Source organism: Streptomyces sp. NPDC041814 (assembly GCF_055590565.1).
This window is the reverse complement of record NZ_JBVJAM010000001.1, coordinates 1,172,117-1,228,555: the sequence shown is the minus strand read 5'-3', so window position 1 is coordinate 1,228,555 and position 56,439 is coordinate 1,172,117. Positions and strand designations below refer to the sequence as shown.

Annotated in this window: 40 protein-coding genes, 2 rRNA genes and 1 other RNA gene (1 of these 43 running past the window's edge); 27 read left to right on the top strand and 16 right to left on the bottom strand. The window is 71.6% G+C overall.

Annotated features, from left to right (window positions below):
- Both ACZ6C6_RS05505 and rrf read left to right on the top strand, forming a co-directional pair.
- Window positions 1-73 (top strand): 23S ribosomal RNA (locus tag ACZ6C6_RS05505); the annotation flags it as partial.
- Window positions 74-153: 80 nt separating this feature from the next.
- Window positions 154-270, top strand: a 5S ribosomal RNA gene (gene rrf, locus ACZ6C6_RS05500).
- A 102-nt stretch (window positions 271-372) separates the two neighbouring features.
- Here the strand turns inward: rrf and ACZ6C6_RS05495 are convergent.
- Genes ACZ6C6_RS05495 through ACZ6C6_RS05475 form a run of 5 tightly spaced genes read right to left on the bottom strand, consistent with a single transcriptional unit; the run spans window position 373 to window position 6,112 of the window.
- Window positions 373-1,683, bottom strand: coding sequence for a DUF58 domain-containing protein (locus tag ACZ6C6_RS05495; RefSeq protein ID WP_469199245.1), 1,311 nt, complete (start codon window positions 1,681-1,683; stop codon window positions 373-375).
- 11 nt (window positions 1,684-1,694) lie between these two features.
- A complete protein-coding gene (locus ACZ6C6_RS05490) occupies window positions 1,695-2,714 on the bottom strand; it encodes an AAA family ATPase (protein WP_469199243.1) in 1,020 nt (339 codons plus the stop codon).
- Window positions 2,711-3,946, bottom strand: coding sequence for a DUF4350 domain-containing protein (locus ACZ6C6_RS05485; RefSeq protein ID WP_469199242.1), 1,236 nt, complete (start codon window positions 3,944-3,946; stop codon window positions 2,711-2,713). The genes ACZ6C6_RS05490 and ACZ6C6_RS05485 overlap by 4 nt, the downstream gene beginning before the upstream one ends.
- Entirely contained in the window at window positions 3,943-4,629 is a 687-nt protein-coding gene (locus ACZ6C6_RS05480) for a DUF4129 domain-containing protein (protein ID WP_469199240.1), read from the bottom strand. Before ACZ6C6_RS05480 ends, ACZ6C6_RS05485 begins: the two co-directional genes overlap by 4 nt.
- A gap of 4 nt (window positions 4,630-4,633) precedes the next feature.
- Window positions 4,634-6,112, bottom strand: coding sequence for a glycerophosphoryl diester phosphodiesterase membrane domain-containing protein (locus tag ACZ6C6_RS05475; protein WP_469199238.1), 1,479 nt, complete (start codon window positions 6,110-6,112; stop codon window positions 4,634-4,636).
- A 140-nt stretch (window positions 6,113-6,252) separates the two neighbouring features.
- On the opposite strand from ACZ6C6_RS05475, the gene mtnA reads away from it, so the two are divergent.
- The 7 genes from mtnA (at window position 6,253) to ACZ6C6_RS05440 (ending at window position 14,764) form a co-directional block, all read left to right on the top strand.
- Entirely contained in the window at window positions 6,253-7,398 is a 1,146-nt protein-coding gene (gene mtnA, locus ACZ6C6_RS05470; protein ID WP_469199236.1) for an S-methyl-5-thioribose-1-phosphate isomerase, read from the top strand.
- Between the two features lie 4 nt (window positions 7,399-7,402).
- The gene (mtrA, locus tag ACZ6C6_RS05465) at window positions 7,403-8,092 is read left to right on the top strand and encodes a two-component system response regulator MtrA (RefSeq protein ID WP_005316841.1); all 690 of its coding nucleotides are present in this window, start codon (window positions 7,403-7,405) and stop codon (window positions 8,090-8,092) included.
- A 1-nt stretch (window position 8,093) separates the two neighbouring features.
- Window positions 8,094-10,139, top strand: a complete 2,046-nt coding sequence (gene mtrB, locus ACZ6C6_RS05460; protein ID WP_469199234.1) for an MtrAB system histidine kinase MtrB — start codon at window positions 8,094-8,096, stop codon at window positions 10,137-10,139.
- Entirely contained in the window at window positions 10,129-11,994 is a 1,866-nt protein-coding gene (locus tag ACZ6C6_RS05455) for an LpqB family beta-propeller domain-containing protein (protein WP_469199232.1), read from the top strand. Before mtrB ends, ACZ6C6_RS05455 begins: the two co-directional genes overlap by 11 nt.
- 67 nt (window positions 11,995-12,061) lie before the next feature.
- Entirely contained in the window at window positions 12,062-12,814 is a 753-nt protein-coding gene (locus ACZ6C6_RS05450; protein ID WP_469199230.1) for a ComF family protein, read from the top strand.
- A gap of 322 nt (window positions 12,815-13,136) precedes the next feature.
- A complete protein-coding gene (hpf, locus tag ACZ6C6_RS05445; protein WP_361035379.1) occupies window positions 13,137-13,826 on the top strand; it encodes a ribosome hibernation-promoting factor, HPF/YfiA family in 690 nt (229 codons plus the stop codon).
- A gap of 185 nt (window positions 13,827-14,011) precedes the next feature.
- Window positions 14,012-14,764, top strand: a complete 753-nt coding sequence (locus ACZ6C6_RS05440; protein ID WP_469199228.1) for a response regulator — start codon at window positions 14,012-14,014, stop codon at window positions 14,762-14,764.
- Window positions 14,765-14,798: 34 nt separating this feature from the next.
- Here ACZ6C6_RS05440 and ACZ6C6_RS05435 read toward each other — a convergent pair whose 3' ends face one another.
- Together ACZ6C6_RS05435 and ACZ6C6_RS05430 are read right to left on the bottom strand one after the other, a co-directional pair.
- Complete coding sequence (locus tag ACZ6C6_RS05435) at window positions 14,799-15,974, bottom strand: winged helix-turn-helix domain-containing protein (protein WP_469199226.1); 1,176 nt, start codon at window positions 15,972-15,974, stop codon at window positions 14,799-14,801.
- A gap of 10 nt (window positions 15,975-15,984) precedes the next feature.
- Entirely contained in the window at window positions 15,985-16,575 is a 591-nt protein-coding gene (locus ACZ6C6_RS05430) for a GNAT family N-acetyltransferase (protein WP_469199358.1), read from the bottom strand.
- A gap of 251 nt (window positions 16,576-16,826) precedes the next feature.
- On the opposite strand from ACZ6C6_RS05430, the gene secA reads away from it, so the two are divergent.
- Window positions 16,827-19,643, top strand: a complete 2,817-nt coding sequence (gene secA, locus ACZ6C6_RS05425; RefSeq protein WP_469199224.1) for a preprotein translocase subunit SecA — start codon at window positions 16,827-16,829, stop codon at window positions 19,641-19,643.
- A 446-nt stretch (window positions 19,644-20,089) separates the two neighbouring features.
- On the opposite strand, the gene ACZ6C6_RS05420 is transcribed toward secA, so the two are convergent.
- Window positions 20,090-20,509, bottom strand: coding sequence for an Rv3235 family protein (locus ACZ6C6_RS05420; protein ID WP_469199222.1), 420 nt, complete (start codon window positions 20,507-20,509; stop codon window positions 20,090-20,092).
- Between the two features lie 284 nt (window positions 20,510-20,793).
- On the opposite strand from ACZ6C6_RS05420, the gene ACZ6C6_RS05415 reads away from it, so the two are divergent.
- The 3 genes from ACZ6C6_RS05415 (at window position 20,794) to ACZ6C6_RS05405 (ending at window position 27,478) form a co-directional block, all read left to right on the top strand.
- On the top strand, window positions 20,794-21,300 hold the full coding sequence (locus ACZ6C6_RS05415; protein WP_469199220.1) for a DUF6912 family protein: 507 nt from the start codon (window positions 20,794-20,796) through the stop codon (window positions 21,298-21,300).
- Window positions 21,301-21,339: 39 nt separating this feature from the next.
- Complete coding sequence (locus tag ACZ6C6_RS05410) at window positions 21,340-22,017, top strand: HAD family hydrolase (protein WP_469199218.1); 678 nt, start codon at window positions 21,340-21,342, stop codon at window positions 22,015-22,017.
- A 457-nt stretch (window positions 22,018-22,474) separates the two neighbouring features.
- Entirely contained in the window at window positions 22,475-27,478 is a 5,004-nt protein-coding gene (locus ACZ6C6_RS05405) for an NAD-glutamate dehydrogenase (RefSeq protein ID WP_469199216.1), read from the top strand.
- A gap of 113 nt (window positions 27,479-27,591) precedes the next feature.
- Here ACZ6C6_RS05405 and ACZ6C6_RS05400 read toward each other — a convergent pair whose 3' ends face one another.
- Both ACZ6C6_RS05400 and ACZ6C6_RS05395 read right to left on the bottom strand, forming a co-directional pair.
- Entirely contained in the window at window positions 27,592-28,371 is a 780-nt protein-coding gene (locus tag ACZ6C6_RS05400) for an ABC transporter ATP-binding protein (protein WP_469199214.1), read from the bottom strand.
- A complete protein-coding gene (locus ACZ6C6_RS05395; protein ID WP_469199212.1) occupies window positions 28,364-29,302 on the bottom strand; it encodes an ABC transporter permease in 939 nt (312 codons plus the stop codon). Before ACZ6C6_RS05395 ends, ACZ6C6_RS05400 begins: the two co-directional genes overlap by 8 nt.
- Before the next feature lie 158 nt (window positions 29,303-29,460).
- On the opposite strand from ACZ6C6_RS05395, the gene ACZ6C6_RS05390 reads away from it, so the two are divergent.
- From ACZ6C6_RS05390 to ACZ6C6_RS05370, 5 genes are all read left to right on the top strand, one after another.
- The gene (locus tag ACZ6C6_RS05390; RefSeq protein ID WP_469199210.1) at window positions 29,461-30,084 is read left to right on the top strand and encodes a TetR/AcrR family transcriptional regulator; all 624 of its coding nucleotides are present in this window, start codon (window positions 29,461-29,463) and stop codon (window positions 30,082-30,084) included.
- A gap of 206 nt (window positions 30,085-30,290) precedes the next feature.
- On the top strand, window positions 30,291-33,824 hold the full coding sequence (locus ACZ6C6_RS05385; RefSeq protein WP_469199208.1) for a bifunctional glycosyltransferase/CDP-glycerol:glycerophosphate glycerophosphotransferase: 3,534 nt from the start codon (window positions 30,291-30,293) through the stop codon (window positions 33,822-33,824).
- Window positions 33,825-33,968: 144 nt separating this feature from the next.
- The gene (locus ACZ6C6_RS05380) at window positions 33,969-35,186 is read left to right on the top strand and encodes a glycosyltransferase family 39 protein (RefSeq protein ID WP_469199356.1); all 1,218 of its coding nucleotides are present in this window, start codon (window positions 33,969-33,971) and stop codon (window positions 35,184-35,186) included.
- A gap of 41 nt (window positions 35,187-35,227) precedes the next feature.
- Window positions 35,228-36,742, top strand: coding sequence for a methyltransferase domain-containing protein (locus tag ACZ6C6_RS05375; protein ID WP_469199206.1), 1,515 nt, complete (start codon window positions 35,228-35,230; stop codon window positions 36,740-36,742).
- Between the two features lie 70 nt (window positions 36,743-36,812).
- Entirely contained in the window at window positions 36,813-37,187 is a 375-nt protein-coding gene (locus ACZ6C6_RS05370) for a DMT family transporter (protein ID WP_469199204.1), read from the top strand.
- Window positions 37,188-37,251: 64 nt separating this feature from the next.
- Here ACZ6C6_RS05370 and ACZ6C6_RS05365 read toward each other — a convergent pair whose 3' ends face one another.
- The 5 genes from ACZ6C6_RS05365 to ACZ6C6_RS05345 all read right to left on the bottom strand — a co-directional run bounded on the left by ACZ6C6_RS05365 (window position 37,252) and on the right by ACZ6C6_RS05345 (window position 47,056).
- Entirely contained in the window at window positions 37,252-39,408 is a 2,157-nt protein-coding gene (locus ACZ6C6_RS05365; RefSeq protein ID WP_469199203.1) for a bifunctional glycosyltransferase/CDP-glycerol:glycerophosphate glycerophosphotransferase, read from the bottom strand.
- 301 nt (window positions 39,409-39,709) lie between these two features.
- On the bottom strand, window positions 39,710-40,585 hold the full coding sequence (locus ACZ6C6_RS05360; RefSeq protein WP_469199201.1) for a carbohydrate ABC transporter permease: 876 nt from the start codon (window positions 40,583-40,585) through the stop codon (window positions 39,710-39,712).
- Window positions 40,582-41,997, bottom strand: a complete 1,416-nt coding sequence (locus tag ACZ6C6_RS05355) for a carbohydrate ABC transporter permease (protein WP_469199199.1) — start codon at window positions 41,995-41,997, stop codon at window positions 40,582-40,584. The genes ACZ6C6_RS05360 and ACZ6C6_RS05355 overlap by 4 nt, the downstream gene beginning before the upstream one ends.
- A gap of 4 nt (window positions 41,998-42,001) precedes the next feature.
- Window positions 42,002-43,372: an ABC transporter substrate-binding protein gene (locus ACZ6C6_RS05350; protein ID WP_469199197.1), complete on the bottom strand. Its 1,371-nt coding sequence runs from the start codon at window positions 43,370-43,372 to the stop codon at window positions 42,002-42,004.
- Window positions 43,373-43,654: 282 nt separating this feature from the next.
- Window positions 43,655-47,056, bottom strand: coding sequence for an FHA domain-containing protein (locus ACZ6C6_RS05345; RefSeq protein WP_469199195.1), 3,402 nt, complete (start codon window positions 47,054-47,056; stop codon window positions 43,655-43,657).
- A gap of 386 nt (window positions 47,057-47,442) precedes the next feature.
- On the opposite strand from ACZ6C6_RS05345, the gene ACZ6C6_RS05340 reads away from it, so the two are divergent.
- From ACZ6C6_RS05340 to ACZ6C6_RS05325, 4 genes are all read left to right on the top strand, one after another.
- Window positions 47,443-49,083 carry a serine/threonine-protein kinase gene (locus ACZ6C6_RS05340; protein ID WP_469199193.1) on the top strand — a complete coding sequence of 547 codons (1,641 nt, stop codon included), beginning with the start codon at window positions 47,443-47,445 and terminating at the stop codon, window positions 49,081-49,083.
- A 177-nt stretch (window positions 49,084-49,260) separates the two neighbouring features.
- On the top strand, window positions 49,261-50,502 hold the full coding sequence (locus ACZ6C6_RS05335; protein ID WP_469199191.1) for a serine/threonine-protein kinase: 1,242 nt from the start codon (window positions 49,261-49,263) through the stop codon (window positions 50,500-50,502).
- A gap of 58 nt (window positions 50,503-50,560) precedes the next feature.
- On the top strand, window positions 50,561-51,667 hold the full coding sequence (gene prfB, locus ACZ6C6_RS05330) for a peptide chain release factor 2 (RefSeq protein WP_469199189.1): 1,107 nt from the start codon (window positions 50,561-50,563) through the stop codon (window positions 51,665-51,667).
- Window positions 51,668-51,793: 126 nt separating this feature from the next.
- Window positions 51,794-52,393 (top strand): hypothetical protein, encoded by a 600-nt coding sequence (locus ACZ6C6_RS05325; RefSeq protein WP_469199187.1) that lies wholly within the window; start codon window positions 51,794-51,796, stop codon window positions 52,391-52,393.
- Window positions 52,394-52,399: 6 nt separating this feature from the next.
- Here ACZ6C6_RS05325 and ACZ6C6_RS05320 read toward each other — a convergent pair whose 3' ends face one another.
- Window positions 52,400-52,597 (bottom strand): hypothetical protein, encoded by a 198-nt coding sequence (locus tag ACZ6C6_RS05320; RefSeq protein ID WP_365681909.1) that lies wholly within the window; start codon window positions 52,595-52,597, stop codon window positions 52,400-52,402.
- Window positions 52,598-52,887: 290 nt separating this feature from the next.
- On the opposite strand from ACZ6C6_RS05320, the gene ftsE reads away from it, so the two are divergent.
- The 5 genes from ftsE to ssrA form a co-directional block, all read left to right on the top strand.
- Window positions 52,888-53,577: a cell division ATP-binding protein FtsE gene (ftsE, locus tag ACZ6C6_RS05315; protein WP_026242629.1), complete on the top strand. Its 690-nt coding sequence runs from the start codon at window positions 52,888-52,890 to the stop codon at window positions 53,575-53,577.
- Window positions 53,578-53,600: 23 nt separating this feature from the next.
- Window positions 53,601-54,518 (top strand): permease-like cell division protein FtsX, encoded by a 918-nt coding sequence (ftsX, locus tag ACZ6C6_RS05310; protein WP_469199185.1) that lies wholly within the window; start codon window positions 53,601-53,603, stop codon window positions 54,516-54,518.
- Between the two features lie 68 nt (window positions 54,519-54,586).
- Complete coding sequence (locus tag ACZ6C6_RS05305; protein WP_469199183.1) at window positions 54,587-55,774, top strand: S41 family peptidase; 1,188 nt, start codon at window positions 54,587-54,589, stop codon at window positions 55,772-55,774.
- Window positions 55,775-55,792: 18 nt separating this feature from the next.
- Window positions 55,793-56,281, top strand: a complete 489-nt coding sequence (gene smpB, locus ACZ6C6_RS05300) for an SsrA-binding protein SmpB (RefSeq protein ID WP_018100795.1) — start codon at window positions 55,793-55,795, stop codon at window positions 56,279-56,281.
- Between the two features lie 122 nt (window positions 56,282-56,403).
- Window positions 56,404-56,439, top strand: a transfer-messenger RNA (tmRNA) gene (gene ssrA, locus ACZ6C6_RS05295); it runs 352 nt beyond the window's last position.

The following is a 56,439-nucleotide window of genomic DNA, read 5'->3' as shown; positions in this document are numbered from 1 at the left end:
GTTGATAGGCCAGATGTGGAAGCCCGGTAACGGGTGGAGCTGACTGGTACTAATAGGCCGAGGGCTTGTCCTCAGTTGCTCGCGTCCACTGTGTTAGTTCTGAAATAACGAACGGCCGTGTTGTTGTCCGGTTTGTTCAGAATTTCATAGTGTTTCGGTGGTCATTGCGTTAGGGAAACGCCCGGTTACATTTCGAACCCGGAAGCTAAGCCTTTCAGCGCCGATGGTACTGCAGGGGGGACCCTGTGGGAGAGTAGGACGCCGCCGAACAATCATTGTGGGAAAGCCCCGTGCCGATGGCACGGGGCTTTTTCGCGTTCTCGGCCAGATCACTCGGCCTCACCATGGATAGGACTGCCCCGGTTCGCCGCGCTACAGGCGCCCTGCTGCTTTGAGTGCCAGGTATGCATCGGCGAGCGCGGGCGCGAGATCTTCCGGTGGGGCGTCGACAACCACCACGCCGTGGCTTCGGAGCCGGTCCGCAGTACGGCGACGTCGAGCCTGGGCCTCGACTCCGGCGGCCGCCTCGTAAATCGCGTCCACTGTCCCGCGCGCGTCGGCCATGTCCGCGATGTGCGGGTCACTCACTGCTGCGACCACGACCGTGTGCCGCTGAGTGAGTTGAGGCAGTACGGGCAGCAACCCCTCCTCGACGGGAGCCGCGTCCAGGCTCGTCAGAAGCACCACGAGCGAGCGCCGAGGTGCCTGCGCGATGGCCGCCGCGACGAGCCCTCGTGCGTCCGTCTCCACGAGTTCCGGTTCCAGCGGTGTCAGGGCATCGACCATGGCCGGCAGGACATCCCCGGCAGCCCGACCCTGGACCCTCGCCCTCGTACGGCGGCTGTGAGCGAGCAGACCGACACGGTCGCCGGCGCGAGTGGCGAGTGCGGTGAGAAGCAAGGTCGCGTCCATTGCCGCGTCGAGCCGGGGCACATCGCCGACCCGGCCCGCCGAAGTACGCCCGGTATCGATGACGAAGAGGACATGCCGGTCGCGTTCGGGGCGCCAAGTTCGCACCGCGACTGCGGACTGCCGGGCGGTCGCACGCCAGTCGATCGACCGGACGTCGTCGCCGGCCACGTAGGCGCGCAGACTGTCGAACTCCGTGCCCGCCCCGCGCGTGAGAAGGCTGGTACGACCGTCCAGTTCGCGCATTCTGGCCAGCCGCGAAGGGAGATGCTTCCGGCTTGTGAACGGCGGAAGGACGCGCACCGTCCATGGCACGCGGTGGCTGCCCTGGCGCGCGGCCAGGCCCAGAGGCCCGAACGAGCGGACCGTGATCTGCTCGGCCCGTCGGTCACCGCGGCGGGCGGGACGCAGAATCGTGCTGATCCGCCTCCGTTCGCCGGGAGGGACGGTCAGCTCGTGGCGGGAGACGGCCGGCTCGGTTCCGGGAAGCCAGCTGCTCGGGGGCCATGCATCGCGGAGGTGGGCCCGCAGCGGGCGTCGCGAAGGGTTGACTACGGTGAGTTGCACTTCTGCCTGGTCACCAAGCCGTACGGATGTGTCACCGGATCGGGTGAACTGCAGCGTTCGCACTGGCGCGGCCAGGGCATAGTCGCACAGAATCGCAAGTGTGAGCGGGCCATCGACCGCGAGCATTCCCGTCCAGCTCGGGGCCACGATGGCTACAGGGAGTGATCCCAGAGCCGCCAGCAGGGCGGCGCGTCCGGTGAGGGCCACAGCTCATCGCCTCACCGGGGTACGGGGACTTGGGCGAGCACAGCGGTGATGACGGAGTCGGGGGTGACCCCTTCCATCTGGGCTTCGGGGCGCAGTTGGACGCGGTGTCGCAGTGTTGGGAGGGCCAGGGCCTTCACATCGTCCGGGGTCACATAGTCGCGGCCAGTGAGCCAGGCCCAGGCTCGGGCGGTGGACAGCAGAGCGGTGGCTCCACGGGGGGAGACACCGAGAGAGACCGAGGGGGAATCACGCGTGGCACGGCAGATATCGACTACGTATCCGGCGATCTCGGGGGAGACGCTCGTGCTGGCGACCGCGACGCGGGCGGCTTCGAGGTCTGCGGTTCCGGCGACCGGGCGGATGCCCGCAGCCTTCAGATCACGGGGATCGAACCCGTCGGCATGACGGGTCAGGACAGCGACCTCGTCATCACGCGTGGGCAGCGGGACGGTCAGTTTCAGTAGGAACCGGTCCAGTTGGGCTTCGGGGAGGGGGTATGTGCCCTCGTACTCGACCGGGTTCTGCGTCGCGGCGACGAGGAAGGGGTCGGGCAGCGGGCGGGGCGTGCCGTCGACAGTGACCTGGCGCTCTTCCATCGCCTCCAGGAGGGACGACTGCGTCTTGGGAGGGGTTCGGTTGATCTCGTCTGCGAGGAGGAGGTTGGTGAAGACGGGGCCGGGCTGGAAGGAGAACTCGGTCGTGCGCGCGTCATAGACGAGGGACCCGGTGACATCGCTCGGCATCAGGTCGGGTGTGAACTGCACCCGCTTGGTGTCCAGTTCGAGTGATGCGGCGAGGGCTCGGACCAGCAGGGTCTTGGCCACGCCGGGGACGCCCTCCAGGAGGACGTGCCCTCGGCAGAGGAGCGCGACGACAAGCCCGGTGACGGCGGGGTCCTGGCCGACCACGGCCTTGGCGATCTCGGAGCGCAGCGCTTCCAGGGCGGCGCGGGCCGCGTCGAGGGTGTCGGCGTCGGCGGGCCCATGGATGGTTCCAGGTGTCCCAGTGGTCGCGCGGGGCGGGGCGCTCATGAAGTTCGGACCTCTCTTTCGAGGGAGTCGAGTTGGTCGGCCAGAAGTACGAGGGCCCGGTCGTCGGCGGGGGCGGGGCCGAAGAGCAGGTCGCTGAGATCGCCTTGGGCCGGGCCGAGACGTGTGGAAAGAGCGGGGAGGAGCACTGCGGGGGAGTGAGCGTCCTGGGGGGAGACACCGGTGATTGGTGCCAGTGTGGTGCGGGTGGCGTGGCGGAGTGATGCGGCGGCGCGGTCGCGGGCGTTCGCCCTGCGGCCGAGCCGGGCTCGGCCTTCGGTGGACTCGGAGGCCCGGATAACCACGGGCAGGCGCTCGTTGACGAGGGGGCCCAGGCGGCGGGCGCGCCAGACCGCTGCGAGTACGGCGGCGATGGCGAGTTGCAGCGTGCCCCACAGCCAACCGGACGGGATCAGTTCGATGAAGCTGCTCCGGCCGTCCGCGGTGCCGTTGCCGGTGGTGTCGTCGTCGACCGCGCTGCCGGTGGCGGAGGGATCGGTGAGCGAGGGGAGGTACCAGATCAGATGAGGGCGGGAACCGAGGAGTTGCAGGGCCAGGGACGCGTTGCCCTGGTGGTCGAGACGCTTGTTGTACAGGAAGTCGGGGGAGCCGAGCAGAACGGTGTCGCCGGCTGCGGGCTCGCGCACAAGAAGCAGGGAGGGCAGGCCCCCTGCGGAGTAGCAGGCATCGGCATCGAGGCCGTCGGTGTCGTAGCGGATGCCCCCCGTCTCGGCGGCCCCGGCTCTCCGTGCCGCGGGCAGGGCGCAGTGCGGGGGACGTGCGACCACGGGGACGGCGGGTTTCGCGCGCACGCCGGGGGCCAGGGTGTCGAGAGAGGGGGCGTCGGCGCCCAGGAGCACCGTGCGGCCGGATGTGCCGGCGGTCGCCGTGCGCAGAGCCCTCTGCTGGTGGGGCGTCAGCAGGTTGGGGGCGGTGACCAGCAGTGTCGTATGGGGGCCGGTCGCGGATGCGGCTTCGTGGAGGGTGGTGACGACGCGGACGGATATGCCGTGCTCCTTGAGGAGTTCGGCGATGGCCCTGCTGCCGTGGCGGTCCGCCGAGCGGGGGTCGAGGCGGCCGTGCTGGTCCCCGGAGCGCGCGGCTGCCAGGGCTGTAGCGGCGACGACGAGAAGGAGGACGGCGAGCAGCACTCCCCGGGAGCGGCGCCATATCTCGTGAGGGGTGAGGGAAATGGAGGTGGAAGCAGCGGACGGGTCGGTGGCGGCCGGCGTCATTCGGCGGCCCCCTCGCGGGAGCCGGTCAGTCGTGGGGTGGCGGATTCGACGGCACGGTCGAGGTCGAGCAGAGTCAGGTACGCCGGGCGGTCGGCGGAGCGGCCTCCGTATGTGACGTCGTCGAAGACTCGGGCCGCCGCCCGTAGACGTGTGTCGTACGTGGGAAGGGCGCGGCCCGCCTCTGCGGCCGCTTCGTCGGCGGTGCGTCCGGGGCGGGGGTCCAGCAGGGCCCGTTCTTCGAGCGAGCGGACGACGGCACGCATCCGTTCCTGGACGGCCTGGTTCCAGCGGTCGGCGGCCGCGTGGGCCTCGGCGGCGGCACGGTGCTCCGCGGCGCTGCGTGGGCCGTGCGCGAAGAGCGTGTCCGTGGGCCTCCGGCCGGGCTGCGGGGCGCCCATCCGCCATCGGAGCGCGACCGCCAGGGCGAGGACGATCAGGAGGAGGACGATCAGGCCGGCAGGCCCGCCCGGTGCGGCGACGGAGGCCGCTGAGACGGCATCGCCGAACCAGGTCCACAGGTGGTCCAGAGCGCGCTGGAGGGGGTTCGGGTCGTTCTCGTGGTACGCGCCCTTGGACAGTTCGCGTCGGGCCGCCTCCCGGGCGGGGAGGCGGCCGGTGTCCACGGGGGCGCCGCCGCTCGCTCGTACCAGCAGTCGTGCTGTCGCATCGCCCGCCCCCGACACGGTGTCAGTTCCTGTTGTCGAAGCCGGGCAGACCCGCTGCCCTGGCCAGGTCGAGGTCGAGCGCTTCGCGGCGGATGCGCTGGTCCACGTAGAGAAGGGCCATGACTCCGGCGGAGAGCGGATACGTGATGGTGGCGGCGACCACGTCACCGATGGCGGAGACGATCAGGAAGGGCCAGCCGAACTGGGTGGCCTCCCCGGAAAGGAAGGAGCTCAGCGAACCGTCGTCCACGCCCACCGCGACGAGGCCGAAGGGGATGCCGACCACCAGCCCCACGATGAGCGTCAGCAGCCAGGTCAGGGCGAGAATGCCGAACGTCCGCCACCAGGCATCACGGACCAGCTTCGCGGAGCGCCGCATGGAAGCGGCGATGGGCTGCCGCTCCAGCATGAGCGCGGGGGCGGCCAGGCTGAACCGGACCGACAGCCAGAGGAAGACGGCCGTCGCGGCGAGCAGCCCGACGAATGCGAGGCCGGCTCCCGCCGTGTCGCCGACCAGGAACCCGGGGAGGATGCCGGCGGTCATGATCGCCCCGCCCATGACGGCGATCAGGAGGGTCAGCCCCAGCAGGGGGAGAAGCCTGGGGCGGGCCTCGGCCCAGGCTTCGGACAGGGTGACCGGGCGGCCCAGCACCGAGCGGCTGATCACCACGGTCAGTACCGACGTGGTGAAGATCGTGGCCACCATCGAGACCAGCAGGGGTGGGGCGAGGTCGAGGAGGCTGTAGCGGAGCGATTCGGTGGCCTGGCGGAGTGCCTCGGAGCCCGTGGCGTTGCTGTCGACCGAGGGCGGGTCGGGCAGCAGGAAGCGCTGGATGAGGAGGATGACGGCCTGGGCGACCACGGAGACTGCGAGCGTGATGCCGAGGACCGTGCGCCAGTGGGCGCGCATGGTGGAGACGGCGCCGTCGAGGATCTCGCCGATGCCGAGTGGCCGGAGCGGGATGACGCCGGGTTTCGCCGCCGGTGGCGGGCCGCCCCAGCCGGATCCCTGCGACGGTGTGCCCCAGCCGGATCCCCGCGGTGGGGCGTTCCAGCCGGGGCGCGTGCTGGGACCGGGGCCGGGTGTCGGGGTGCCCCAGCCCGGGCGGGGCGGCGGTGCGGCGGGGCCGGTGGGGCTCGGCGGGGTCCACTGGCCGGCGGGCGGTTGCTGGGCGGCCCAGGTTCCCGAGGGGGCGGTGTCGTCGGCCGGTTCGGAGGGGCGGGGGATGCCCGTTTCGGGACGGTCCGTGTCCCGGTCGGTCTGCCCTTGGCCGTCGGTCTCCCGGCGGTCCGCTTCCTGGCCCGGGGTTTTCCGGTCCGTGCCTTCCTGACCTGCCGCTTCCTGCCCCGGGGCCTGCTGACCCACCGATTCCCGGTCGGCCGAGGCGTGGGCCGGTGCTTCTCGGCCGGACGGCTCCTGGTGATCCGTTGCGCGGCCGCTCGTCTGCCGGTCGTCGGAGGGGGCGGATCCGGGCGAGGCCCAGCCCGGAGTGTCGTTCATTGTCGCTCCTTCGCGGTCCTGTCCGCGCGTCGCGGCGTCAGGGTGGCAGCCATCGTGCCACGCGTCGATGCTGTCCGGGCCTGGCCCCGTGACCGGCTCGTGCCTTCAAGACCGGGTGGGTCACCGGGCAGACTGGGTGGATGGCTGATCAGGACGCGCAATCGCCGGTGGGCAGCGAGCCCAACGGACTATCGTCAATTCGCTGGGACGAGCCTCCGGAAGGCCCCGTGCTGGTGCTTCTCGACCAGAGGCGGCTGCCCGCGGAGGAGACGGAACTGGTGTGCACCGATGTGCCGGCTCTGGTGGACGCGATCAGGACCCTTGCGGTGCGGGGGGCGCCCCTGCTGGGGATCGCCGGTGCCTACGGTGTGGCGCTGGCCGCGGTGCGGGGCTATGACGTGGCGGAGGCCACCGGGCTCCTGGCGCGGGCGCGGCCCACCGCCGTGAACCTGGGATACGGCGTGCGCCGGGCCGCCGCGGCCTATTGGGCGGCGCTCGACAAGGGTGCCGGTCAGGGGCGGGCCGGGGCGGCGGCGCTGGCGGAGGCCAGGGCACTGCACCGGGAGGACGCCGAGGCCAGCGTGCGGATGGCCGGGCACGGGCTCGCCCTGCTGGACGAGCTGGTTCCGGGCGGGGGCCACCGGCTGCTGACCCACTGCAACACGGGGGCCCTCGTCTCCGGGGGTGAGGGCACCGCGTTCGCGGTGGCGCTCGGCGCCCACCGGGAGGGGCGGCTGAGGCGGCTGTGGGTGGACGAGACCCGTCCGCTGTTGCAGGGCGCCCGGCTGACCGCGTACGAGGCGGCGCGCAACGGCATGCCGTACAGCCTGCTCACGGACAACGCGGCGGGGTCGCTGTTCGCGGCGGGTGAGGTGGACGCCGTGCTGATCGGGGCGGACCGCATCGCCGCGGACGGGTCGGTGGCCAACAAGGTGGGGAGCTACCCGCTGGCGGTGCTCGCCAAGTACCACCACGTACCGTTCATCGTCGTGGCGCCGACGACGACCGTGGATCTGCTCACGGCGGACGGGGCGTCCATCATTGTGGAGCAGCGCTCCGGCCGGGAAGTGACGGAGCTCACAGTCCCGCCGTTCGGAATGGGGGACGAGGAGGCGGGCGGGGTGCTCGTCGCCCCGGTGGGGGCTCAGTCGTACAACCCCGCCTTCGATGTCACGCCGCCGGAGCTGGTCACGGCGATCGTCACGGAGGAGGGCGTAATCTCGCCGGTCACGGGGGCCGGGCTGGCGGAGCTGTGTGCCAGATCATCGCAGGTAACGATTAGCTAATGGGATGATGTCGTTTATGAAGGGACGCGTCCTTGTCGTCGACGACGACACCGCACTGGCCGAGATGCTCGGGATTGTGCTGCGTGGTGAGGGTTTCGAGCCGTCGTTCGTAGCGGACGGCGACAAGGCACTTGCTGCATTTCGAGAGGCGAAGCCGGACCTGGTCCTGCTCGACCTCATGCTGCCCGGCAGGGACGGCATCGAGGTCTGCAGGCTGATCAGGGCCGAGTCGGGTGTGCCGATCGTCATGCTCACTGCCAAGAGCGACACGGTTGACGTGGTGGTGGGCCTGGAGTCCGGGGCCGACGACTACATCGTCAAGCCGTTCAAACCGAAGGAGTTGGTGGCCCGGATCAGGGCACGTCTGCGTAGGTCCGAAGAGCCGGCCCCCGAGCAGCTGACCATCGGGGACCTGGTCATAGACGTCGCCGGGCACTCGGTGAAGCGGGACGGGCAGTCCATCGCCCTGACGCCGCTGGAGTTCGACCTGCTGGTCGCGCTCGCGCGCAAGCCGTGGCAGGTCTTCACCCGGGAGGTGCTCCTGGAGCAGGTCTGGGGTTACCGGCACGCGGCGGACACCCGCCTGGTCAACGTGCATGTGCAGCGGCTCCGCTCCAAGGTCGAGAAGGACCCGGAGCGGCCGGAGATCGTGGTGACCGTCCGAGGCGTCGGTTACAAGGCCGGACCGAGCTGACATGTCCCTGGGTAGCACTGCTCCGAAGCCCGGGGAGCCGGGAGTCCGTGCGGAGCGGGCTGCCGGTTCAGGGCACACCTCGTCCCCCGTCGAGCGCTTCCTGCAGGGCGGCCGGTTGTTCCAGGACCGGGCGCCCGGCGGGCCGGTGCCGCGTTTGCTGATGCGCTGGGTGCGGCGTCCGCTGCTGCCCGCCGTGCGGCTGTGGCGGCGCAACCTCCAGCTGCGCGTCGTCGCGGGCACGCTGCTGATGTCGCTCGGAGTGGTGCTGCTGCTCGGCCTCGTCGTGATCGGGCAGGTGCGCAACGGCCTGCTCGACGCGAAGGGCAAGGCGGCCCAGACACAGGCCGCGGGCGGGTTCGCGGCCGCCCAGGAAAAGGCGAACGCGCCGCTCACCCCGGTCGCCGGTCAGGGCGATGACGCGGCGGACGGCACGACCGAGAACAACTCCTGGCGTACCGAGCTGGTCGACCAGCTCGCCAGTGGCGGCAAGAACGCCTTCAACGTGATGGCGCTCAGTGCCGACGAGGGTGCCCGGGCGCCCCGGGGTTCGGGGAACGTCAAGGCGACGAGCATTCCGCAGAGCCTGCGGGACGCGGTGAACAAGGGCCCTGGCGCCTTCCAGACGTACACGCTGATCCAGTACGAGGACGGGCAGGCGTCCCAGCCCGGCCTCATCGTCGGCAAGCGCCTCTACGACATCGACCGCGACCCGTACCAGCTGTACTACGTCTTCCCGCTCACGCAGGAGGAGAAGTCGCTGAACCTGGTCAAGGGCACCCTGGCGACCGCCGGCCTGTTCGTGGTGGTGCTGCTGGGCGCCATCGCCTGGTTCGTGGTGCGCCAGGTCGTCACCCCCGTACGCATGGCCGCGGGCATCGCCGAACGGCTCTCCGCCGGCCGGCTCCAGGAACGGATGAAGGTCACCGGCGAGGACGACATCGCCCGGCTCGGCGAAGCCTTCAACAAGATGGCGCAGAGCCTCCAGCTGAAGATCCAGCAGCTGGAGGAGCTGTCCCGGATGCAGCGGCGGTTCGTCTCGGACGTCTCGCACGAGCTGCGCACGCCCCTGACGACGGTACGGATGGCCGCCGACGTCATCCACGAGGCGCGGGTCGACTTCGACCCCATAACGGCCCGGTCGGCCGAGCTGCTGGGCGACCAGCTCGACCGCTTCGAGTCGCTGCTCTCGGACCTGCTGGAGATCAGCCGCTTCGACGCCGGTGCCGCCGCGCTGGAGGCGGAGCCGATAGACCTGCGGCAGGTGGTGCGCCGGGTGATCGGCGGCGCCGAGCCGCTCGCCGAGCGCAAGGGCACCCGGATCCGGGTCGTCGGCGACGAGCAGCCGGTGATCGCCGAGGCCGACGCGCGGCGCGTCGAGCGCGTCCTGCGCAACCTCGTCGTCAACGCCGTCGAGCATGGGGAAGGGCGCGACGTGGTCGTGCGCATGGGCGCGGCCGGCGGGGCGGTCGCCGTCGCCGTCCGGGACTACGGCGTGGGGCTGAAGCCCGGCGAGGCGACCCGGGTCTTCAACCGCTTCTGGCGGGCCGATCCGGCCCGGGCCCGGACCACCGGCGGCACCGGCCTCGGCCTCTCCATCGCGGTGGAGGACGCACGGCTGCACGGCGGCTGGCTCCAGGCATGGGGCGAGCCCGGCGGCGGTTCGCAGTTCCGGCTGACGCTGCCGCGCACGGCGGACGAGCCGCTGCGGGGCTCGCCGATACCACTGGAGCCGGAGGACTCGCGGCGCAACCGGGAGAGCCGGGAGCGGGCCGAGGACGCCGCCACGGACGCCTCCGGCACGAACACCGCGACGGGTGGCGGGCACAGGCTGCTGGCCGTGCCCTCGCAGCACACCGGTACGGGCCGTGCCCCGTTGCCCGGCCGGGCAGCCGTGCCGGCCAGGACCGCGCCCGCTTCGGTGCACCCGGCGGCCCTGCCGGGCAACGGGGCACGGGTGGTGCCGCGTCCCTCGGAGGAGCGGCAGGCCGGGCACAACGACTCTCCGGGGCGTGAACCGGGGCGGGAGGACACGATCCGTGAGGACTGACCGTCGTCAGAACGGCCGTGGCCGTGTGGTGGGGGCGACCGTGCTGGTCGGATGCGGCGCGCTCGTGCTGTCCGCGTGCGGTTCGATGCCCGTCTCCGGGGACATCAAGGCCGTCGACGCCTCGCAGCCCGGCGACTCCCAGGTGCAGGTCTACGCGGTCGCCCCGCGGGACGGCGCCACCCCGAACGAGGTGGTGGACGGCTTCCTGGAGTCGATGACCAGCGACGACTCCGACTTCCGGACGACCCGCAAGTACCTCACCAAGGAAGCGTCGCGGCGGTGGAGGCCGAGCGCGGACACCACCGTGCTGGCCAAGGCGCCGAACCGGAGCGACCGCCCGGTCCACGACCACGACCGTTCCACGACCGAGGTCACCTACACCCTCACGGGGGAGCAGGTGGCGACGGTCGACGCGCAGAACGCGTACCAGCCGCTCGTTCCGACGGATTTCTCCCGCACGCTCCACCTGGTGCGGGAGAAGACGCCGGACGGCAAGGAATGGCGCATCGACTCCGTGCCGGACGGCCTGGTGCTCGGCCAGTCCGACTTCAAGCGGCTGTACCGCTCGGTCAATAAGTACTACTTCGCGAACGGGCGGTCCGACGCGGAGGCCACCCTCGTCGCCGACCCTGTCTACCTCCGCAACCGGACCGATCCCTCGACCGGGCTGGACACGGTGACGCAGGCGGTCCGCAGCCTTCTGCGGGGCCCGACCGACTGGCTGCGGCCGGCCGTCGCCTCGCGCTTCCCCAAGGGGACGGACCTCAGGAAGGGGGTCGTCTCGCTGACGCCCGACGACCGCAACGTCCTGAAGGTCCCGCTCGACAAGAAGGCGGACGGGACCGGGCAGCGGGTCTGCCGGATGATGGCCTCGCAGGTCCTCTTCACTCTCCGGGACCTGACGTCCGCGCGGGTCGAGCAGGTGGAGTTGCAGCGTTCCGACGGTTCGCCGCTGTGCGTGCTCGACGCGGACCAGGCCGAGGAGTACGCCCCCGACGGCTCCTCGGGCGGACCCGACAGCCAGTACTTCGTCGATGCCAAGGGCCGGGTGGAGCGCATCCCGGGCAGCACCAGGGGCAGCGGCGAGCCGGAGCCGGTGGCTGGTCCCTTCGGCGACGGCTCGCTGAAGGTGAGCGCGGTCGGCGTGGCCCGGGACGAGCAGTCGGCGGCGGCGCTCTCCCAGCACAACGAATCGCTCTACGTGACCTCCATCGCCGCGGACGGCGAGCTGCCCGTACCGGCCCTGACGAGCAAGGCGGCCGACCCCGAGGACCGGCTGACGGCGCCCAGCTGGGACGGCCGGGGCGATCTCTGGGTCGCCGACCGCGATCCGGAGAACTCCCGGCTGCTGAGGCTGCCCGACGGCACGGGAAAGCCGCAGGAAGTGACCATGCCGAGCCTGGGTGGCAGCCGGATCGCCGGGCTGCGGCTCTCCTCGGACGGGGTACGCATAGCGCTGCTGCTGACGAAGGACGGCCACACCACGCTGAAGATCGGCAGGATCGAGCGGCTCGGCCCGCAGGACGACGCCGAGGTGTCCGTGGTCGACCTGCGTCAGGCGGCGCCGCAGCTCGCGGACGTGACGGCGGTGTCCTGGTCCGGCCGCAGCCGCCTCGTGGTCGTCGGCAAGGAGCAGGGCGGCGTCCAGCAGGTCCGCTACGTGCAGGCGGACGGCTCGACTCCCTCCTCGGGCGTCCTGCCCGGGGTGAACCAGGTGCTGGCCATCGCGGCCGCCGACGACGAACAGCTGCCGCTGATGGCGGACACCTTCGGTGACGGGATAGTGAAGCTGCTCCCCGGCGACAACTGGCAGACGGTCCTCAAGGAGGGCTCGGCGCTGGTCTACCCGGGCTGACACCCGCCCCCTCCAGAGGTTTTCCACAGGGGTGGCCCGCCGGCTCCGGGAGGGGCACAGTTGAGGTGTGCGGGGGTGGTGGCGGGAGATCAGCGGGCTCGTTCTTCCGGTGTCCTGCGGCGGCTGCGGCAGGACACGGACGGAGCTGTGCGAGGCGTGCGGCGCGCAGCTGCACGGCGGGGCGCCGCGCCGGGTGCGGCCCTCGCCGGAGCCACCCGGGCTGCCCGTGGTGCATGCCGCCGCCGGCTACGAGGGCGCGGTGCGGTCGGTTCTGCTGGCCCACAAGGAGCGCGGAGTGCTCGCGATGGCCCGCCCGCTCGGCCGGTCGCTGGCGAGTGCGGTACGGGCCGGAGCCGGGCGGGATCCGGACGGGCGGCCGCTGCTGCTCGTACCGGTGCCCTCCGCGCGCCGTGCGGTGGCGGCACGCGGGCACGACCCGGCACGGCGTATCGCGCTGGCGGCGGCCGCGCAGCTCCGGAGGGACGGCGTCCCGGCCACCGTCGCCGCGGTGCTGCGGCAGCGGCGGGCGGTGGCCGACCAGTCGGGTCTGACCGCGGCGGAGCGCGCGGCCAACCTCGCCGGGGCGCTGGATGTGGCGGCCGGGGGTGGGCGGCTGCTCACCGCCGGACGGGTGGTGCTGGTGGACGACCTGCTGACCACGGGGGCCACGCTGGCCGAGGCGGCCCGGGCTCTCGGAGCGGTCGCCTGCGGGCACGCCGGGCCCTCCGTCGTGCGCGACGCGGCCGTGGTCGCTGCGTCCCCCTTGGCGTTCGACGCAGCATGTCCCCTCGGACAGGAAATAAACCGGAACTGGAACTGAACTTGCATCGTTGCAGGTAGTGAGTGGGTAAAAAGACCTGAACGGAGGTACGCGCGAGTAGCGGGTGCCGACAACCGGCCGAGCAGGCTATGTTCGGTTGTGAGGAATGGTGAATGCCGGCCCTCGACGAATGCACCATCAGGTTTCGGGCAGGCGACCCACCAGCGGTTCGGAAACCGGAAATCCGGTGGGGTGGAAACCTCGCCGGCGGGGGAGGAGGAGGTGGAAGTCACCGAGTCCGCGGCCCCGGCCACCCCCGGGGCCTGGTGCAAAAGGGAGATGCTCCGCCGTCGAGCGGAGCGATCCGGGAACGGAGTTCTGCGTGGACATCGTCGTCAAGGGCCGCAAGACCGAGGTGCCCGAGCGGTTCCGGAAGCACGTGGCCGAGAAGCTGAAGCTGGACAAGATCCAGAAGTTCGACGGCAAGGTGATCAGCCTCGACGTGGAGGTGTCCAAGGAGCCGAACCCTCGGCAGGCCGACCGCTCCGACCGGGTGGAGATCACGCTCCGCTCGCGTGGGCCGGTCATCAGGGCAGAGGCGGCCGCAGGCGACCCGTACGCAGCGCTGGACCTGGCCACCGGCAAGCTGGAGGCCCGGCTGCGCAAGCAGCACGACAAGCGCTACAGCCGTCGGGGCACGGGACGCATCCCCGCTGCCGAGGTCGGAGAGATGGTGCCGGACGCGGCATCCTTCAACGGTGACGGCGAGCTGATTCCCGACGAGACGGCACAGTCCGTACCCACCACCAGGATCGGTTCGCTCGAGGTACAGGGCGAAGGACCGCTGGTGATGCGCGAGAAGACGCACGTCGCGGCGCCCATGTCGCTCGACCAGGCTCTCTACGAGATGGAACTGGTCGGACACGACTTCTATCTGTTCGTGGACAACGAGACGAAGGAACCCAGTGTCGTCTACCGGCGGCACGCCTACGACTACGGTGTCATTCATCTGAGGACCGATCCGCTGGCCGCCGACGAGGCGGGCGGCGCGGGCGGCGCGCTCGGCGGCTGACGCCACCATCGAGTGGTGCCCCTGGAGCGTCCGTACGCCCCCAGGGGCACCCGTCTGTCACCAAGTCATCACCGCACTGCCGTCCCGGCATGAAATCATGGCGGCCCAAGCCAATCGGTGCTCTGTGAACTGCCGTTGGCGGACCGTTCGTGAATTTCAGGCCGTGGCCTTCAGGGGGAGGAACGATGGCGGACACCTTCGGGCCCGTGCGCGACGCGAGTGATGCCGACGACGCACGCCACCTCGGCGGTGCGGACCGGGACGGCGGCTACCGCAAGGAGCCCATCCGGGTCCTAGTGGTGGACGACCACGCGCTCTTTCGCAGAGGTCTGGAGATCGTCCTCGCGCACGAGGAGGACATCGAGGTCGTCGGCGAGGCCGGGGACGGCGCCGAGGCGGTCGACAAGGCGGCCGACCTGCTCCCGGACATCGTGCTGATGGATGTGCGGATGCCGCGGCGCGGTGGAATCGAAGCCTGCACGTCCATCAAGGAAGTGGCCCCCAGCGCGAAGATCATCATGCTGACGATCAGCGACGAGGAGGCCGATCTCTACGAGGCGATCAAAGCAGGGGCCACGGGTTATCTCCTCAAGGAGATCTCCACGGACGAGGTGTCCACCGCGATTCGCGCGGTCGCCGACGGGCAGTCCCAGATCAGCCCGTCCATGGCGTCGAAACTGCTCACCGAGTTCAAGTCGATGATCCAGCGCACCGACGAACGCCGTCTGGTGCCGGCGCCCAGGCTCACCGAACGGGAACTGGAAGTCCTCAAACTGGTCGCGACCGGCATGAACAATCGCGATATCGCGAAGGAACTGTTCATTTCCGAGAACACCGTGAAGAACCACGTCCGCAACATTCTGGAGAAGCTCCAGCTCCACTCCCGGATGGAAGCGGTCGTCTACGCGATGCGGGAGAAGATCCTGGAGATCCGGTGAGCCGGCGCGACGGCCGGCAGCACACCGGGCGCGGTCAGGCCAGCAGGCGGGCGATCTCCGCCGCGAGCGGCCCGCGCAGCTCCGGAGCCTCCACCCGCTCCAGCCGGACGTCCGTGCAGCCGACCCAGGAAGCCGCCTCCACCAGGGCCTGAGCCATCGGCGCCACGGCCTTCGCGCCCGCCAGGGACACCTGCCGGGCGATCAGCGTCGTACCCTCGCGGGCCGGGTCGACGCGGCCCTGAAGTCGCCCGCCCGCCAGCAGGGGCATCGCGAAATAGCCGTGGACCCGCTTCTGCTTGGGCACGTACGCCTCAAGTCGGTGGGTGAAGCCGAAGATCCGCTCGGTCCGCGCCCGCTCCCAGACCAGCGAGTCGAACGGGGAGAGCAGCGTCGTGCGGTGCCGGCCCCGGGGCTCGGAGGCCAGCGCCGCCGGGTCCGCCCACGCAGGCTTGGACCAGCCCTCCACGGCCACGGGCACCAGCCCGGAGTCCGCCACCACGGCGTCGAACTGCTCGCCCTTGAGGCGGTGGTAGTCGGCGATGTCCGCCCGGGTGCCCACGCCCAGCGACTGCCCGGCGAGCGCGACGAGGCGGCGCAGGCACTCGGCGTCGTCCAGGTCGTCGTGCAGCACGGTGTCGGGCAGGGCGCGCTCCGCGAGGTCGTACACCCGCTTCCAGCCGCGCCGCTCGGTGCACACCACCTCGCCGTACATCAGGGCCCGTTCGACGGCGACCTTCGAGGCGGACCAGTCCCACCACTCCCCGCCGTTCTTCGCGCCGCCCAGCTCCGTCGCCGTCAGCGGGCCCTCGGCGGTCAACTGCTTGATGACGGTGTCGTACGCGCCGTCCGGCAGGTCGTGGGACCACTGCGGCCGGGCCCGGTAGGCGCGTCGTCGGAACGCGAAGTGCGGCCACTCCTCGACGGGCAGGATGCACGCCGCGTGCGACCAGTACTCGAAGGCGCGGCCGCCCGACCAGTACGCTTCCTCGACCGTGCGCCGCCCGATCGCGCCCAGGCGCGCGTACGGGATCAGCTCGTGCGAGCGGGCCAGCACCGAGATCGTGTCCAGCTGTACGGCGCCGAGGTGGCGCAGCACCCCGGGCACCCCCGACCGGCGGTCCGGTGCGCCCAGGAAGCCCTGGGCGCGCAGGGCTATCCTGCGGGCCTGGTCGGCGGAGAGTTCGACTGCGGGTGGCTGCACAGACGTCATGCTCCGCACTCTAGGGGGCGGGACTGACACCGCTCGCCGGTACGTAGGCGGCGGTGCCCGGCAGACCCAGGTCCGCGGGGAGCAGCGCGCCCACCCACGTGTCGCGGCGTACGCCCTTGTTGAGCAGCCCCGAGCGCTGCTCGCCCTCCATGCGGAAGCCCGCGCGCAGCGCGACGGCCCGCGAGGGGACGTTGCCGACCTCCGCACGCCACTCCAGCCGGTCGCAGCCGAGTGCGGTGAAGGACCAGTGGGCGGCGCACAGGACGGCCTCGGTCATGTAGCCGCGGCCGCGGCGCTCCGCGGCGGTCCAGAAGCCGATCTCGTACGTCCCCGAGAGAGTCCGCCGGTTGACGCCGAGCGCGCCGATGAGCGCGCCGTCCTCACGGGTCCGCACCGCGAAGTTGTACATCGAGCCGTCCCGCCAGCCCTCGGGCGAGAGGCGTTCGGTGAAGAATTCCGCGTCGGCGCGCGCATACGGCGAGGGGACGACCGTCCAGCGCTGGATGTCCGGGTCCTGGCATGCCTCGTACACCGCGTCGGTGTCCTCGGGAGCGAAGGGACGCAGCTGCAGGCGGTCGGTGGTGAGGGTGATCGGTTCCAAGGGTTCCATGAAGGGATTCTGGTGAGGCGCCGGTGAGGACGCGAGTAGTTTTCGTGGTTCCCCGGCACCTTCGGTGCCCTTCGTCCGTTGACTCTGAAGGGCACCGCGGGGACAACGCGGTGGCAGCCCTCCCGGCGCGGCGGGGTCCTCGCTTACGATGACCGTTGCGGTGGGGCCCACCTGCCGTGCCCGTGCCCGAGTCCATCACACGACCCAGTGCCCAGGCCCGACCGGCAAGGAGACCAGCCTCAGTGTCCGTCTTCAACAAGCTCATGCGTGCAGGCGAAGGCAAGATCCTGCGCAAACTGCACCGCATCGCGGACCAGGTCAGCTCCATCGAAGAGGACTTCGTCAACCTCTCCGACGCCGAGCTGCGGGCGCTCACCGACGAGTACAAGGAACGGTACGCGGACGGCGAGAGCCTGGACGACCTGCTTCCCGAGGCGTTCGCCACCGTCCGCGAGGCGGCCAAGCGCGTCCTCGGCCAGCGCCACTACGACGTCCAGATCATGGGCGGCGCCGCGCTGCACCTCGGCTATGTGGCCGAGATGAAGACCGGTGAGGGCAAGACCCTCGTCGGCACGCTGCCCGCGTATCTGAACGCGCTGTCGGGCGACGGCGTCCACCTGATCACGGTGAACGACTACCTGGCCTCGCGCGACTCCGAGATGATGGGCCGGGTCCACAAGTTCCTCGGCCTCAGCGTCGGCTGCATCATCGCGAACATGACTCCGGCCCAGCGCCGTGAGCAGTACGCCTGCGACATCACGTACGGCACGAACAACGAGTTCGGGTTCGACTACCTCCGCGACAACATGGCATGGGCGAAGGACGAGCTGGTCCAGCGCGGCCACAACTTCGCGATCGTGGACGAGGTCGACTCGATCCTGGTGGACGAGGCCCGTACACCGCTGATCATCTCCGGTCCCGCCGACCAGGCCACCAAGTGGTACGGCGACTTCGCCAAGCTGGTCACGCGCCTCACCAAGGGCGAGGCGGGCAACCCGCTCAAGGGCATCGAGGAGACCGGCGACTACGAGGTCGACGAGAAGAAGCGGACCGTGGCGATCCACGAGTCCGGTGTCTCCAAGGTCGAGGACTGGCTCGGCATCGACAACCTGTACGAGTCGGTGAACACCCCCCTCGTCGGGTACCTCAACAACGCCATCAAGGCCAAGGAACTCTTCAAGAAGGACAAGGACTACGTCGTCATCGACGGCGAAGTCATGATCGTTGACGAGCACACCGGCCGTATCCTCGCCGGCCGCCGCTACAACGAGGGCATGCACCAGGCGATCGAGGCGAAGGAAGGGGTGGACATCAAGGACGAGAACCAGACGCTCGCCACGATCACCCTGCAGAACTTCTTCCGCCTCTACAACAAGCTCTCCGGCATGACCGGTACGGCGATGACCGAGGCCGCCGAGTTCCACCAGATCTACAAGCTGGGCGTCGTGCCGATCCCGACGAACCGGCCGATGCAGCGCGTCGACCAGTCGGACCTGATCTACCGCACCGAGGTCGCGAAGTTCGCCGCCGTCGTGGACGACATCGCCGAGAAGCACGAGAAGGGGCAGCCGATCCTCGTCGGCACCACCTCCGTCGAGAAGTCGGAGTACCTCTCGCAGCAGCTCTCCAAGCGCGGTGTCCAGCACGAGGTGCTGAACGCCAAGCAGCACGACCGGGAGGCGACGATCGTCGCCCAGGCCGGCCGCAAGGGCGCGGTGACCGTCGCGACGAACATGGCCGGACGAGGCACCGACATCAAGCTCGGCGGCAACCCGGACGACCTCGCCGAGGCGGAGCTGCGGCAGCGCGGGCTCGACCCCGTCGAGCACGTCGAGGAGTGGGCGGCCGCCCTTCCCGCCGCGCTGGAGAAGGCCGAGGAGTCCGTGCGGGCGGAGTTCGAGGAGGTCAAGGATCTCGGCGGGCTGTACGTGCTGGGCACCGAGCGGCACGAGTCGCGCCGCATCGACAACCAGCTGCGCGGTCGTTCCGGCCGTCAGGGAGACCCGGGCGAGTCCCGCTTCTACCTGTCGCTCGGCGACGACCTGATGCGGCTGTTCAAGGCGCAGATGGTCGAGCGCGTCATGTCGATGGCCAACGTGCCGGACGATGTGCCGATCGAGAACAAGATGGTGACCCGGGCGATCGCCTCCGCGCAGTCGCAGGTCGAGCAGCAGAACTTCGAGACGCGTAAGAACGTCCTGAAGTACGACGAGGTGCTCAACCGGCAGCGTGAGGTCATCTACGGGGAGCGGCGCAGGGTCCTGGAGGGCGAGGACCTCCAGGAGCAGATCCGCCACTTCATGGACGACACGATCGACGACTACATCCGCCAGGAGACGGCGGAGGGCTTCGCGGAGGAGTGGGACCTCGACCGGCTGTGGGGCGCGTTCAAGCAGCTCTACCCGGTGAAGGTCACCGTCGCCGAGCTGGAGGAGACCGCGGGCGACCTGGCCGGGGTCACGGCGGAGTTCATCGCGGAGTCGGTCAAGGAAGACATCCACGAGCAGTACGACGAGCGGGAGAAGACGCTCGGCTCCGAGATCATGCGTGAGCTGGAGCGGCGTGTGGTGCTGTCCGTCCTGGACCGGAAGTGGCGTGAGCACCTCTACGAGATGGACTACCTCCAGGAGGGCATCGGCCTGCGGGCCATGGCGCAGAAGGACCCGCTGGTCGAGTACCAGCGCGAGGGCTTCGACATGTTCAACGCCATGATGGAGGGCATCAAGGAGGAGTCCGTCGGCTACCTGTTCAACCTGGAGGTCCAGGTCGAGCAGCAGGTCGAGGAGGTGCCGGTCGAGGACGCGGCGACCTCGCTGTCCAAGGAGGACGCGGTGCCGGCCTCGCGGCCGGAGATCCGGGCGAAGGGGCTGGACGCTCCACAGCGGCCGGATCGGCTGCACTTCTCCGCTCCCACGGTTGACGGGGAGGGCGGGGTTGTCGAGGGCGACTTCGCGAATGTGGACAGTGACGGTGGGGCCGGAGGGGCGCCCGATGGGCTCACCCGGGCGGAGCGGCGTAAGGCGCAGAAGTCTTCTGGGGGGCGGCGGCGCAAGAAGTAGCTTGCGCTGACGTTGTGGTTTGGCTGGGCCGGGCACCGGGTGGTGCCCGGCCCGGTTGTGTTTGGGGTGGGTGCGGGTGCGGGTGCGGGTGCGGGTGCGTTGCGCCTGCGGCGGGCCCTTGTCCCCGCCCCGCCCCTTCCCGAAACCGGGGCTCTGCCCCGGACCCCGCTCCTCAAGCGCCGGAGGGGCTGGAGTGGGCGGGGGGGGGGGGGGGGGGGGGGGGGGTGGGGTACGGCGGAGGGGCTGGAGTGGGCGGAGGGGGTGGGTGGGGCGCGGCGGAGGGGCCGGAGTGGGCGGAGGGGCTGGGGGCCTCGTAGGGCCTTCGGGTCTTGCGGTGCGGTCCTGGGGACCTGCAACCCCCCGCGGGGCCTTGCGGCGTGGTCCTGGGGCCCATGCGGCCCCCTCTGGGCCTCGTGGCGGTCCCCTGGGCCGCCTGGCTCCGGGGCTCATCGCGTTCGCATCGGGGTGTTGCCCAGTTCCACCGCCGCGCAGCGCCAGCGCAGGTCCGGGCCCTGTTCCAGGCGGAAGGCCATGGCCCGGACCTGCTCGCCCGCGGCGATGCTCGCGCAGGCTTCCACTACGCCGGGGGCCGGCTGGGCGCCTCGGCACATGCGGATGACCGGGCGGGTGCCTCGGGTGCGCAGGGGGGTCGTGGGCGCCAGTTCGGCCAGCTGGTCGTAGGCGTCGCCGATCGTGTGGCCCAGCATCCAGTGGACCGGGCGCTGGCCGCTCAGGACCGCGAGCAGGCGCTCGGCGAACCAGTGGTGGGGGCGCATGCGCCTCGGGACGCGGTGGCGCTGGGCGGGTACGGCTTCGGGCCTGCGGGAGTCGTGGCGTCCTGCGGGCCGGGTCCTGTTCGTGGTCATCTGTCGCCCCCGTGCGTCAGAGGCCCGGCTTTACCGGGCGGTAACTTCTGTTGGGGATCTTCTACGGGGGCGTCGGATTTGTCGCAAGTGTCGGGGGGAGGGGGCGGGGTGCGATGGGGTTCACCTGTTCGGGTGGCGGGGCGGCGGGGGAGCCGGGCGCGGTACGGGGTGCCGGGGTGAGTGGGGCGTCGCCGGGTGGACGGGGGCGAGGGCGTACGCGTAACCCCAAAGGGGGACGTCGCACGTATCCTGAGGGCGTCTCCGACTACGAAAGCGGCCGAGCCATGCGCGTGTACGTACCCCTGACCCTCGCCGGGCTCGCCGCCGCGCACCGGGCCGGTGAGCTGGGGCCCGGCCCCCTCACCGCCTACGCCGTCACCCCGGCGCTGCGCGAGTGGTACGTCTCCGACGACATCGAGGAGCTGGAGTACGCGGCGCTCAACCGGGCCGCCTCCGCCTCGCTGCGGCTGATCGCCGGGGACCCGCGGGCCGCCCGGCGCCGCGTCGTCGTCGCCGTCGACGTGCCGGACGGGGCGGCCGTCGCTGACCCGGACCACATCCTCGACGCCTCATCGCTCGGCGAGGTCACGATCGCCTCCGCCGTGCCGCTGGCCAAGGCCGCCGCGGTGCACGTCGACTCCGACGAGGCCGACGAGGACGTCACCGCCGCCGCGGCCGCGCTCGGGGCGGCGGACCTCGGGGACGACGACGCGCAGTTCACCGTCGACGGCGCCGAGGACCACGAGCTGCTCTGGTTCGGGGTGCAGGAGATCCCCGGCCTGATCGGGTAGGCGAGGGCGTTGTCAGTGGGGGCGAGTACCGTTTCCGGCATGGGGATCGCACCGGGGGAACACCACCGCACGCATCTGGTCTGGGACTGGAACGGCACACTGCTCGACGACAACACCGCCGTCGTCGGCGCGACCAACGCCGCGTTCGGCGAGGTCGGCCTCGCGCCGATCACTGTCGAGCAGTACCGGGAGATGTACTGCATCCCGATACCCCGGTTCTACGAGCGGCTGATGGGCCGGCTCCCCACCGACGCCGAGTGGGAGCGGATGGACGGGGTCTTCCACCGCCACTACACCGAACAGCGCAGCGCCTGCGGGCTGACCGCCGGAGCGGCCGAGCTGCTGGCCCAGTGGCAGCTGACCGGGCGCAGCCAGTCGATCATGAGCATGTACCGGCACGAGGAGCTCGTCCCCGTCGTACGCGGATTCGGGATCGAGCGGCACTTCGTACGCGTGGACGGGCGCACCGGTCCGTCCGGCGGCAGTAAGTCGGAGTACATGGCGCGGCATCTCGCGGCCATGGAGGGGATAGCCCCGCACCACACGGTCGTCATAGGTGACGCGGTGGACGACGCCGTGGCCGCCGCGCACGCCGGTGCCAAGGCCGTCCTCTACACGGGCGGTTCGCACAGCCGCGCCAGCCTGGAGAAGGCCGGTGTGCCCGTCGTGGACACGCTGACCGAGGCCATCGCCCTCGCCGAGCAGCTGACCGGATAGCCGATCGCCCTCGGGGAACGGCTGACCCGATAGCGGACCGCCGTCGCCGTGCGGTTGACCCGGTAGCCGATCCCCCTCGGGGAACGGCTGACCCGGTGGCCGGGGAAGGACCGCCTCCGGCGTGTTCGCGCTGTCCGGAGTGTCAAATTTCGCGGCCTTCTTTTGTACACATCCGTATCGTGACGGTCACCGGTCCGGGCGAGATAGCCTGGTCCCGTGATCAGCGCGATATGCCTCGGGGGCAGTGAAGCCCCCGGTCCGCGCCCGGAGCGCCACCGTGCCCGGGCTGCCTCGGCTGATCCCTCCCGCCCGGACCGGCCGCTGGAAACGGCCCACACGGTCCCGGCGGTCTCTCATCGCGGCATAGCGTCGACCCCGACCGGAAACTCCGCGTCGTGGCGTTACGCCGACCTTTTCACCTACGTCACGCAACGGCGCGCGACAGGAGCCAGAGGACATGCAGACCAAGCTGGACGAAGCCAAGGCCGAGCTGCTCGCACGGGCCGCCAAGGTAGCTGACAACAGCCCGGGCGGTGGTGTCGGCGGGCCGGGCGGTGCCCCCCGGGTGCACGTCGCGGCCGCCGGGGCCGACGGCTCGGGGACCGGGCAGGAGCTCCCCCGCCAGGACGTCCTGCTCTCCTACCTCCAGCGCTACTACCTGCACACCGCCCCCGAGGACATCGTGGGCCGGGACCCCATCGACGTCTTCGGTGCCGCTTCCTCCCACTACCGGCTGGCCGAGGAGCGCCCCCAGGGCAAGGCGAACGTCCGGGTGCACACCCCGACCGTCGAGGAGAACGGCTGGACGTGCAGCCACTCCGTGGTCGAGGTCGTCACGGACGACATGCCGTTCCTGGTCGACTCCGTCACCAACGAGCTCTCCCGCCAGGGCCGCGGCATCCACGTCGTGATCCACCCGCAGGTCGTCGTCCGCCGCGACGTGACCGGCAAGCTGGTCGAGGTCCTGACCGACGGCACCCGCCGGAATGGCGGCAAGGGCCCCAAGGACGCCAAGGCCGGCCTGCCGCACGACGCGCTGGTCGAGTCCTGGATCCACGTCGAGATCGACCGCGAGACCGACCGCGAGGACCTCAAGCAGATCCAGGCGGACCTGCTGCGCGTCCTGTCCGACGTACGGGAGACCGTCGAGGACTGGGAGAAGATGCGGGCCGCGGCGCTCCGTATCGCCGACGACCTGCCCGGCGAGCCGCTGGACGACCTCGCCGACGACGAGGTCAACGAGGCCAGGGAGCTGCTGCGCTGGCTCGCCGCCGACCACTTCACCTTCCTCGGCTACCGCGAGTACGAGCTGCGGGACTCCGACTCGCTGGCCGCCGTCCCCGGCACCGGTCTCGGCATCCTGCGCTCCGACCCGCACCACACCGAGGACGAGGCCCACCCCGTCAGCCCGTCCTTCGACCGGCTGCCCGCCGACGCCCGGGCCAAGGCCCGCGAGCACAAGCTCCTCGTCCTGACCAAGGCCAACAGCCGGGCGACCGTGCACCGCCCCAGCTACCTCGACTACGTCGGCGTGAAGAAGTTCGACGCCGACGGCAACGTCATCGGTGAGCGCCGCTTCCTCGGCCTCTTCTCGTCCGCCGCCTACACCGAGTCCGTGCGCCGGGTCCCCGTCATCCGCCGCAAGGTCGCCGAGGTGCTGGAGGGCGCCGGGTTCACGCCCAACAGCCACGACGGCCGCGACCTGCTCCAGATCCTGGAGACCTACCCCCGCGACGAGCTGTTCCAGACCCCCGTCGACCAGCTGCGCTCCATCGTCACCTCGGTGCTCTACCTCCAGGAGCGGCGCCGGCTGCGCCTCTACCTGCGCCAGGACGAGTACGGCCGCTACTACTCCGCGATCGTCTACCTGCCGCGCGACCGCTACACCACCGGTGTGCGGCTGCGGCTGATCGACATCCTCAAGGAGGAACTGAACGGCACCAGCGTCGACTTCACGGCCTGGAACACCGAGTCGATCCTCTCCCGGCTCCACTTCGTCGTCCGCGTCGCGCCCGGCAGCGAGCTGCCCAGCCTCACCGACGCCGAGGCCGACCGCATCGAGGCCCGCCTCGTCGAGGCCGCCCGCTCCTGGGCCGACGGCTTCCAGGAGGCGCTGAACGCCGAGTGCGGTGAGGAGCGCGCCGCCGAACTGCTCCGCCAGTACGGGCACTCCTTCCCCGAGGGCTACAAGGCCGACCACTCGGCGCGCGCCGCCGTCTCCGACCTCGTCCACCTCGAAGCGCTCAAGGAGAACGAGCGGGACTTCTCCCTCAGCCTGTACGAGCCCGTGGGCGCCGCCCCCGGCGAGCGCCGCTTCAAGATCTACCGCACCGGTGAGCAGGTCTCCCTGTCCGCCGTGCTGCCCGCCCTCCAGCGGCTCGGCGTCGAGGTCGTGGACGAGCGCCCGTACGAGCTGCGCTGCGCCGACCGTACGCACGCCTGGATCTACGACTTCGGGCTGCGTATGCCGCAGACCGCCGCCAACGGCGGCTACCTGGCCGACGGAGCGCGCGAGCGGTTCCAGGACGCCTTCGCCGCCGTGTGGACCGGTCAGGCGGAGAACGACGGCTTCAACGCGCTGGTGCTGAGCGCCGGGCTCGACTGGCGCCAGGCCATGGTGCTGCGCGCCTACGCGAAGTACCTGCGCCAGGCCGGTTCCACGTTCAGCCAGGACTACATGGAGTCCACCCTCCAGAACAACGTCCACACCACCCGGCTGCTCGTCTCGCTCTTCGAGGCCCGGATGTCGCCGGGCCGCCAGAGCGCGGGCACGGAGCTGACGGACGGGCTCCTCGAAGAGCTCGACGGGGCGCTCGACCAGGTCGCCTCGCTCGACGAGGACCGCATCCTGCGCTCCTTCCTCACCGTCATCAAGGCCACCCTGCGCACCAACTTCTTCCAGCACGCGGACGACGGCGAGCCGCACGCGTACGTCTCGATGAAGTTCGACCCGCAGTCCATCCCGGACCTGCCCGCGCCCCGGCCCGCGTTCGAGATCTGGGTCTACTCGCCGCGCGTCGAGGGCGTCCACCTGCGCTTCGGCAAGGTCGCCCGCGGCGGTCTGCGCTGGTCGGACCGGCGCGAGGACTTCCGTACGGAGATCCTGGGCCTGGTCAAGGCGCAGATGGTGAAGAACACCGTCATCGTGCCGGTCGGCGCGAAGGGCGGGTTCGTCGCCAAGCAGCTGCCCGACCCGTCCGACCGGGACGCCTGGATGGCCGAGGGCATCGCCGCGTACCGCACCTTCATCTCGGCGCTCCTCGACATCACCGACAACATGGTGGCCGGCGAGGTCGTCCCGCCCAAGGACGTCGTCCGGCACGACGAGGACGACACGTACCTGGTCGTCGCCGCCGACAAGGGCACCGCGAAGTTCTCCGACATCGCCAACGAGGTCGCCGTCGCGTACGGCTTCTGGCTCGGGGACGCGTTCGCCTCCGGCGGTTCGGCCGGTTACGACCACAAGGGCATGGGCATCACCGCCCGGGGCGCCTGGGAGTCCGTCAAGCGGCACTTCCGCGAGCTCGGCCACGACACCCAGACCGAGGACTTCACGGTCGTCGGCGTCGGCGACATGTCCGGCGACGTGTTCGGCAACGGCATGCTGCTCTCCGAGCACATCCGGCTCGTCGCCGCCTTCGACCACCGGCACATCTTCATCGACCCGAACCCGGACGCCGCCACCTCCTACGCCGAGCGGCGCCGCCTGTTCGACCTGCCGCGCAGCTCCTGGGCCGACTACGACAAGGACCTGATCTCCGCGGGCGGCGGCGTCCACCCGCGCAGCGCCAAGTCCATCCCGGTCAACGCCCACATGCGCGAGGCGCTGGGCATCGAGGCCGGGGTCAGCAAGATGACGCCCGCCGACCTGATGCAGGCCGTCCTCAAGGCACCCGTCGACCTCGTCTGGAACGGCGGCATCGGCACGTACATCAAGTCCACCGCCGAGTCGAACGCGGACGTCGGCGACAAGGGCAACGACGCGATCCGCGTCAACGGCGCCGACCTGCGCGCCAAGGTCGTCGGCGAGGGCGGCAACCTCGGCGCCACCCAGCTCGGGCGCATCGAGTTCGCCCGGGACGGCGGCCGGATCAACACCGACGCGATCGACAACAGCGCCGGCGTCGACACCTCCGACCACGAGGTCAACATCAAGATCCTGCTCAACGGGCTGGTGCGGGACGGCGACATGACCGTCAAGCAGCGCAACAAGCTGCTCGCCGAGATGACCGACGAGATCGGGCACCTGGTCCTGCGCAACAACTACGCGCAGAACACGGCCCTGGCCAACTCGGTCGCGCAGGCGTCCTCCCTGCTCCACGCCCAGCAGCGCTTCATGCGGCGGCTCGGGCGCGACGGCTACCTCGACCGGGCGCTGGAATTCCTGCCCAGCGACCGCCAGATCCGGGAGCTGCTGAACGCCGGCAAGGGGCTGACGCAGCCCGAGCTGGCCGTGCTGCTCGCCTACACCAAGATCACGGCGGCGCAGGAGCTGATCGGGACCAGCCTGCCGGACGACCCGCACCTCCAGAAGCTGCTGCACGCCTACTTCCCGGAGCAGCTGCGCACGCGCTACCCCGAGGCCGTCGACGGGCACGCCCTGCGGCGCGAGATCATCACCACGGTGCTGGTCAACGACACGGTCAACAGCGGCGGTTCGACCTTCCTGCACCGGCTGCGGGAGGAGACCGGGGCTTCCATCGAGGAGATCGTGCGCGCGCAGTTCGCGGCCCGCGAGATCTTCGGGCTCGGCGAGGTCTGGGACGCGGTGGAGGCCCTCGACAACGAGGTCGCCGCCGATGTCCAGACCCGGATCCGGCTGCACTCGCGGCGGCTGGTCGAGCGCGGCTCGCGCTGGCTGCTGGGCAACCGGCCGCAGCCGCTGGCGATCTCCGAGACGGTCGGCTTCTTCCGGGACGGCGTCGAGCAGGTCTGGGCGGCGCTGCCGAAGATGCTGAAGGGCGCCGACCAGGAGTGGTACCAGGGCATTCTGGACGAGCTGACCGGGGCGGGTGTCCCGGACGAGCTGGCGCAGCGCGTCGCCGGGTTCTCCTCTGTCTTCCCGGCGCTCGACATCGTGGCGATCGCGGAGCGTACGGGCAAGGAGCCGCTGGCCGTCGCGGACGTGTACTACGACCTCGGGGACCGGCTGGGGATCACGCAGCTGATGGACCGGATCATCGAGCTGCCGCGGGCGGACCGTTGGCAGTCGATGGCGCGGGCCTCCATCCGCGAGGACCTGTACGCGGCGCATGCGGCCCTGACGGCCGATGTGCTGGCCGTGGGCAACGGGGCGTCTTCGCCGCAGGAGCGGTTCGAGGCGTGGGAGGAGAAGAACGCGGCGATCCTGGCCCGGTCGCGGTCGACGCTGGAGGAGATCCAGGGGTCGGACGCGTTTGATCTGGCGAATCTCTCGGTGGCGATGCGGACGATGCGGACATTGCTCCGTACGCACGTCTAGGCTGCGCCGCGGTGTGGGGTGGGCGGCTGCGGGTTCGTGGCCGCTCGCCCCTTGTCCTCGAACGCCGGACGGGCTCCATGGAGCCCGTCCGGCGTTCGAGGACAACTTTTTGCTTACCGCTTCTTCGTGAAGCGTTCGTACTCCGCCATGACCTCCTTCGCCGGGCCGTCCATGCGGAGGGTTCCCGCCTCCAGCCACAGGGCCCGGTCGCAGGTCTCGGTGATCGATTTGTTGTGGTGGCTCACCAGGAACACCGTGCCGGCCTGTTCGCGCAGTTCGAGGATGCGTGCCTTGCTGCGCTGCTGGAAGCGGGCGTCGCCCGTGGAGAGGGCCTCGTCGATCAGCAGGACGTCGTGGTTCTTCGCGGCGGCGATGGAGAAGCGCAGGCGTGCGCCCATGCCCGAGGAGTACGTGCGCATCGGCAGGGTGATGAAGTTGCCCTTCTCGTTGATGCCGGAGAAGTCCACGATCTCGTCGTAGCGCTCGCGGATCTCCGCACGCGTCATGCCCATCGCGAGGCCGCCGAGCACCACGTTCCGCTCGCCGGTCAGGTCACCCATCAGCGCGGCGTTGACGCCGAGCAGCGAGGGCTGGCCATGGGTGTGGACGCGGCCCTTCGAGGCGGGGAGCAGGCCCGCGATGGCCTTCAGCAGGGTCGACTTGCCCGAGCCGTTGGAGCCGATCAGCCCGATCGCCTCCCCCTTGTACGCGGCGAAACTGACGCCCCTGACGGCGTGCACCTCGCGCACGCCCGGGGCCTGCCGGCGCGAGGCGATCCGGCTCAGCGCGGAGGTGGCGCTGCCCCGGCCGGTGCGGGCGCCGTTGACCTTGTACGTGATGTGGACGTCGTCCACGACGACCGTCGGCACCGCCGCATTCGTACGCTCAGCCACGTCCGTAACTCTCCTCGGCCTTCCAGAAGTAGACGAAGCCGCCCGCGCCGCACAGCAGCGCCCAGCCGGCGGCGACCGCCCAGACGTGCGGGGGCAACTGGCTCGCGCCGAAGCTGTCGATGAGCGCGAAGCGCACCAGGTCGATGAAGACGGCCGCCGGGTTCAGTTCGAGCGCGAGCTTCACCCAGTCCGGCACCCGGTCGCCGCTCAGCATCGTGTCCATGCTCCACATCACGCCCGAGGCGTACATCCAGGTGCGCAGCACGAACGGGGTGAGCTGGGCGACGTCCGGGGTGCGCGCGGCGAGGCGGGCCATGGCCATCGAGAGACCGGTGTTGAACACGGCCTGGAGGGCCAGGGCGGGGACCGCGAGCAGCCAGGCCGGCTGCGGGTACTGCCCGAAGGCCAGCAGGATCAGGACCAGCGCCCCCAGCGAGAACAGCAGCTGCTGGAGCTGTTGCAGGGCGAGCGCGATCGGCAGCGAGGCGCGCGGGAAGTGCAGCGCCCGTACGAGACCGATGTTCCCGCTGATCGCCCGGGTGCCGGCGGTGATCGAGGAGCTGGTGAAGGTCCAGATGAAGACGCCCGTGACCAGGAACGGCACGAAGTCCGGCACGCCGTGCTTCGTCTTCATCAGGATGCCGAAGATGAAGTAGTAGACCGTCGCGTTGAGCAGCGGGGTCATGAGCTGCCACACCTGGCCCAGCTTCGCCTGGCTGTACTGGGCGGTGAGCCTGGCCGTGGCGAAGGCCGTGATGAAGTGGCGCCTTCCCCACAGCTGCCGTAGGTACGCGGGCAGCGAGGGCCGCGCGCCGCTCACGGTCAGCCCGTGGCGCGAGGCCAGCGCGGCGAGTTCGCCGGAGCCGTACACGGGCGGGGAGAGGGGCGGCGGGCTGTCCGCCGGGGCCGGGGCTGTTGTCTGGCTCACCACGATCGCTTTCGACGGGAGGCGGGCAGGCGGGGGCACGGCGTGCGGGCGGAGAAGGACGCGCCCGGCGACGGGACGGGACCGTATCGTCGCAACGCCGAGGGTAGGACGTATCCACGTCGGAACGCAACCGTTTCGTCGTCGCGGACTATGATTCGGCCATGACCACCGACCCCGGAAGCCGCCGCCGAGCCCCGGCGGGAGCCGCCGTCCTGCGCGAGGACGTGACCGACGCCATCCGCAGCGCGGTGTTCGCCGAGCTCGCCGCGGTCGGGTTCGCCCGGATGTCCATCGAGGGCATCGCCCGCCGGGCCGGCGTCGGCAAGACCGCCGTCTACCGGCGCTGGAAGTCCAAGCTGCACCTGGTCCTGGACCTGGTCTCGGCCGTCGCCGCGCAGGGCATGCCCGCCCCCGCCACCGGCTCCCTGTACGGGGACGTGCGCGCCGTCCTCGAACTGGCCGCGTACGCCCTGCGCCACCCACTGGCCTCCCAGGTCATCCCGGACCTGCTGGTCGAGGCCGCCAGGAACCCGGAGATCTCCGACGCCATCAAGGCCGCCCTGCTCGACCCGCAGCAGGGCATGGCCGCCGTGGTCGTCCGGGACGCCGTCGCACGCGGTGAGCTTCCTCCCGGCAGCGACCCCGACCGCGCCCTCGACCTGATCGTCGGCCCGCTCTACTGGCGGCTCGCCGTGGTCCGGGGCGAGGTGCCCCCGGCGTATCTGGACGACCTCGCGGCCTCCGCCGTGGCGGCGCTCACACAGGGCCCGGACCCCGCCGATTAAGTGCTCGCGCGGGTGTGCCAGCGTGCTTGTAGGGGTCACTCTTCGATCGGTTAATCTGGTGGGTGGGCCGCCCACCGGGCCTTCCGGAGCATGTGCACGGGGCGAGCACGGTGCAGGCGCAGTCACTCGTTCGGGACCGTAACCGGTGACCCCCGACCGCCTCTGCGGTTGAGCCCTACGGATAGCCAGGCCCTTGATGAACGGACGTGCTCAACATGCCGCCACGGCTCAGTGTCGTTGTCCCCGTCTACAACGTGGAACTCTTCCTGACGGACTGTCTGAAGTCCCTCGCGGAGCAGACCATGACCGACCTTGAGGTGGTGATGGTCGACGACGGGTCCACCGACGGCAGCGCCGCGCTGGCCGCCGAGTTCGCCGCGGGCGACGACCGCTTCAAGCTGGTCAGGCAGAAGAACGGCGGACTGGGGCACGCCCGTAACACCGGCTTCCGCAACGCCCACCCGGAGAGCCGCTACCTGGCCTTCTGCGACAGTGACGACATCATCCCGCCGAACGCCTACGAGCTGCTGGTCGAGTCGCTGGAGGAGACCGGCTCCGACCTGGCCTCCGGCAACGTCCTGCGGCTGCGCGCCGGCGGCAAGCTGGTCCAGTCGCCGATGTTCCGCAAGCCCATGGCGACCACCCGCAAGCGCACCCACGTCTCGCGCGACCTGGACCTCCTCGGCGACCGCATCGCCTGCAACAAGGTCTTCCGCCGCTCCTTCTGGGACAAGCACGAGTTCGCGTTCCCGGTCGGCGCGCTGTACGAGGACATCCCCGTCGTGCTCCCCGCCCACTTCCTGGCCGGCTCGGTCGACATCGTCAAGGACCCCGTCTACTACTGGCGCGACCGCCCCGGCTCCATCACCACCAGCCGGGCCGTCGTCCGAGGCATCCACGACCGCGTCGCCCACGTCCAGGGCGTCTCCGAGTTCCTGGCGGAGAACCGCACCCCCGCCGACAAGAACCACTACGAGGCCCACGCGCTGGCCAACGACCTCTGGTACTTCATGGAGGTCCTGCCGGACGGCGACCAGGAGTACCGGGACGCGTTCCTCACGTACACCAACAAGTTCATGGACCAGGTCGACCCCTCGGTGCTCGACGGGCTGCCGCTGCGCCTGCGCGTGATGTGGTACCTGGTACGCGAACACCGCATGGACGAGCTGCTGGCGCTGCTCCTCCAGGAGAAGCGGGAGCCCGGCGCGTTCGAGGTCAGCGGCATGCGCCGGCGCGTGGCCCACTACCCCGTGCTCACCCGGCCGCTGCCCGCGCCCGTGGCGCGCGTCGGCGACAGCGACCTGCCGCTCGCCGCCCGGCTGCGCGACGCCCAGTGGCGCGACGGCAAGCTGCACCTCAGCGGCTACGCGTACATCCGCAACCTGCCGGTCGCCTCCGGAGCCAGTGAGTTCCGGATCGGCTGGCTGCGGGCCGGCCGGCGCCATGTCGTCCCGCTCCGGCTGCGCCGCGCCGACGAGCCCGAGGCGACCGCCCGCTCCCGGCAGAGCCTGCACGACTACCACCGGGCCGGCTTCGAGACCTCCGTCGACGCCTCCAAGCTCCGCATCCAGGGGGACAGCGGCCCCAAGCAGCTCACCTTCCAGTTCCAGGTCGGCATCGCCCGGGGCGGCCTGCTGCGCCGGGCCTTCCCCTCGGTCCGCGAGGCGTCCGTCGCGCCGCCCGTCCACCGCCCCGACGGCGACCACCGCATCGCCCCCGCCTTCGAGGGCGACAAGCTCGTGCTGCACTCCGAGCGCGTCGACGCCCGCTTCGAGACCCACGGCCCCGGTGAGCGGCCCGGCACCGTCAAGGTGACCGGCGTGGTCCGCGCCCGCCTCGTCAAGGACGAGCTGACGCTGGTCCTGACGCACGGCGCCACCAAGACCACCGTCGAGGTCCCCGTCACCGTGGGCACCGGTGCCGGGTCCGGCTGGAACCGCTTCACGGCCGAGCTGCCGCTCGCCGCGGTCGAGGAGAACCGCCCCGCCGGTGAAGAGGTCCCGAAGAACGTCGCGTACAGCATCCACCTCGTCGGCACGGGCCTGAAGGCGTCGCTCGACGCGCCCGGCTCGGTCCACCCCGGCCGCTACCCGCTCGCCGACGGGCCGGACGGCGTCCGCCGCGAGCTGGCCCTCGTCGTCAGCGCGCGCGGCAACCTGGTCATCGGCGACCGCACCGTGCAGCCCGCCGTCGAGCTGGCCAGCTGGACGGACGACGGCCGGCTCTTCCTGGAAGGCACCTTCCCCGAGGACCCGGAGCACCCGGTCGAGCTGGTCGTGCAGAACAGCGCCCACCGCGAGGAGCAGGTCTTCCCCGTCGAGTTCACCGGACCCGGGAGCGCCCGCCGCTTCCGCGCCGAGCTGCGGCCGGACGCCGTGGAGGGACCGGGCGGCGCCGTGCCGCTCGGCGAGGGCAACTGGTACTTCTTCTTCCGGGACCAGGGCGCCGCCGACGAGAGCGGCGACCGCGCGCTGCGGCTCCCCGCCTCCGCCTTCCACACCCTGCCCGCCACCCGCACGCTCGGCGGCCGCGAGTACACCCTGGAGCGCCGCTTCGGCGACCAGCTCCTCGTCGTCTCCGGCCCCGTGCTCAGCGCCGCCGAGCGCGGCCCGCGCGCCAAGCGCCTGCTGAGCGAGGCATACGCGGCACAGCGCTCCGAGCCGCTGCGCGCCGCCGCGCTCTACAGCACCTTCGACGGCCGCCAGTACTCGGACTCGCCGCGCGCCGTCTACGAGGAGCTGGTGCGCCGGGGCACCGAGGTGGAACACATCTGGGTCGTCCGCGACCAGCAGGCGATCGTCCCCGAGGGCACCACCGCCGTCGAGCACGGCTCGGCCGCCTGGCACGAGGCGCTGGCCCGCAGCCGCTACATCATCACCAACACGCAGCTGCCCGAGTGGTTCGTGCGCCGGGAGGACCAGACGGTCGTCCAGACCTGGCACGGCACGCCGCTCAAGCGCATCGGGCTCGAACTCGCGGGCACCGCCCAGGCGAACGCCGGGTACATCGCGACCCTCGCCGAGCGGGCCAAGCAGTGGAACTTCCTGGTCTCGCCGAACACGTACTCCACCCCCGTCCTGCGCCGCTCGTTCGGCTTCGAGGGCGAGGTACTGGAGTGCGGCTACCCGCGCAACGACATCTTCCACGCCCCGGACCGCGCCAAGGTCGCCATCGCGGTGCGGGAGAAGCTGGGCATCCCGGCCGGCAAGCGCGTCGTCCTGTACGCGCCGACGTGGCGCGAGGACCAGCGCCTCGGCGGCGGGCGCTACTCGCTCGGCCTCCAGCTCGACCTGGCCGCCGCCGAACGCGAACTCGGCGAGGACACCGTGCTCCTGGTGCGCCGTCACTACATGGTCACCGACCGGCTCCCGGACAGCGGTACGGGTTTCGTCAAGGACGTCTCGCGCTACCCGGACGTCGGTGAACTCATGCTCATCAGCGACGCCCTGGTCACCGACTACTCCTCGCTGATGTTCGACTTCGCCCAGACCGGGCGGCCGATGCTCTTCCACACGTACGACCTGGAGCACTACCGCGACACGCTGCGCGGGTTCAGCTTCGACTTCGAGAAGCGGGCGCCCGGGCCCCTGATCCCGGACTCCGACGACCTGATCGCCGCGCTGAAGGACCCCGAGAAGGCCATCGCCGGACACGCCAAGGCGTACGAGCAGTTCCGGCACGACTTCTGCGACCTGGACGACGGCCGGGCCACCGCCCGCGTGGTCGACCGCATGCTGTAGTCGCCACTGATGGGCCCCGATGCCCGGCCGGTCCGTACCGGCCGGGCATCGGCGTTTCCATGGCCGGTGTTTACGCCACGGTGACGATTCGCTGCGTCGCATAGCGTCGCCGCCTTGCTACGTTCTGCTTTCATGGGTATCCGAATGTGGGGCGAACCGGACGTGCGGCGGGCCAGGACCGTCGTGCTCGTCGCGGCGACCGCCGGCCTCCTCACCCGCATGATCATCGCGGCCAACTCACCCGGCCCCGCCGACGTGCGGATCTTCGCGGGGTTCGCGAAGGCCATCACCGGGTACGGGCCCGTCCGCATCTACGCGCACCCGCTCCCCGGGCTCCCCGTCTACAACCACCCGCCGCTGGCCGGGTGGATGCTGCTGGGCCTCGACCGGCTCACCGAACTCGGCTTCTCCTTCGCCACGCTGATCCGCGTCCCCGCGTCGGCCGCCGACTTCGCCTGCGCGGTCCTCGTGTTCGAGATCGTCCGCCGCCGCGCCACCCCGCGCACCGCGATGCTCTGCGGGACCGGGGTCGCCGTCAGCCCGGTGCTCATCGCGACCTCCGGCTACCACGGCAACACCGACGCCGTCGCCGTCGCGTTCGCACTGGCCGCCGCCCACCTCCTGGCCGACCGGAAGACCCCGCTCGCGGCGGGCGTCGCGGCGGCGCTGTCGATCAGCGTCAAGTTCATCCCGGTCGTGGTGATCCCGGCCCTCTTCGTGGCCGCGCTGCGCGGCGGGCGGCCGGTCCTGGTCCGCTTCGCCGCCGGGTTCGCCGGGGTCGCCGCGCTCGTGTGGGGGCCGGCGCTGCTGACCGTGCCCCTGGACCTGGTGCACAACGTCCTGGAGTACGCGGGCGGCAGCTACCGGCTGTGGGGGCTCGTGCGGTTCGCGGACGTCCTCGGGGCTCCGGAGCCGGTCATCGCCTTCATGCAGGGCGGCGGCCACTTCCTCTTCGTCCTCGTGTGCGTGGCCGCGGGCGCCCGGCTCGCCTGGCTGCGGCCCGCCCAGGCACCCGGGGTCGTCGCCGTCACGCTGGGGCTGCTGCTGCTCCTGTCCACCGCGTCCGGCCTCCAGTACCTGACCTGGGCCGCCGCCGGGATGTTCGTGCTCGGCCCGGTCGAAGGGTTCGCGTACAGCGCGGTCGTCGGCCTGGTCGCCGTCCTCGGCTACAGCGGGCGGTCCGCCGTGCGCTGGAGCGAGCCCGTGCTGTACCTGGGCGCCGCCGGCTGGTTCGTCCTGGCGGCTGGCCTGTTCACCGGCGTACGCCGCATCCTCGCCGCGCCCCCCGGCGCCGCCCCCACCGAGCGGGCGCGGGTCTCCGCACCCCGTACGGAATTCCGCTCCTGCTCGTCCGTCGACTGATCCCGCACTCCCCGTCCCCGACCGCAACTGGAGAACGCCCCGTGAAGGAAAGCCCGAGCCCCAGGATCGGCATCCTGGTGGTCGCGTACAACGCGGAGACAACGCTGGAGAAGACCCTCGACCGGATCCCGGAGGACTTCCGGTCGAGGATCGACGAGATCCTGATCCTGGACGACGCGAGCCACGACGCCACCTTCACGGCGGGCTGCCGCTGGTCGCAGGCCGAGGGCATGCCCCGCACCGTCGTGATGCGGCACACCAAGAACCTCGGCTACGGCGGCAACCAGAAGGCCGGATACGCGCTGGCCGCCGAGCACGGACTCGACATCATCGTGCTGCTGCACGGCGACGGGCAGTACGCCCCCGAGCTGCTGCCCGAGATGGTCGCACCCATCGAACGCGGCGAGTGCGAAGCCGTGTTCGGGTCCCGGATGATGACGTCCGGGAGCGCGCTCAAGGGCGGCATGCCGGTGTACAAGTGGCTCGGCAACCGCATCCTCACCCGGCTGGAGAACGGCCTCCTGGGGTCGGACCTCACCGAATTCCACTCCGGCTACCGCGCGTACAGCGTCGCGGCCCTCAAGCAGCTGCCCGTCGACCGGAACACCGACGCGTTCGACTTCGACACCCAGATCATCGTCCAGCTGCTGAACGCGGGCATGCGGATCAAGGAGATCCCCGTCCCCACCTACTACGGCGACGAGATCTGCTACGTCAACGGCATGAAGTACGCCAAGGACGTGGTCAAGGACGTCCTCGAATACCGCCTGGCCGTCAAGGGGTTCGGGACCTGCCGGTGGATCCCCAAGCCCGTCGAGTACGCCTTCAAGGAGGGCGACGGCTCCTCGCACGCGGTCATCCTGGAGAAGATGCGCGCGCTGCCCCCCGGCCGCGTCCTCGACCTCGGCTGCTCAGGCGGGCTGTTCGCCGAGCGGCTGGAGTCCCTGGGCCACGAGGTGACCGGCGTCGACTACGTCGAGGTGCCCGGCGTCCGCGACCGGTGCAGCCACTTCCACCTCGCCAACCTGGAGGAGGGGCTGCCCGCCGAGGCGGGGACCGGCTTCGACTACGTGGTGGCCGGTGACGTCATCGAGCACCTGTCACGCCCCGAACGCGTCCTCGCCGAGGCGGCGTCCGTGCTGCGGCCGGGCGGCCGGATGCTGCTGTCCGTTCCCAACTTCAGCCACTGGTACTCCCGGCTGCGGGTCGCCGTCGGCGCCTTCGACTACGACCGGCGCGGCATCCTCGACGAAACGCATCTGCGCTTCTTCACCCGGGCCAGCCTGCGCCGCACCGTGCGCGCCGCCGGCTACGACGTCCTCGAACTCACCTCCACCGGAGCGCCGTTCTGGTCGCTGCTCGGGCGGGGGCCGCTGGCCGCCGTGCTCGGCGGGGCGTCGAGGCTGCTGACCCGCGTCCGGCCGACGCTGTTCGGCTATCAGCACGTCGCCCTGCTCACCCCGCACGCGGCCGAGACGATCATCGCTGGAGAGCACGTCGATGTACAGGACATCCTCAACCGACAGTACGTCCCCGCCGACCGGGTCGGTGTCTGAGGCGCCCCGCCCCGGACCCGCGCCCGCCCGGGCGCCCGAACCCCCCGCCCCCGCCGTCAGGAGCAAGTCCTTGACCCTCCCCAGTGTGCTGCTGCTCCTGTTCGCCGTGTTCTCGTCGGCGGGCGGCCAGATCATGCTCAAGCACGGGATGAAGGGCGCCGCGGCCGCCGCCGGCCGAGAAGGCGGATCCGTCGCCCTGCGCGCCGCGGGCAGCCCCTGGGTCGTGTTCGGGCTGCTGGTCTTCGCGGTGTCCGCGCTCGCCTGGATGACGACGCTGGCCAAGGTGCCGCTCTCCGTCGCGTACCCCTTCAACGCGCTCGGCTACCTGCTGATCGTGCTGGCCGGGGCGACCGTGCTGCACGAGCGGACCTCGCTGTGGACCTGGGGCGGCTCGCTGCTCGTGGTGGTCGGCCTGATCACGGTCATGGCCGGTCAGCAACGCTAGGGCGGGTTTGCCGAAGGGCCCGCACCGGAACGTTCCGGTGCGGGCCCTTCGGCGTACGTATGGCTCAGGACTCCTCGCCCAGCAGCACGCGGCGCACCACGCGCTCGGAGGCGCGGCCGTCGTCGTACGGGCAGAAGCGCTCCTTGAACGCCTTCAGCAGCGCCTCGTTCTCCGGGCTGTTCCAGCTGCCGTCGGTGAAGATCGCCGCCAGCTCGTCCGTGTTCGTGGCCACGGCACCCGGCGTCTCGCCCGGCTGTCCGGACAGCAGGTCGAAGACGACCCCGCGGACCGTGCGGTACGTCTCCCAGTCCGGGGCCAGGATCACGATCGGGCGGTTCAGGTGGGCGTAGTCGAACATCACCGAGGAGTAGTCGGTGACCAGCGCGTCCGCCGCCAGGCACAGGTCCTCGACGCGCGGGTACGTGGAGACGTCGATGACCGACGCGTTCTCCGGGAGGCCCGTGCCGCCGTAGAAGTAGTGGGCGCGCATGAGGACCACGGTGTCCGGGCCGACGGCCGCGCAGAACCGGTCCAGGTCCAGGCGGTTGGTGAAGCCCGCCTCGTAGTCGCGGTGCGTCGGCGCGTAGAGCACGGCGCGCTGGCCGGGGCGGATGCCCAGGTCCTCGCGGATCGTGGCGATCTGCTCCTCGGTGGCCGTCGCGAAGACGTCGTTGCGCGGGTAGCCCGTCTCCAGCGGGCGCGCCGCGCTCGGGTAGGCGCGGGACCACACCTCGGTGGAGTGCGGGTTGGCCGAGACGCTCCAGTCCCAGCGGTCCACGCGCTTCAGCAGCCGGTCGAAGTTGAGCCCCTGGGCGGCCGCCGGGTAGTTCTGCTGGTCCATGCCCATGATCTTCAGCGGCGTGCCGTGGTGGGTCATGACATGGATCTGGCCGGGGCGCTTGACCAAGTGGTCGGGGAAGTTGACGTTGTTGAAGAAGTACGTGGCACGGGCCAGCACCGACCAGTAGCGGCGGGTCCCGGGCACCACGTAGTCGATGCCCTTGGGCACCGAGTCCACGTTCTTCTTCGACACCACCCACACGCCGTGGATGTCGGGCGCCAGCTCCTTCGCCTTGCGGTAGATCGCCTCCGGGTTGCAGCTCACGCCGCGGTTCCAGTAGGCGGCGTACACGGCCAGCTTCGGGTCCAGCGGCAGCTTGAGCTGCGCCTTGTAGTAGCGCTTGGTGAACTGCTTCTTCGCCTTGGCGCGGGCCGTGCTGGGCGCGGCCCGCAGGCTGCGCCGGGTGGCGAGCGCGGTGTCCAGGGCACCGAGCGCGGTGTACTTGCCGCCGCCCATCAGCTGAGGGCGCAGCCCCTTGGCGCCGCCGGGGAACTTGAAGCCCTCCGGGCGGTGCGCGCCGTGGAACGTGCCGACCGCGCCCACGTACTGCCGGCGGCGCTTGGTCACCGTCGGGTACGCGGTCAGCAGCTCCTGAACGGCACGGTCGAACAGGAGGCCGCGCACGTCCTTCAGGGCCGGGCGTGCCTCCACGAAGGTCATCAGCGCGTCGTACGCCTCGACCAGCTCCAGCGGGGTCGAGCCCGTCCGGGGCTCCACGTCGTCCACGAGGCCGGGCAGGTAGCGCTGCTGGCGGTGCTCGACACAGGCGGTGCCCAGCGTGGCAACCGAGGCGGCGACGGCGACGGTCGCCAGCGCGTACATGCGCTCGCCGTGCGGGCCCGGGCCGAAGGTCACCGACTCGCGCTCAAGGAGCGCGCGGCGGACCGCGCGGTTCCAGGAGACCGGGGCGATGTCCAGGAGGTCCGGGCGCTTCGCCAGGGTGAGCGGGCCCTCGGGCATCCCTTCCAGCTTCTGCAGGGACCGGGTCGAGCGGACCTTGCCGCGGAAGGGGCGCTTCTGGTGGCCGAAGAGCAGCACGTCCGGGTCGCCGGTGGCGTCCAGCCGGTCCGCGACGGCCTGGAGCGCGTCGGGCAGGAAGACGTAGTAGCCCTCCAGGAAGAGGACGTACTCCCCGGCGGCCTCCTCGATCCCGGCGTTCCGGCGGCCGTGGGCCCCGGCGCCCGGCTCCAGGTGCACGGCCCGGACGCGGCTGTCGCGGGCGGCGAACTCGTCCAGGACCAGGCCCGAGCCGTCCGGCGCGCCGTCGTCCACCCCGATGACCTCGATGTCCGTGAACGACTGCGAGAGCACCGACTCCAGGCACTCGCGCAGACTTCCTCGGGCGCGACGGACAGGGATGATGACACTCAGCCGGGGCATACGGACTCTTTCTCGGACTGTGCGTACTGGGAGACCACACAGCGTACTGGGGTGGGCTCCGCAGGACGGGTCAGGGGGCGGGCAGGCGTACGAAGGCCGAAGAGACGGGCGCGTCGGGCCCGTGAGCGGTCGACCGCGCGGCTGATGAAGGCCCCACTTATCATACTACCCGGGACAGTAAGTGAACCTTGGGCAATACGGGGCATGCGGGCCCATGACGGGCGCCCACGAGGCACGTGATTCCGGGCACCACACAGCGCGGGGCACCCCGACGGAGTGCCCCGCGCCGTGACGTTTACCGCTACTTGACCGCCCCCGCCATCACGCCGGAGACGAACTGGCGCTGGAAGGCGAAGAACACCGCCAGCGGGATCACCATCGAGACGAAGGCGCCGGGCGCCAGGACGTCGATGTTGTTGCCGAACTGGCGCACCTGCTGCTGGAGCGCCACCGTGATCGGCGGCGACCCGGAGTCCGCGAAGATCAGCGCGACCAGCATGTCGTTCCAGACCCACAGGAACTGGAAGATCCCGAGCGAGGCGATGGCCGGACCGCCCAGCGGCATCACGACCCGGGTGAAGAGGCGTATCTCACCCGCCCCGTCCAGCCGCGCCGCCTCCAGGAGCTCGCGGGGGATCTCCGCGAAGAAGTTGCGCAGCAGGAAGATCGCGAACGGGAGCCCGAACGCGGTGTGGAAGAGCACCACACCGAGCGTCGTCTCGAAGATCCCGATCTCGCCGAACAGCTTCGACACCGGGATCAGCGCCACCTGTACGGGGACCACCAGCAACCCCACGACCAGCAGGAACCACCAGTCGCGGCCGGGGAAGTCCATCCAGGCGAACGCGTAACCCGCGAGCGAGCCGATCACCACGACCAGGACCGTGGACGGCACGGTGATCATGATCGTGGAGAGCAGCGAGTCCGTGATCGCCGAATTGTCGAGCAGCCGGGAGTAGTTGTCGACGGTGAGCTCGGAGGGCGCGGTGAAGACCTGCCACCAGCCGGTCGACGCGATCTTGTCCGGGCTGCGCAGCGAGGAGAGCAGCAGCCCGATCGTCGGCATCAGCCAGAACAGGGCGACCAGGACCAGGAAGACCCGCATCACACCGCCGCCGGCCCGCGCCGCGAGCCGCGCGCCCACCGACCGGGTCGCCGTTGCCGAGGGTGTCGTCATCGGCGCCCCTCCTTCCGTATCCGCCTGATGTTGAAGAGCATCACCGGGATCACCAGCAGCAGCAGGAGCACGGCGATGGCGCTGCCGACGCCGAGGTCCGCGTCCGTGCCGAACGAGGACCGGTACAGCTGGAGCGCCAGCACGTTGGCGTCGTCCTGGGACGAGCCCGGCGCGATGATGAACACCAGGTCGAAGACCTTCAGCACGTTGATCATCAGCGTGACGAGCACCACCGCGAGGACCGGCGCGAGCATCGGCACCGTGATCCGGCGGAACACCTGCCACTCGTTGGCCCCGTCCACCCGGGCCGCTTCGAGGAGTTCACGCGGCAGCCCGGCGAGGCCCGCCGCGATCAGCACCATCGCGAAGCCCGCCCACATCCACACGTAGCTCCCGATGATCCCGGGCGTCACGAGCGTCGGGCCGAGCCAGTCCACGCCGTTGTACGGCTCCCTGAAGTTGGATGCCGGGAGGCGCAGTTCGGCGCCGTCCGCCGAGGCGGGCAGCGTGAACGTGCCGTCCGCCGCCGCCCTGGCGGTCGCGACCACCTCGCCGCCCTTGACGGCCTCCACCTTCAGGCCCTTGAGCCCGAGCTCCTTGGCGTCGATGACATTGGGTCTGCCGCCGCCACCCTTGGTGAAGTCGAGCCACGCGGTGCCGGTGACCGCGCCGTCCCCGGCCGCCGCCGGGGCCTTCGCCGGTTTCGCGTCGCCGGGCATCTTCGCCGGGAGCACCCCGACCAGCGGGAGCTGGACGGGCTGCCCGGCACGCACGGTCGTCTTCGTCACGAAGGTCCCGCCGCCCGCCGCCTTGAGCGGGGCCACGGGCAGCGGATGCGCCTTCGGGAAGCCCGAGGACTCGGCGAACGTGTCGTGCACGCCCACCCACACCGCGTTGGCCACCCCGCGCTCGGGCGCCTGGTCGTACACGAGGCGGAAGATGATGCCGGCCGCCAGCATGGAGATCGCCATCGGCATGAAGACGATCAGCTTGAAGGCCGTGCCCCAGCGGATGCGCTCGGTCAGCACCGCGAAGATCAGCCCGAGGGCCGTGGAGACCGTCGGCGCGAAGACCACCCAGATCGCGTTGTTCTTGACCGCCGTACGGATGGTGTCGTCCGTGAACAGCGTCTTGTAGTTGTCGATGCCGGCGAAGCCCGTGCCCGCCTGGTCGAAGAACGACCGGTAGACGGAGTACACGATCGGGTACACGACGAGCGCCCCGAGCAGCACCAGCGCCGGCAGCAGGAAGAGCCCCGCGATCACCCTGCGGGTGCCGGTGACGCTCCGGGGCGCGCGCCCCGGGGTGCCGGCCGGGGCGGCCTTCCTGGGGGCGGGCACGCGGGGCCCGCCGGACCGTTGCCTGTCGGCGGGGAGCGCCTCGTCGGCGCCCCCCGCTGCCGCTGTCGTCATGCCGTCAGCTCTTGTACGCCTTGGCCGCGTCGGACTCCAGCCTGGCTTGAGTCCCCGCGATGTCCTTCGGGTTCTTCAGGAAGTCCTGGAGGGTCTTCCACTCGCCCTTCCCGGGCGTCCCGCCGAACGACTGCGGGGCCTGGTCGGACATGTCGAACCGGACGGAGTCACCGGCCGCGATCAGCGCCTTCGCCATCGTGCGCTGCACGTCGTTCGGGTATGCGGCGGCGTCCAGGCTCTTGTTCGGCGAGATGAACCCGCCCTGCTCGGCGGCGATCTTCGCGGCGTCCGCGGAGGCGAGCCAGGTCAGGAGCGCCTGGGCGCCCTTGCCGTCCTTGAGCGCGATGGCCGCGTCGCCACCGGTCACCACGGGCGACTCGGCGCCGACCGCGGGGAACGGGAAGACCTTGGCGTCCGTGCCGATCTTCGCCTTCGTCTGCGCGATGTTGACGCCGACGAAGTCGCCCTCGTAGACCATGGCGGCCTTGGGCTGGTCGCCGCCGGTGAAGGTCTGCGTGACCGACGCCGGGAACTCGGTCTGGAGCGCGCCGTCCGCGCCGCCCGCGATCAGGGACGGCTTGCCGAACAGCTGGGCCAGGGTGGTCAGCGCGTCCTTGACGGACGGGTCCGTCCACTTGATCTTGTGCTGGGCGAGCTGGTCGTACTTCTCCGGGCCCGCCTGCGACAGGTAGACGTTCTCGAACCAGTCGGTGAGCGTCCAGCCGTCCGCGCCGCCGACCGAGACCGGGGTGACACCCGAGGCGGACACCGTCTCGGCGGTCGCCAGGAAGTCCTTCCAGGTCTTCGGCTCGCTCGCGCCCGCGTTCTCGAACGCCTTGGTGTTGTACCAGACCAGCGACTTGTTGGCGGCCTTGAAATACACCCCGTACTGGGTGCCGTCCACCGTGCCGAGGTCCTGCCAGACCTTCGCGTAGTTCTTGCTCAGCTGGGCCTTCGCCTCGGCGCCGGCCGGCTTGGCCCACTTCTTCGCCACGGCCTGCTGGATCGCCCCCACCTGCGGGATCATCGCGACGTCCGGCGGCTGGCCGCCCGCGATCTTCGTACCGAGGAAGTTGACGATCGGGTCCTGTGCCGGAACGAACGTCACCGTCGCGCCGGTCCGCTTCTCGAACTCCTTGAGGACCTTGACGAAGTTGGCCTGTTCCGGCCCCGTCCAGACCGCGGCGACAGAGAGCTTCTCACCGTCCAGTTTCGGTAAGGCGACACTCGGCGTGGAGCCCTTGCCCGTCGTGGAGCCGCCTTCGTCCGTCTTCTTGTCTCCGCCGTCACCGTCGCCGCCGCAGCCGGTGAGGGCCAGTGCGCCGATGGCGGTGAACACCACGGCCGCCCTGCGAATCCGTAGGGTTGTGCGCATCCCTGCCCCGTCTCTCTGTCCGCGTGCGCCCACCGGGCGCCGGGTCGGGAAGCCAGCGCTGCCGGTCGTGCGTCACGTCGTCGTGTGCGCCCAGTCCTATGCCCGGCGTTCCGGTGTCGCAATACCGCCACCTGCCCCAAATCAATGATCGTGATGGCCTCGTGACGTGGGGTCAGTTCAGGTATCCGGCCATTGGGGACGATCCAGCCGCCCTCCTCCGGCCCCGTGCGGGGATGGTTCGAGGGCGGCTCCGGCGTGACTCGGGCGGGGCTGGGCGGGCTCTCAGGTGGACAGGGGCGCGAGGGGTTGTGCGTTGACCGAACGCGCCGCCCGTTCCAGGGCGCTGGCGAGCAGCGCCAGGTCCGTCGGCCCGTTGCCCAGCTCGCGGACCGGGCGGCGGGTGGGCGGGTCGCCCATCCGTTCCCATTCCAGCGGGACGACCGTCGGGCGCAGCGTCGCCGTACGCGGGATGCGGCCGGTCACCCTGCCGCCCTGGAACGGCGTCACCCGCCCGTCCGGATGCCCCAGCCGCCCCCGGCCCGGCGCCGGTTCGTCCGGCGAGGGCGGGACCGCGGGCGGATCGAGCACGATGCGCAGCCGCGCCCCGCGGGCCAGCTCCGTGTCCTCCGTGCGGTCGGGGCGGGCCGAGGCCGCGACCAGGTGGATGCCCAGCCGGCCGCCGTCCCGGGCCACCGCCTCCAGCGCCCGCACCACCGAACCGGCCGCCGGCCGGCCGGGGGCCCCGAGCGCCGGGGCTATCAGCGCGTCGTAGTCGTCCACGAGCACCACCAGGCGGGGCAGCGGGGAGGGGCCCGGGTCCACGGGGCGTCCCGCACCCGGGCGCAGGCGCAGGGTGCCGCTGAGGGGGGCCTCCACGTCGCCCCGCTGCTCGGGGACCGGGACGGCTGTCGTCCCGCTCTCCTCGCGGCTGTGCCACTCGGCGAAGTCGAGCTCGCCGAGCAGCTCGGCCCGCCGCTTCACCTCGCCGCCCAGGGCCTGGGCGAACTCCCGCATCCGGACCGGGTCCGAGGCCACCAGGTGCGTGAACGCGTGCGGCAGCTCCGTGCACGGGCCCAGCGACTCGCCGCGCTCGCCGCCGGCCCCGTCGACCAGCACGATGCCCAGCCGGTCCGGCCGGGCGGCGGCCGCCAGCGACGCGGCGACGGCCCGCAGCAGCTCGGTCCGCCCGCTGCCGCCGGGGCCCTCGATGAGCAGGTGCGGCCCCTCGTCCGCGAGATCCACGCTCACCGGCCCGCGCGGCCCGGCCCCCAGCACGACGACGGGCCGCCCGGCACCAACGGCCGGCCGCACGGCGGTGCGCGTCGCCGTCTGCGTCCCCCCGCCCGTCTGGGCCCCCCGCGCGGCGACCTGAGGCCCGTCGGCCTGCCGGGGCCCACTGACCCGGGGCCGGGCGGGGGAGGGGTACGGGGTGCGGCCGGAGCCGGTCGTGGTGCTGTCGGGGTACGGGGTGCGGCCGGAGTCGCCCGTACCGGAGCGGGGGTACGGGGTGCGCCCGGAGCCCGACGTGGTGCTGTCGGGGTACGGCGTGCGGCCCGAGTCGCCCGTGGCCGTACCGGGGTACAGCGTGCGACCCGAGCCGGTCGTTGTCGCGGACGGGTACGCCGTGCGGCCCGAGTCGCCTGTTCCCGGGTACGCCGTGCGGCCCGAGTCGCCTGTTCCCGGGTACGCCGTGCGGCCCGAGTCCGGGGAATCGGCCGCCGTGCGTTGCGCGCCCACGCGGGGGGCCGGGCGGTCGTCCGCCGTGGACGCCCAGCGGGCCATCAGGGAGGCCGGGGTGGCGCGGGCCAGGCCCAGTTCGTCCAGGAGGCGGGCGGACGGTGGGAGCGCCACCGGCACCTGGCGGCCCGGCAGCGCGGCCGAGCCCTCCGCGCGGAGGGGGGCCAGCGCCCGGGCGAACCGCTGGGCCCAGTGCGCCGACACCGCGTCCACCGAGGCCACCGTGCCGTGGCCCGCGGCTCGGCCGCCCGCCGTGCGCAGCAGCCGCAGGGCCGTCGCCACGTCCCCGCTGAGCATCCCGACCGCCCCGCACTCGCGGAAGGCGATCGACGCGTGGCACGCGGCCTCGTACGTCGCGGCGACCGGCGAGGTGGGCGTCGCGGCCGGGGTCTCGGCCAGACAGAGGAGGTGGACGCCCGCCGCCGCACCGGCCGCGGCCAGCCGGGCCGTGTTCTCGCGGAGCACCGCCGCACCGGGGTCCCCGTCGAGGATCACCACTGTGAACGGGCCCTCGTAGTCGCGGGCGGCCTCGGCGACCGCGGCCGGGTCCTGGCTCGCCCAGCCGGGGCCGAGGGGCCCGTCGTCCAGCCGGCGGACCAGCTCGGCGGTGCGGGCGAGCGCCTGGTCCCGGTCGTACGCGAGGAGCAGTCGGCAGTCCTGGCCGTGCATCGGGCGCAGATGGGGCAGCCAGCCCAGCCAGGCCCACTCGCGCCGCCGCTCCTCCGCGGTCCGCGCCCGGTCCGTGCTGATCAGCACGATCTCCAGGTCGGCGGGGGAGTGCAGCGCCGCCAGCTGGGCCACGGCCGACCGGGCGAGCCCGGCCAGCCGCTCCCGGGGCCCGGCGAGCCCCAGCGACCCGGCCTCGCGCAGGCTCACGGTCACCGGCACGGCGGGCAGGTCGGCCCGGTCGGTGGTGCCCAGCCGGACCACCAGCGCCTCCGGGTGCGCGGGGTCGCGCTCCCACAGCCGGGGGCCCGGGCCGAGCGCCGTCAGCAGGACGGCGGCCGGATCGGGCCAGGTGCCCTCGGGGGCGGTGGGCGGCGAGGTGAACGTCTCGGGGGCGGGCGGGACCGGCTCGGCGGGGGCGCTCGCGGGCACCGGCTCGGCCCGGGGACCCTTGAGCCGGCGGGCCCAGGCCCCTATGCCGCCGCGCCGGGGGGCCTCCTGCTCCGGGAAGCGGCCCGGATGCCCGGCGGAGGACCCGGGCCGCGCCCCGGCCCCGGGGTCGTCGGGCGCGGGCCGGTCGTGGGCGGTGCGGGCGGCCCCGGGCGAGGGGGAGGGGGAGGCCGGCGGGGCCGGGACCCGGGCGACCCGGAGGTGGCCCTCGCCGTCCGGAGTCGTCGGCAGCGCCGGCGGACGCGCGCCGGAGGCCAGCCGGAGCGTCGACTCGCCGAGCCGCAGCAGCGCCCCCGGGGCCAGCCGGACCGGGCGGCCGTGGACCTCGGCGCCGTCCAGCGTGGTGCCGTTCGTGGAGCCCAGGTCGGCCACCACGACGCGGCCGTCCTCCGAGACCGTCACCTCGCAGTGCAGCCGGGAGACATCGGGGTCGTCCAGCGGGACGTCGGCCTCGGCCGAGCGGCCCACGCGGACCGTGCCGCCGTGCAGCAGATGGACCCCGCCCGCGTCGGGACCGGCGACCACCTGGAGCTGGGCGGGGACCGCCTCGTCCGCGGTCTCGTCCTCGCCGGGCACCTGGAGCGAGAGCACCGCGCCGTCGACCAGGGGCGGCTCGCCGAGGGCGCAGCGCTGTGCGTCCAGCCGCTCCCGGCCCGCGAAGAGCACCACCGCACCGCTGCCGAGGGAGCCGTCGGGACCGGCGACGGCCATGGCCAGGCCGGACGCGACGGAGGCCAGCGCCGTCCCCGCGGGGGCGGTGACCAGCACATCGCAGGCGCGCGCCGGGGTCTGGCCGCTGGGCGGCGCGAGGACGGTCAGCCGGATCTGCATCGCCGTCAGCGGTCCCTTCTGCGCGCGGCACCGGCCGGGGGAACGCCCTGTGATTCCCCCCACCCGGCACGGACGCGTCGTCCGGTACAGGTTCGTCACGCACCGCGAGGCTCCCGACCGCGCAGTCGTGCTCCAGGCATCCTCGCACCTGCCACTGACAACACGCCCGGCGGTCATCAGTTAGTGATCTTGAAACGTCTGCTGTGGCCCCAAAAGTGCGGCATGACCGGTTTCCGGGCACCCGCCCTGGCAACCATCCGCCCCGGACGGACGTCTTCCCCCGGGACCCGGACCCGGCCGCCCTTCCCCGTACAGCCTCTAGAGTGGGCCGGAAACTCCGGGGGTACCCGGGAACGATCCACCACGACCAGCAGGGAGCGCATGACGTGCGGCCGGTAGGCAGCAAGTACCTCCTGGAGGAGCCGCTGGGACGCGGTGCCACGGGCACCGTCTGGCGTGCCAGCCAGCGCGAGGCGGCGGGCGCCGAGGCGGCCGTGGCCGGCCGGCCCGGCGAGACCGTGGCGATCAAGGTCCTCAAGGAGGAGCTGGCCAACGACGCGGACGTGGTGATGCGGTTCCTGCGGGAACGCTCCGTCCTGTTGCGGCTGACCCACCCCAACATCGTGCGCACCCGCGACCTCGTGGTCGAGGGCGACCTCCTCGCCCTCGTCATGGACCTGATCGACGGCCCCGACCTGCACCGCTACCTGCGCGACAACGGCCCGCTCACCCCGGTCGCGGCCGCCCTGCTCACCGCGCAGATCGCCGACGCGCTCGCCGCCAGCCACGCCCAGGGGGTCGTCCACCGCGACCTCAAGCCCGCCAACGTGCTGCTCGCCGACCCCGACGGTGCGATGCGCCCGATGCTCACCGACTTCGGCATCGCGCGCCTCGCCGACTCCCCGGGCCTGACCCGCACCCACGAGTTCGTCGGCACCCCCGCCTATGTGGCGCCGGAGTCCGCCGAGGGCCGCCCGCAGACCTCCGCCGTCGACATCTACGGCGCCGGCATCCTGCTGTACGAGCTGGTCACCGGCCGCCCGCCGTTCGCCGGGGGCACCGCGCTCGAAGTCCTGCACCGGCACCTCAGCGAGGAGCCGCGCCGCCCCGGCACTGTCCCCGAGCCCCTGTGGACGGTCATAGAGCGGTGCCTGAGCAAGGACCCGGACCGCAGGCCGAGCGCGGAGAACCTGGCCCGTGCCCTGCGTACCGTCGCCGAGGGCATCGGGGTCCACGCGAACGCCGCGCAGATCGCCGCCGCCGACGGGGTCGCCGCCCTGCTCGCGCCCGACCCGGCGCCCACCGCCGTCCCCGAGACCCCCGGCGCGGCCGACCCGACGCAGGTCCTGCCGAGCAACGCCGGCTCGTACGACCCGAACGGGGTCACCAGCGTCCTGCCGCACGGCGGCGCGCCCGGCGGCGGCTCCCAGGCCGACCCGACCACCGTCATGCCGCCCGTGCCGCCGCGCCCCGACAGCGACCCGCGCCCCGAGGACCCGCACCCCTGGCAGTCCCAGCTCCGGGCCGCCCGTGACCGCAACGAGCAGACGCAGGTCCAGTACCTCGACCCGAGCGAGGACCCGCTGCGCCGCCGCCCGCAGCGCCGGCAGCAGCCCCCGCAGCAGCCGCGCGACCGGCAGCCGGGATACCAGCAGCCCCAGCACCAGCAGTACGCGCAGCCGCAGCAGTACCAGCCCCAACCGCAGCAGCAGTACCAGCCGCCGCAGCGCCAGCAGTACCAGCCCCAGCCCCAGCCGTACGCGCCGCCGCAGCAGCCCCAGCAGCCGCAGCGCGCGCCCCGCGAGCCGAGGCGCAGCGCCAACCCGATGAAGATCCCCGGGCTCGGCTGCCTCAAGGGCTGCCTGTTCACGCTGGTGCTGCTCGTCGTGGCGAGCTGGCTGATCTGGGAACTGACCCCGCTCAAGGACTGGATCGGGCAGGGCCAGAGCTACTGGCACGCGATCACCGACGCCGTGTCCACGGTGAAGGACTGGATCTCCGAACTGGGCGGCAGCAGCGGCGGCTGACCGCGTCCGCAGGCGTACAACTCTGTAGCTATATCGACTTCCGCGGACCAATTCCGAGGCAATTCGCCCGCAGAAGCGAAGGTTGGCGCCAACCACGGCACGCGGGCCCCCGATCGCCGCGTAGCTTTGTCGACCGGGGGTTGTTGGGGTCCATCGCCAGCCGCTGAGGGAGCAGTCTTGGCACGGAAAATCGGCAGCCGGTACACCGCCCACCAGATACTGGGGCGCGGCAGCGCCGGCACGGTGTGGCTCGGGGAAGGCCCCGAGGGCCCCGTCGCCATCAAACTGCTCCGCGAGGACCTGGCGTCCGACCAGGAGCTCGTCGGCCGGTTCGTCCAGGAGCGCACCGCGCTCCTCGGCCTCGGCCATCCGCACGTCGTCGCGGTCCGCGACCTGGTGGTCGACGGCAACGACCTCGCCCTCGTCATGGACCTGGTCCGGGGCACCGATCTGCGCACCCGGCTCGACCGCGAACGGCGGCTGGCCCCCGAGGCGGCCGTCGCCGTCGTCGCGGACGTCGCCGACGGCCTCGCCGCCGCGCACGCCGCCGGGATCGTCCACCGCGACGTCAAGCCCGAGAACATCCTGCTGGACATGGAGGGGCCGCTCGGCCCCGGCAACTCCCACCCCGCGCTGCTCACCGACTTCGGCGTCGCCAAGCTCATCGACACCCCGCGCCGGACCCGGACCACCAAGATCATCGGCACGCCGGACTATCTGGCCCCCGAGATCGTGGAGGGCCTGCCACCGCGCGCCGCCGTCGACATCTACGCCCTGGCCACGGTGTTGTACGAGCTCCTCGCGGGCTTCACGCCGTTCGGCGGCGGCCACCCCGGCGCCGTCCTGCGCCGCCATGTCACCGAGACCGTGGTCCCCCTCCCCGGCATCCCCGACGAGCTGTGGCAGCTGCTCGTCCAGTGCCTGGCCAAGGCCCCCGCCTCCCGGCTGCGCGCCTCGGAGCTGGCCGCCCGGCTGCGCGAGCAGCTGCCGCACCTGGCCGGCATCCCGCCCCTGGACGTGGACGAGCCGGACGAGGAGCCGGAGGCCCCGCAGGGCTACGACGAGCAGCAGTACACCCCGTCCGGCGACGAGCCCCGCAGGCGCGGCGCGGTCCCGCTGGTGCCCGGCTCCACCCCGGACTCCAACCGCGACACCCACACGAGCATGCGCGTCCCGGCCCCGGACGAGCTGTCCGGCGGCCCCCGGGGCACCGCCCGCGCCCCGCGTGCCCCCGGCCGCCCCCGCCCCGGCTCGGCCCGCAACAAGTCGGCGGCCGTCCGCAAGCGCCGCCTGACCCTGGGGGCCGCGGCCCTCGTGCTGGTGGCCGGGCTCGGCGCGGCAGGATGGCTCGCCCTGAGCGGCGACGACGCGGACCCGGGCCCCCAGGACACCCGGAACTCGGCCCCGGCAGAGCCCTAGGGGCCGGTGATCCGGCAGCCCGAGGAACGTACGCGCCGACAGCCGTTACGCTGGACCCGTGGCAGTCGTCGATATTTCCGAAGAGCTGAAGTCCCTCTCCTCGACCATGGGGTCGATCGAGGCCGTCCTGGACCTGGATGCGCTGAGGGGGGACATCGCCGTGCTCGAGGAGCAGGCGGCCGCCCCGTCCCTGTGGGACGACCCCGAGGCGGCGCAGAAGATCACCAGCAAGCTTTCCCACCTCCAGGCCGAGGTCCGCAAGGCCGAGGGCCTGCGCGGCCGCATCGACGACCTCGAAGTCCTCTTCGAGCTCGCCGAGGCCGAGGGCGACGCCGACGCGCTCGCCGAGGCGGAGACCGAGCTGGAGTCCGTCCGCAAGGCGCTGGACGAGATGGAGGTCCGCACGCTCCTCTCCGGCGAGTACGACGCCCGGGAGGCGCTGGTCACCATCCGCGCCGAGGCCGGCGGCGTCGACGCGGCGGACTTCGCCGAGCGGCTCCAGCGGATGTACCTGCGCTGGGCCGAGCGGCACAACTACAAGACCGAGGTCTACGAGACGGCGTACGCGGAAGAGGCCGGCATCAAGTCGACCACCTTCGCCGTCGAGGTGCCGTACGCCTATGGCACGCTCTCCGTCGAGCAGGGCACCCACCGCCTGGTGCGCGTCTCGCCGTTCGACAACCAGGGCCGCCGCCAGACCTCCTTCGCGGGCGTCGAGGTGCTGCCCGTGGTCGAGCAGACGGACCACGTCGAGATCGACGAGTCCGACCTGCGCGTCGACGTGTACCGCTCCTCCGGCCCCGGCGGCCAGGGCGTCAACACGACGGACTCCGCGGTGCGTCTGACCCACCTGCCGACCGGCATCGTCGTCTCCTGCCAGAACGAGCGCTCGCAGATCCAGAACAAGGCGTCCGCGATGAACGTCCTCCAGGCGAAGCTCCTTGAGCGCCGCCGCCAGGAGGAGCAGGCCAAGATGAACGCCCTCAAGGGCGACGGCGGCAACTCCTGGGGCAACCAGATGCGCTCGTACGTCCTGCACCCGTACCAGATGGTCAAGGACCTGCGTACGGAGTTCGAGATGGGCAACCCGGACGCGGTCTTCAACGGCGAGATCGACGGCTTCATCGAGGCCGGCATCCGCTGGCGCAAGCAGAACGAGAAGTAGTCCGAGAATCGCCGCAACTCCCCCTGGAACAAGGCAGCTTGGCCCGGAACGGCCTTGACGTTCTCCGTGCCCCCGGCGAGGGTGCTGGAGCAGCCTGACGAGAACGGCTCCAGGGGGTAGCGGCACATGACGAAGAAGACGCGCTTACGCGTCGCGCGGACGGCGGCGGGCGCGGTGATCGCCGTCGGCGCCTCGCTGACCGCGGCGGGGGCGGCCCAGGCCGTCGGCGCCGGCGTCGAGGTCGCCGGTGCGGAGACCGGAGGGCACACCGCCGCGGAGCCGGGGGACGAGGATCCGGGCGACGACGGCGACCCGTGCAGCCCGCTCGACCCCCGCTGCGAGCCGTCGCAGCCGCCGGCCACCCCGTCGCACCCCTCGGTCCCGCCGACCGGCCCGGCGGAGCCGAGCGAGCCGCCCACGACACCGGAGGACCCCCCCTCCACGCCCGCGAAGCCCTCGGCCACACCGACCAGGTCCGCAGACCCGGTCGGCAGCGGGGACAACGGCAGTGGCGTGGGCCTGATCGGGGTCTCCGGCGGCGGAGGCAACACCGACACCGACTCGGTCGGCAATCAGCCCGTCGAGCAGGGCAGGGGCAAGGACGAACTCGCCGAGACCGGCGCGGGCGGCACCGCGTTCCTGCTGGTCGGCGCCGCGACGATGATCGCCGGCGGCATCGGCTTCCGCGCCCTGCCGCGCCTCACGCGCAATCGCACGGCCGTCTAGCGGGCGCTACACGGTCTGGTGGGCCAGCAGGGCCAGGGCGGTCAGGAGCACCACGAGGAGCGCGGCCAGCGCCGCGGGGCTGATCCCGGCGAAGGGCCCCTGCCCCTGCTCCCGCATCCGCTCGCGGCTCGCCCGGCACACGGGGCAGCGACCCTCGGTGACGGGCGCCGCGCAGTTCGCGCACACCAGTCGGTCGTAGGTCATGCGCTTTCCTCCTCCCGCGCGGCGGAGCCGCACAAGCCATCTCTCCGCACAACGCTCACGGAAACGCAACCGTTCCCTTGAGGGGGTGCCTGGCACCCCCTACCACTGTGCCAGCTCGTGGCCCATTCGGCCCGCCCCGCCCGTCACACCCGGGCCCCCTGCCCGCCGCGCCGCCCCGGAATCGGGGCCGTTTCACCGTAAATCACCCATCCCGGTACGCGTGCCTGCACGGCTCAGCCCGGTTCGCGTATGGTCACGCTCACCTACTCCCGGCCGACCGTGGTGCATCCGTGATCCGATTCGACAACGTCTCCAAGACCTACCCGAAGCAGAGCCGTCCCGCTCTCCGGGATGTGTCGCTCGACATCGAGAAGGGCGAGTTCGTCTTCCTGGTCGGCTCGTCCGGCTCCGGCAAGTCCACCTTCATGCGGCTCATCCTGCGCGAGGAGCGCGCCAGTACGGGCGCCGTCCACGTCCTGGGCAAGGACCTCGCGCGCATGTCCAACTGGAAGGTGCCGCACATGCGCCGCCAGCTGGGCACCGTCTTCCAGGACTTCCGGCTGCTGCCCAACAAGACCGTCGCGCAGAACGTGGCGTTCGCCCAGGAAGTGATCGGCAAGCCGCGCGGCGAGATCCGCAAGGCGGTCCCGCAGGTCCTCGACCTCGTCGGGCTCGGCGGCAAGGAGGACCGGATGCCCGGCGAGCTGTCCGGTGGTGAGCAGCAGCGCGTGGCGATCGCGCGGGCCTTCGTCAACCGGCCCATGCTGCTGATCGCGGACGAGCCGACCGGCAACCTCGACCCGCAGACCTCCGTCGGCATCATGAAGCTGCTGGACCGGATCAACCGGACCGGCACCACCGTGATCATGGCGACCCACGACCAGAACATCGTCGACCAGATGCGCAAACGCGTCATCGAGCTCGAGAAGGGCCGTCTCGTGCGCGACCAGGCGCGCGGCGTCTACGGCTACCAGCACTGAGCACCCAGCACTGAAAGGACGCCATGCGCGCCCAGTTCGTCCTGTCGGAGATCGGCGTCGGCCTCCGTCGCAACCTCACGATGACCTTCGCCGTCGTCGTCTCCGTCGCCCTCTCGCTCGCCCTGTTCGGCGGCGCGCTGCTCATGCGCGAGCAGGTCAGCACGATGAAGGACTACTGGTACGACAAGGTCAACGTCTCCATCTACCTCTGCGGCAAGGGCGACGCGGAGACGGTGGTCCAGTGCGCCAAGGGTGCGGTCACCAAGCAGCAGAAGGACGAGATCGAGAGTGATCTCGGCAAGATGGACGTCGTGGAGAAGGTGATCTACGAGTCCAGCGACGAGGCGTACAAGCACTACCAGGACGAGTTCGGCGACTCCCCGATGGCCGGCAACATCACGCCGGACCAGATGCCGGAGTCCTTCCGGGTCAAGCTCAAGGACCCCACCAAGTACAAGGTGGTCGCCACCGCCTTCGCCGGGCGGGACGGCGTCCAGTCGGTCCAGGACCAGAGAAGCATCCTGGACAACCTCTTCGGCCTGATGAACGGCATGAACGTCGCCGCGCTGTTCGTGATGGCGCTGATGCTCGTCATCGCGCTGATGCTGATCGTCAACACCGTGCGCGTCTCCGCGTTCAGCCGACGCCGGGAGACCGGCATCATGCGGCTCGTCGGCGCCTCCGGCTTCTACATCCAGGCCCCGTTCATCATGGAGGCCGCCTTCGCCGGTCTGATCGGCGGTGTGCTGGCCTGCGTCATGCTGCTGGCCGGGCGCTACTTCCTGATCGACGGCGGTCTCGCGCTCCAGGACAAGCTGAATCTGATCGACTTCATCGGCTGGGACGCGGTCCTCACCAAGCTGCCGCTGGTGCTGGCGATCGGCCTGCTGATGCCCGCCGTTGCCGCTCTCTTCGCACTGCGCAAGTACCTGAAGGTGTGATGTGTGCCCCGTGAGGTGCACGCCCAACGTCCCCTGCGCCTCCGGGGCGTTGTCCTAGAATCGGCGCCATGTCGGACCCCGAATGTCGCGTCGGGCCCCGCGGTCTGCGCCGCGGGGCGGCCCTGACGCTGGTCTTCGCCGGCGTCCTCGCCACCGGGGCCGCGACCGGCGCGCTGCCCCGCGGCGAGGCGCAGGAGCCCCCGGTGCACCCCCGGTCCGTCGCCGCCACCGCCGACCGGGACGAGGTCGCGGAGGCCGCGGCCGACGCGGTCGCGGACGGCAAGTCCGGTACGGAGGCGGCCGAGGAGGTCGTCAGCCGCAGCGGCGACCGCTGGGGCGCGGTCTACGACGAGCGCGAGTACCAGGAGTTCGAGGAGTCCCTCGGCGGCACGTACACCGGGGTCGGCCTCGCCGCCCGGCGCTCCGCCGACGGCCAGGTCGCCGTCGCCCGCGTCCAGCCCGGCAGCCCCGCCGACCGCGCGGGCATCCGCTCCGGCGACCTGCTCCGCACCGTCGACGGCCGCCGCGTCGACCGGCTGCCCGTCTCCGACGTGGTGGCCCTGCTGCGCGGCGACCGCACCGGTGCGAAGGCCGGGAGCACGGTCAGCCTCGGCGTCCGCCGGGGCACCGCGACCCGGACCGAGACGCTGAGCCGGGCCCGGCTCACGGTCGAGTCGGTGACCGTCCGGCGGGTCGGGGAGCGGCGCTCGGGCCCGTCCGGGGCGGTGCGCATCGCGGTCGCCTCGTTCACCAAGGGCTCCGGGGCGGCCGTGCGTGATGCGGTGCGGGACGCGCCCGCGGGCGCCGGGGTGCTGCTGGACCTGCGGGGCAATCCGGGCGGCCTGGTCAACGAGGCGGTCACCGCGGCCTCCGCCTTCCTGGACGGCGGCCTGGTCGCCACGTACGACGTGCACGGAGAGCAGCACGCCCTGTACGCGCGGTCGGGCGGCGACACCGAGCGCCCCGTCGTCGTGCTGGTCGACGGGGGGACGATGAGCGCGGCCGAGCTGGTGACGGGGGCGCTCCAGGACCGGGGCCGGGCGGTCACGGTCGGCTCGCGGACCTTCGGCAAGGGCTCGGTGCAGATGCCCAGCAAGCTCGCGGGCGGTTCGGTGGCCGAGCTCACCGTCGGCCACTACCGGACACCGGCAGGTCACGGGGTCGACGGCAAGGGCATCACACCGGACCTCGCGGTGAGCGACCGGGCCCAGGAGCGGGCCGAGACGGTATTGAGTGGCCTCGGGGGCGGGTCGTAGTGCGAAAATGGCCGCACTATGGCTAAGGAAAAGGACACCGGGCGCAAGCTCATCGCGCAGAACAAGAAGGCGCGCCACGACTACACCATCCTCGACACCTACGAGTGCGGGCTCGTGCTCATGGGGACCGAGGTCAAATCGCTCCGGATGGGTCGGGCCTCCCTGGTCGACGGCTTCGTCCAGATCGACGGCGGCGAGGCGTGGCTGCACAACATCCACGTCCCGGAGTACGTCCAGGGCACCTGGACCAACCACTCCGCCAAGCGCAAGCGCAAGCTGCTGATGCACCGGGCCGAGATCGACAAGCTGGAGTCGAAGTCGCAGGAGACCGGTCACACCATCGTGCCGCTCTCGCTGTACTTCCTGAACGGCCGGGTCAAGGCCGAGATCGCGCTCGCGAAGGGCAAGAAGGAGTACGACAAGCGGCAGACGCTGCGCGAGAAGCAGGACACCAGGGAGACGAACCGCGCGATCGCGGCGGCCCGCCGCCGGCAGCGGAGCGCTTGATCCGGACCCGGCGACCGCCGCCGGCCCCTCCGGCAGGAATACGCTGGCATCGTCGTGCGTTGGTCACGTACGATGGCAGCGCACCCCACGGAGGGTGTGGCACCACCTTGAAAAAACAACATGGGGATGATCGGTTTCGACAGCGGATGTCGAAGCAG

Excerpts from the sequence above, each read along its gene's own strand:
- ACZ6C6_RS05410 (WP_469199218.1), top strand. The coding sequence starts at position 21,340 with ATGGGGATCGCACCGGGGGAACACCACCGCACGCATCTGGTCTGGGAC.
- ACZ6C6_RS05415 (WP_469199220.1), top strand. The coding sequence starts at position 20,794 with ATGCGCGTGTACGTACCCCTGACCCTCGCCGGGCTCGCCGCCGCGCAC.
- ACZ6C6_RS05485 (WP_469199242.1), bottom strand. The coding sequence starts at position 3,946 with ATGACGCCGGCCGCCACCGACCCGTCCGCTGCTTCCACCTCCATTTCC.
- ACZ6C6_RS05380 (WP_469199356.1), top strand. The coding sequence starts at position 33,969 with ATGTGGGGCGAACCGGACGTGCGGCGGGCCAGGACCGTCGTGCTCGTC.
- ACZ6C6_RS05440 (WP_469199228.1), top strand. The coding sequence starts at position 14,012 with ATGGCGGACACCTTCGGGCCCGTGCGCGACGCGAGTGATGCCGACGAC.
- ACZ6C6_RS05365 (WP_469199203.1), bottom strand. The coding sequence starts at position 39,408 with ATGCCCCGGCTGAGTGTCATCATCCCTGTCCGTCGCGCCCGAGGAAGT.
- mtrB (WP_469199234.1), top strand. The coding sequence starts at position 8,094 with ATGTCCCTGGGTAGCACTGCTCCGAAGCCCGGGGAGCCGGGAGTCCGT.
- ACZ6C6_RS05435 (WP_469199226.1), bottom strand. The coding sequence starts at position 15,974 with ATGACGTCTGTGCAGCCACCCGCAGTCGAACTCTCCGCCGACCAGGCC.
- ACZ6C6_RS05305 (WP_469199183.1), top strand. The coding sequence starts at position 54,587 with ATGTCGGACCCCGAATGTCGCGTCGGGCCCCGCGGTCTGCGCCGCGGG.
- ACZ6C6_RS05390 (WP_469199210.1), top strand. The coding sequence starts at position 29,461 with ATGACCACCGACCCCGGAAGCCGCCGCCGAGCCCCGGCGGGAGCCGCC.
- smpB (WP_018100795.1), top strand. The coding sequence starts at position 55,793 with ATGGCTAAGGAAAAGGACACCGGGCGCAAGCTCATCGCGCAGAACAAG.
- ACZ6C6_RS05360 (WP_469199201.1), bottom strand. The coding sequence starts at position 40,585 with ATGACGACACCCTCGGCAACGGCGACCCGGTCGGTGGGCGCGCGGCTC.
- ACZ6C6_RS05320 (WP_365681909.1), bottom strand. The coding sequence starts at position 52,597 with ATGACCTACGACCGACTGGTGTGCGCGAACTGCGCGGCGCCCGTCACC.
- mtnA (WP_469199236.1), top strand. The coding sequence starts at position 6,253 with ATGGCTGATCAGGACGCGCAATCGCCGGTGGGCAGCGAGCCCAACGGA.
- ACZ6C6_RS05420 (WP_469199222.1), bottom strand. The coding sequence starts at position 20,509 with ATGACCACGAACAGGACCCGGCCCGCAGGACGCCACGACTCCCGCAGG.
- ACZ6C6_RS05490 (WP_469199243.1), bottom strand. The coding sequence starts at position 2,714 with ATGAGCGCCCCGCCCCGCGCGACCACTGGGACACCTGGAACCATCCAT.
- ACZ6C6_RS05475 (WP_469199238.1), bottom strand. The coding sequence starts at position 6,112 with ATGAACGACACTCCGGGCTGGGCCTCGCCCGGATCCGCCCCCTCCGAC.
- mtrA (WP_005316841.1), top strand. The coding sequence starts at position 7,403 with ATGATGTCGTTTATGAAGGGACGCGTCCTTGTCGTCGACGACGACACC.
- ACZ6C6_RS05325 (WP_469199187.1), top strand. The coding sequence starts at position 51,794 with ATGACGAAGAAGACGCGCTTACGCGTCGCGCGGACGGCGGCGGGCGCG.
- ACZ6C6_RS05345 (WP_469199195.1), bottom strand. The coding sequence starts at position 47,056 with ATGCAGATCCGGCTGACCGTCCTCGCGCCGCCCAGCGGCCAGACCCCG.
- ACZ6C6_RS05355 (WP_469199199.1), bottom strand. The coding sequence starts at position 41,997 with ATGACGACAGCGGCAGCGGGGGGCGCCGACGAGGCGCTCCCCGCCGAC.
- ftsX (WP_469199185.1), top strand. The coding sequence starts at position 53,601 with ATGCGCGCCCAGTTCGTCCTGTCGGAGATCGGCGTCGGCCTCCGTCGC.
- ACZ6C6_RS05405 (WP_469199216.1), top strand. The coding sequence starts at position 22,475 with ATGCAGACCAAGCTGGACGAAGCCAAGGCCGAGCTGCTCGCACGGGCC.
- ACZ6C6_RS05350 (WP_469199197.1), bottom strand. The coding sequence starts at position 43,372 with ATGCGCACAACCCTACGGATTCGCAGGGCGGCCGTGGTGTTCACCGCC.